The sequence below is a fragment of the Thioalkalivibrio sp. AKL8 genome (genome assembly GCF_000380525.1).
Classification (GTDB): Bacteria; Pseudomonadota; Gammaproteobacteria; order Ectothiorhodospirales; family Ectothiorhodospiraceae; genus Thioalkalivibrio; species Thioalkalivibrio versutus.
In genome coordinates this window covers 113,450-169,150 of sequence record NZ_AQYF01000007.1, presented here as the reverse complement: position 1 = coordinate 169,150, position 55,701 = coordinate 113,450, and the positions used below count along the sequence as shown (strand labels likewise).

The following is a 55,701-nucleotide window of genomic DNA, read 5'->3' as shown; positions in this document are numbered from 1 at the left end:
TCAACGGATCATCTCGGCTTGTCCTGGGCGTGCGCGGGTGCCGCGGGTCTTCGGGCCCTTGCGCACGGCGATGCGTACCAGTTCGTCCTCGTCTTTCATCAGGCGTTCCCTCTGTGCCTCGGTCAACAGCGGATTGCGCGCGACGAAGTAGCGCAGGTTGGGGTCGCGGTCGTTTACGCAGGCCTCCACCTGGTCCGGGGTCAGGTCCGGGCGCTTGGCGCAGTTGAGGCGCACGGTCTGGTTCGGGTCGGCCAGTAGGAGGACGACCTCTTCCGGCGTCAGGTCCATGCGCCGCGAGAAATACGCCTTCACCTGGGCGTGCTGGTCGCGTACCAGTAGCGAGCGCCACTGGTCCTCGAGGTCCGCGGACAGGGCCAGGTCCATGCGTTCCTCGAACGTCATCGCCTTGTATTGCTGCTTCAGTTCGGTCATGGCCGCGACATTATAGGCGGGCCGGTTGGGATGCGCGGATACGACCCCACAATGTGCAGGAACGACAGCGGCCGGGGCCCTGTCGTACTATTAGAAGACGATGATCTACCCCGGATCCTGGGGTGAGAGGGCAGATGAACGCACCGGTGGCCGAAAAACCGATTTTCCACGTGCCGCGCACGGACCATGTGACGGCCTCGCTGCACGCGTTGACCGACACCCAGCGCGACGAGCTGGTGCGCCGCATTAAGCGCTTGCTGATCGAGCGCAACGCGGTGCTGGTTGCGCATTACTACGTGGACGAATCCCTGCAGCGCCTGGCGGACGAGACCGGCGGCTGTGTGTCCGACTCCCTGGAGATGGCGCGCTTCGGCAAGGAGCACCCGGCCGAGACGCTGGTGGTGGCCGGCGTGCGCTTCATGGGCGAGACCGCCAAGATCCTGAGCCCGGAAAAGCGCGTGCTGATGCCGACGCTGGAGGCGGAGTGCTCGCTGGACCTCGGCTGCCCCCCGGACGACTTCGCGAAGTTCCGCGCGCAATACCCGGATCACACGGTCGTCGTGTATTCGAATACCTCGGTGGACGTGAAGGCGCAGGCCGATTACGTCGTCACCTCCAGCATCGCCGTGCCGTTGGTCGAGCACCTGCGCGACCAGGGCAAGAAGGTTCTCTGGGCCCCGGACAAGCACCTGGGCGATTACATCCGCCGTACCACCGGCGCCGACATGGTGCTTTGGGACGGCTCCTGCGTGGTGCACGACGAATTCCGCTCCTGGGCGCTGGAAGATCTGCGCGGGCGCCATCCCGGCGCCGCCGTGCTGGTCCACCCGGAATCCCCGCGCGAGGTGATCCACCAGGCGGATGTGGTGGGGTCCACCAGCCAGCTGATCGCGGCGGTGAAGGACTGCCCGGAACAGGAATTCATCGTCGCGACGGACAAGGGCATCTTCTACAAGATGCAGCAGGCCGCGCCGGACAAGAAGCTGATCGAGGCGCCCACTGGTGGCCACAGCGCCACCTGCACCAGCTGCGCGCACTGCCCGTGGATGGCGATGAACGATCTGGTCTCGCTGGCCGAGACGCTGGAAGACACCAACGAGCCGGCGAAGAACGAGATCTTCGTCGACGAGACCGCGCGCCAGAAGGCCCTGGTCGCCACCCAGCGCATGCTCGACTTCGCCGCCGAACACCGCAAGGCCACCGAAGGCGACGCCTGAGCACTTTGCCGGGATGACCGACGGGCATTAACAGGACGATGTAATGGGCCAAATGTCTCGCAGGCTGGACCGTACCGCCGTCTTGAAGGCGCTCAGGGATCACCGTGCGTATCTCGAGCGCGAATTCGGCGTGTGCGGCCTTGCGCTGTTTGGCTCGCTGGCCCGCGACGAGGCCGGAGAGCAGAGTGACGTCGATATCCTGGTGGGTTACGACGGCCCGGCCTCCGCAAAACAGTATTTCGGTGTGCAGTTTTACCTCGAGGATCTGCTGGGGTATCCGGTGGACCTGGTCTCGGAAAAAGCTCTGCGCGCCGAGCTTCGTCCGTTCGTCGAGCGCGAGGCGATCCGTGTTTGAGTCCATGGCCGGGCGCGAGTGGCGTTTCTATCTGGACGACATGGTTCGGTTCGCTCGCAAGGCGATGGCCTATACGGATGGTCTTGATCGCGACATGTTCATACAGAATGAGCTCGTCTTCGACGCCGTACTCCGTAACCTCGAGCTGATTGGCGAGGCTGCCAGTCATGTGCCCTCCGAGGTCCGGGGGGCACATCCGGATATTCCCTGGCGCATGATCGTTGCTACCCGCAATCGGCTGATCCACGCCTATCTGGGTATCGACAGCGACACAATCTGGAATTTGGTGGACGAGCACCTTCCAGATTTGGTCAGCGGTCTCGAGAAAATGCGCCAGGAGTTGTAGGGGCTAGGGTTTTTTGGCCGCCTGTCGGGCTTCGACGTCCGCCGCTAGCTGCGTGGGACATGTGTTCCATCGGTTTTTATCGGTCGTTAAGCCACGCGGCCCACTGCGAGTGGGTGGAGGCGTCCACGCCGGCAGCCTTTGCTTCCTGCTGCAGGTGAGTCTGCAGGTCGGCCATCAGTTCGGAATCCATCAGCTCGGGCTCCAGCGTCAGTTGCGCGTGCAGCGTGCTGTAGACGAGCTTCAGTTCATTCACCGGATAATGCGACCAGTCGAGGTGGGCCATGGTGTCGGTTCTCCATATGGGGTGGGTAATTCGTGTCTCTGAATATAGCTTGGCGTTGACCTCGGTGGCTGGACAAATGGGCTTGCGGGGTATCGGAGATGTTTAAGCGGCGGGCGCGCCTGCTGGTGGCGGCCGAGCGGGCCGACGGGCGGGCTGCTCGCGTGGCCGAGCTGGGCGCAGCGGCGGAGTTCGAGGACTGGATCGAGGTGCGCCCGGCGCGGATCATGGGCGGGGTCACGGCAGAGGATCTGGCGTGGGCCGATCTGCTCGTGGCGGTCGACGCGGCGGCCGCCCGCGCGATGCCCGCCGAACGCCCGGCCACCTGCCGTCCGAAGTACTGGACGCTGCCGGGCGAGACCGGGGCGGCGTTCGACCTGCAGACCCTGGAGGCGCTGCGTTGCATGGTTGGGGGGATGCGCATGCTCGCGCGCGTGGACGCCGAAGACGACGCCTGACGCACCCTTTCCTCGTTCGTCATCCCGGAAACCGGGTAGCGGTTATCCGGGATCTCCTGACCCTGTCACCGTTCCGGCGAGATCCCGGCTCTACGCTTCGCTTCGGCCGGGATGACGATATCCTCCGTCATTGCGAGGCCCCGCGAGGGGCCGTGGCAATACCCATTCGAAATCCCGATGCTTGCCTCGCGGGTGAGGGGGTGGCGTTCGGGCTGTCTGCGGAGGTCGCCACGGCGCGGCGCGTCTCGCGATGACGTACTCATCAATCCGTCGTGGGGAGGCTCCACCGGGGGCTGAGGTGCTTCTACTCGGGGTGGTAGGGGACGGGTGCGCGGGCGTGGAGCTGGGCCAGGTGGTCTTCGTAGAGCGCCCAGATGCGCGGGGCGATGGCGCCGCGTGAGCCGGGGTAGGTGAGGCGGTCGGGGTTGAAGCTGATCAGGCGCTCGATCTCGGTGCAGCGCAGTTCCTCGTTGATCACGTTGAAGATGAGGATCTGCGTACCCTGGTCGGCGATGGGCAGCAGGGCGCCGATGAGGCCGGTGTCGTTCAGCCCGGGGTCGCCGCGGGCATCGCCCAGCTCGGCGGGGGGGCGCACCAGTGTGCCCAACAGCTCCTGATAGGCCTGGTCACAGGCATAGCAGATTTCCGGTGCACGCAGGCCCTGCACGCGCGCACAGGCTTGACGCACAGTTCCGTCTGGCAGCGCCATGCGTTCCGGGGCGACCGGGATGCGGTTGGTCTTGCCGTTCGGAAGCAGGCGCGGGACCGACTCCTGGCAGGAGGGGCAGCGCCATGTTGAGACTCGCGGGCCGTCGATTACGTTATTGGGCGGCATGCGGCGCTCCCCGGAAAATAGATGGGGTCAGTATACGGCGCGGCGAGGGGCTTGTTGGGGATGGCCCGCGGGCGAATGCTCCGGCCAGGATTGGGCGCGGGCAGGGGCATTCGCGGGCAGGCTCGCTCCCACAGGGCTGTTCCCACAAAGCCTTGTTTGAACAGGAGTGCCCGGTTCAGCTGAAGTAGTCGGGCTCGTTTCCCGGGCGCCACTTGATGTTGCAGCCGAGGCTCGGGTGCTGGGGCTCGGGTGCCGGCTTGCCGGCCAGGAGTGCGTCGCTGGCGGCGCGCAGGTCACGTCCGGTCACCGGGACGTCGGATCCCGGGCGGGTCTCGTCGAACTGGCCGCGATAGTAGAGCTTGCGTTCGGCGTCGAACAGATAGAAGTCCGGGGTGCAGGCGGCGTGATAGGCCTTGGCGACGGACTGGTCCTCGTCCAGGCAGTAGGGGAAGTTGTAGCCGAAGCGGCGGGCGTCGTCCTTCATCTTGTCCGGGGCGTCGTCCGGCACGGCCTGGATGTCGTTGGAGTTGATCGCGATGACCGCGATGCCCTTGGTGGAGTATTCGCGGCCGTAGCGGGCGAACTCGTGACGGATGAGCTGCACGAACGGGCAGTGATTGCAGATAAAGGCGATGATGTAGCCTTTCGCGTCGGGGAAGCTGTCGAGGCTGATGGTCTCGCCGGAGACGACGTCCGGAAGGGAAAAGCGGGGTGCCTCGGTGCCGAGTTCGATCATCTGCGAGGGGGTGCGGGCCATGACTGCTCCAGTGTTCGGATTTGCGACAATTATACGGCGTTGGCCGGGGGTGCTTGAAACCTTCCGGCCCCGCCAGCACTCTTCGAGATAATACCCGAGCAATGGAGTAAGGAATATGGGCTGGGTGACCGGTGTCGTACAGGAGCGCAAGCAGTGGACGGATCGACTGTTCTCGTTGCGCGTGGATGCCGAAGTCGAGCCGTTCAAGGCCGGGCAGTTCAACCGCTTGCGTCTGGAGATCGACGGCGAGCCGGTGGCGCGGCCGTACTCCTACGTGAATGCCCCGGGCGAAACGCCGCTGGACTTCTACCTGATCACCGTTCCGGATGGACCGCTGTCCAACCGCCTGGTGCAGTTGGAGCCGGGCGACACGGTGGAGCTGATGCCGCGGGCGAACGGCTTTTTTACCCTGGACGAGCTGCCGGACAGCCGCGACCTGTGGCTGCTCTCCACGGGCACTGCGCTGGGGCCGTTCCTGTCCATGCTGAAGACCGATACCCCCTGGGAACGCTTCGAGAACATCCGCCTGATCCACGCGGCGCGCAAGGCCGAAGAACTGACCTATCAGGACACGATCCGGCAGTTCCAGGAACGTGATGCGAAGCGGTTCCAGTACATCCCGTTTGTCAGCCGCGAGCCGTTCCCGGGTGGGCTCGAGGGCCGGGTACCGGCCGCGATTGCCGAGGGCCGCCTGGAGCATCACGCGGGCCTGAAGATCACGCCGGAGCACTCCCAGGTCATGCTGTGCGGCAACCCGGACATGGTGAAGGATACCGCCGCGATCCTGCGCGAGCGCGGCCTGGAGAAGAACCGCCGACGCAAGCCGGGGCAGATCACGACCGAGAACTACTGGTAGGTCCCCGGATATGTAGGAGCGTGCTTGCACGCGAAGCCCCTGCCAAAGTCGGAAGTGGGCAGGGGCTTCGCGTGCAAGCACGCTCCTGCGAGTATCAAGCCCCCGGTGCGGGCCCCGGTGCTAGTCCAGCAGGTTCGCCGACCAGGCGCGGATCAGGCCGGCGACATAGCGGGTGTGTTCCGGGCGCGAGAGCAGGTGGTCGGTCTGGTGCAGGGCGACGAAGCTCTTCGGGTGATGGGCCTGCTGGAAAATCTTGCGGGCGTGGTCGACGCTGACCACGGTGTCGCCCGGTGCATGCAGCAGCAGGAGTGGCTGCTCCAGGGTCTCCAGTGCGGCATCCAGGGTCGGCTCCTCGATCGACTCGATAAAGGCGTGGCCGATTTCCACCGGGCGCCCGCCGATGCTGATGCGGGCCGAACCCTCGCGCCGAATCTCCTCCGCGGTATCGCCGAACAGGTGGGCGACATGGCCGGGGCGGCTGGGGGCGGCGATGGTCACGATGCCGTCCAGTGACTCGCGCTGCGCCCCCACATAGATCGCCATGGCGCCGCCGAAGCTATGGCCGATCAGCAGGTTGGTATGCCGCCCCGTGTAGGTCTCCAGCGCCTCGATGGCGGAGTGCAGATCCTCGCAGTAGGTCGCAAGCGTGCTGTCGCGAAACTCCCCTTCGGAGTCGCCCAGCCCCATGAAGTCGAAGCGCAGGGTGGCGATGCCTTCCGCGGCCAGGGCGCGCGCCAGGCGCACCGTGGCGGGGAAGTCCTTGGAGCAGGCGAAACAGTGGGCAATGCAGGCCTGGCCGCGGAGGGCATCGGGCTCGGGCGCGACGATCACGCCGCCGAGGCGGGCGCCGCGCGGGGTCTGAATGGTCAGCGGCGTGTTGTGGATCGCCATCGGGGGCTCCGGATGCAGGGTATTCGCTATGGTCCCACCGGGGACGGTCTGCGATCATACGGGTTTGATGATCCGAATGGCCACGCGGGGTGTCTCCCGGTATACGGCCACCACTTCACGGGACCACTGGGGGACGGCTTGGAAACCGAGAGTCAGATTCGCGCACGCCTGGCCGAGCTGGAGGCCGAGCACCGGGCTCTGGATTCCGCGATCGGCGTGATGCACGAGCAGGCCGCACCGGACATCTTCGCCATCCAGCGCCTGAAGAAGCGCAAGCTGCAGTTGAAGGACTCTATCCAGCGCCTGCGCAGCCGCCTGATCCCCGACCTCAACGCCTGACCCGGGTGTATTCACCACGAAGCGGATGAAGGCACGAAGACGGGCAGGGATCAGGCGGTTGTCAGGCGAGTAGGATGCGTTGAGCGTTGCGAAACGCATCAGGGGGTGGCAGTTCCGCGGAACCGATGCGATTCGCTGTGCTCATCGGCATCCTACCCTTCTTGTATGTTATCCCCGGTTTCATCCGTGACCTCTGTGGTGCAAATCGCCCTTCTTTGTGTACTTCGTGGTGGCCAACAAAAAACGGCGCCCGGAGGCGCCGTTTGAGTGTGTTCCATAGTGGAACGCTGGAGCTTAGCCCCAGATGTCGCTGGTGATGCCGTTGTACCAGGCGCGGGTGTATTCCGCCTCGCGGCGACGGAAGCTGGTGCTGGCACCCGACGGGCTGACCCCACCGGCACCGGATACCCCGGCCATCGCACCGTCCTGGTACTGGTAGACCGCGGCTACGCTGACCGCGTAATCGGGGGTCACCAGGCTGTAGCAGGTGTTGGCGGACGAGGGGTTGATGGGCTCCTGCCCCGCCAGTTCGCGGACGATGGCGGCCGCCACGATCTTGCCCTGGTTGTTGGCCGAGTGGCCGGACTTCGGCATGGCGCCCGCCACGCTGGCATCCCCCAGGACGTAGATGTTGTCGTCCATCTCCGACTTGAAGGTCAGCTGGTCGACCGGCACCCAGCCTTCGTCGTTGGTCAGGCCGACGTCATGGGCGATCTGACCGGCGCGCTGGGCCGGGATGAAGTTCAGCACGTCGGCGCGGACGCGTTCGAAACCGCTGTCGGCCAGTACGGTCATGTTGGAGACGTCGATCTCCTCGGCGCGCCCGCCCGATGAGCCGGCCCGCCACTCGATCATGTCGCCATAATGCTCGGCCCAGCCTTCCTCGAACAGGCCTTGCTTGGAGAAGCCATCCTTCGGGTCGAGGATGATGATCTTGGAACGTGGCTTCTCCTGCTTGAAGTAGTTCGCGACCAGGGATACCCGTTCGTACGGCCCCGGCGGGCAGCGGAACGGGTTGGGCGGGGCGACCATGACGAATACGCCGCCGTTCGGCATGTCCTGCAGCTGGGAGCGCAGCAGTTCGGTCTGCGAACCGGCCTTCCAGGCATGCGGGATGCGCTCGGCATCGGACTCGGAGATGCCCGGCATGTCGTCGTAGCGGAAGTCGATGCCCGGGGACATCACGAGCTTGTCGTAGCTCACGCGGTCGCCTCCGCTCAGGCGCACGCTGCGCGCATCGGCGTCCACCGCGGTGACCCGGTCCTCGATGATTTCGATGCCGTATTCATCGCGCAGGGTGTCGTAGCCCTGGGCGATGTCGTCCATGCCGGCGAAGCCGCCGATCACCCAGTTACTGCCGTAGCAGGTGTAGTAGGTGGCGTTGGGCTCGATCAGCGTTACGCGCATGTCGGGCGAGAACTGCTTGATGTATTTCGCGGTGGTCGCGCCGCCGGAGCCGCCGCCGACGACCACGATGTGGGCCTTTTCGGCCCCGCGCATGCCATTGGCGGCACAGCCGATACCGGTGAGGGCCGCGGCGCTGCTGATGCCCGCGACCTTCAGGAAATTACGTCGATTAAAGTCATGCATGATTCGTTTCCCCCTGATCAGAAGCGGCTGAAGTAGCCGGCCATCGATTCGATTTCCTCGTCGGTGTAGCCCTTGGCGTGACGATCCATGATCGTCGCGTCGCGGTCACCGTCGCGGAATGCCTTCATTTGGCTCTCGATGACTTCAGCGGGAATGCGGTTCAGTTCCGGTACGCCGTCGTCTGCAGCGGCTGCGTTGTGGCAGGCCTTGCAGGACGCGGCCATCAGCTGGCCCCGGGTGATTTCGTCGTCGGCAAGGGCCTGGGTAGCAGTGCCCGCCATCGCCAGCGAGGCGGCAAGCCCCACCAGGTACAAGTGCGATTTCTTCATTGAAACGGACTCCTCCGTAAGAAGTGGCTTTTAGCGAGCGACAGCTGTGAAGTACTGTCTTCATCCTTTGGCCCGGTGTGAAGATCCGGGTTGTGATTACGCCACCGGGTTCGAGCCCGGTAGTTGCGCCTGATCGCGAAAACCAACGATCATGAACCTCGTATAGCACAGAAAAAACGCCTTTTCGATGCATTGCAAAGGCATATGCCGCCAGGAGGAGTGCCATGACAGGAGAACGACGTCGTCATCCAAGGATCCCGATGACGGTCGAGGTCGTGGCCGAGTGCGAGAGCGGGGATACGGTCACCCTGACCACGAACGATATCTCCGGCGGGGGGGCCTTCCTCGAGTGGGAAGACCCGGAAAATGCCTGCGTGGGGCACCTGATGAAGCTCGCCTCGGACGACGAACTGATGCTGCAGGTATTCGGCATGCTGGGGGATGGCGGCGCGGCGCCGCGGGTCAAGGCCCAGGTGGTGCGGGTGATGGACGGGGGTATTGCGGTGCGCTTTGACCCCGAAGAGCTGGAATAGCCAACGGGAACGGGGGTTACGCCTCGCGCTCGATCTGTTCCAGCCCCGCGGCCCATTCGTCGGCGATCAGCGGATTGGTCAGCAGCCAGTTCACGGTGTCCGGGCTCCAGTCATCCTGCGCCTCTTGCAGGGCGCTCTCCCAGTCTGCTGCCGTGTAATCCCCGCGCCCCAGGGTGCTGAGGGCCTGCAGCTCCGCCTGTTGGTCCGGACCCAGGTCGCGCAGCGTGCCCTCCAGTTCCTGCAGGGTCAGGTCGCTGGCGTGATCAGCCAGGATCTGCATCGCCCAGTCATTGTCGCTACCCTCGCTTCCGGTATCCGGGAAGACCACATCCTCTTTGGCATGGAATTCCCGCGCGGCCTGGATTAACCGCTCCATCGTCTCGCCGGTGATGCCGAGGGAGATGGCCATCTAGTGGGCCGGCGTCCGTTCCTGGGCCAGGACCCAGGGGGCGGCCACGATCGCAGTGAAGATCGGGTCGTTCGCGGCCCAGCGGCGGGCATCGTCATCCGAGGCCCGCGCGACCTGGTCGTTGGCCAGCCATTCGCTGACCTGATGGGTCGCATCGTCGCGGATGGCGCGGGCGACCTCGATCAGATCCAGCTCCGGCGCCACGCGGATCACCACGCCGCGCGCGAAATGCGGCATCAGGTCTTTCCACGGCAGCGGGCCGGCCTGTTCTTCCAGTGGGACTTCGGGTTGTTCGGCAGTGGCGTCGTGCATGACGGTTCCAGTCGGTTTCAGATATCGTTCAGGCTAGGCCGATACCCTTGTATCTTCAACATCTGCCCACGCACGCGTCCGGAGAATGCACCGATATGCGACCCACGCCGGATCTCCAGCCCGGATACCGCGGGCGGGACCTGACGCGGCCCCGCGCGGGCCACGCACTGGTGCTGGCGACGCTGCTGTTCGTGGCGCTTCCGGCGCAAGGCCAGTTCAACACGGATGACCCCGAGGCCGCCGTCTGGGATCTCGACGAGGCCGTTGCCCAGATCGAGGCGCACTACCCGGGCCGGGTGCTCCACGCGCGCGAGGATGTGAGCCAGTTCGGGGCGCGTCTGTTCATCATCCGTATCCTGACCAATGATCAACAAGTGCGTACCCTCCGGATCGAGGAAGGCACCGAAGTGGAGCTCCCGGAATGAACCTGCGCGTGGTACTGATTGAAGACGACGTCGCGCTGCGCAACCAGATTGGCGACGAGTTGGACCGCAGTGGCTGCCGCGTGGATACCGCCTCGGACGGCGAGACCGGGCTTTACCTGCTGACCGAGTACCACTGCGACATCGCGGTGGTGGATCTGGGCCTGCCGGGCATGGATGGGCTGGACGTAATCCGCAAGGCGCGCGAGTCCAAGCCGCGCCTGCCGATCCTGATCCTGACCGCGCGCGACCGCTGGCAGGACAAGGTCGAGGGCCTGGAGGCCGGGGCCGACGACTACCTGGCCAAGCCGTTCCACATCGAGGAATTGCTGGCGCGGCTGCGCGCCCTGGCACGCCGCAGCCTGCAGTCGGGCCAGGAGCGGCTGGCGTTCGGGCCGCTGGTGATCGACACCGCGGGTGACGAGGTCTGGCTGAATGGCGAGCCGGTCACCCTGACCACATTCGAATACCGCCTGCTGATGACATTGGTCCGCCAGCCGGGCCGGGTGCTCAGCAAGGATGCGCTGGCGGACTACCTCTACGATCACGACGAGGACCGCGAAAGCAACGTGATCGAGGTCCTGATCGGGCGCCTGCGGCGCAAGCTGGATGCCGACGGCAGCCTGGGCTTGATCGAGACCCTGCGCGGACGCGGCTACCGCTTCGCCCGCGAACCCGACGCCGTGCCGGAAAACGAGTCGGACAGCCCTCGATGACCTGCCGCGAGGCTGCCGGGTCCGCATGACAGCGGCCCTGCGCAAGCTGCGTGGGAGTCTGGTCCTGCGCTTGGCGGGGGTCACGGCGATCACCGTGCTGATCTTCTCGTTGCTGACCGCCTGGGTGCTGGAGGCCGCCTTCCGCGACAATGCGGCGGATGCGGTAGAAACCCGCCTCGAGGCGCAAGTCCTGCTGCTGATGGGGCTGGCCGAAGTGGTCGGCCCGGCCGATGTGCGCGTCCCCGAGATGCTCCCCGAGAGCCGGCTGCAGTTGCCAGTCAGCGGGCTCTACGCGCGCATCCTGGGCGAGGAGGGGCAGACCCTGTGGCGCTCGCCGTCCGCGGTCGGCGTCTCCCTGCGCGGCTGGACGGAAGACGAGTACTTCAGCTTCAGCCTGCCGGTGCAGTGGGAGCTGGACGGCGGTCAGGTCGGCCTGACCTTCCAGATGCTGGAGGACCGCGAGGCCTTCAGCGAACAGGTCGAGCAGTACCGCACTAGCCTCTGGCAGGGGCTGATGACCATGACCCTCTCCATGATCCTGGTCCTCTCGCTGGCGTTGTGGTTCTGGGGCTTGCGCCCGCTGCGCCAGGTCCGGCGTGACCTCGATGCCCTGCGCCACGGCGACCATGCGCATCTGGCGGGCGATTATCCCACCGAGGTCCGCGCCCTGACCGGCAGCATCAACGACCTGGTCGAGTTCGAACGCGCCCGCCTGGCGCGCCAGCAAAATGCCCTCGCGGACCTGGCTCACAGCCTGAAGACCCCGATCTCCGCCCTGCGCCTGAACCTCGAGAGCGCGCGACCGGATAATGACGACATGCAGCGCCAGGTCGACCGGCTGCAGGGCATTGTCCAGCATCAGCTCAACCAGGCCCAGCGGCTTGGGCCGGCCCCGTTCCAGGCTGCCGAGCCGCTGGGGCCGATCATCGAGCGTACCGGACAGGCATTGGGACGGCTTGCGGCCCAGGAAGGGGTGGCGCTGGAGACCGATCTGGCTGCGGGCTGCGTCCTGCGCATGGACAGCGGGGCGATCTTCGAGCTCCTCGGCAATACCCTGGACAATGCCATCCGCCATGCGACCACGCGGGTGCGCATTACCACTCGCTGCCAGCCCGGCGAGGTGATGCTGATCATCGACGATGACGGCCCCGGCATCCCGCCGGCCGATCGTGCCCGGGTGCTGGAGCGCGGGCAGCGCGCCGATACCCGCGGCGGCCAGGATGACGGCCGCGGTGAGGGTCAGGGGCTCGGTCTCAGCATCATCCACACCCTGGTGACCGACCACGGCGGGACGCTGTTCATTGAGCAGGCCCCGGAGCTCCACGGCGCGCGCATCCGCATGGTTTTTTCCGCGTCCTGAAGCCGGTGCGGGCGGGGTCGGGGGTTGCTCCATGATGCGTTTCGCGGTGCTCAACGCATCCTACGAGGATCCCTAATGGCACCCCGCCGCTTGGCATCGTGCACCGTAGGATGTGTTGAGCGTAGCGAAACGCATCGACCAGGGCGTGTCGCTCCCCAAACCGTTCGAAATCAGAGTGTCAGGCCCTCCATCGGCAACGCTGGGGGCTCGCCCAGCACGCTGTCGCGCACCAGCGCGGCCGCGCCGCAGGCGAAGGTCCAGCCGAGGTGGCCGGATCCGGTATTGAGGTAAAGGCCGGGTACCGCGGTCGCCCCGAGGATCGGGGTGCCGCGTGCGCTCATCGGGCGCAGGCCGGTCCACGGGGCCATGGTCTCGGCATCCATTTGCTCGGGCAGGCTGGCCAGGGTGCGCCGGCAATGATCCAGTACGCTGGCGGCCCGTTGCGGGTTCAGGCTGCCGTCGCGACCCGCGAACTCCGCGGTGCCGGCCAGGCGCAGGCGATCGCCCAGCGGGGTCATCACGACCTTGTTGGCGTCGTCGATCAGCGGCAGGTGAATCCGGGTTCCGGCGTTCATCGGCAGGGTCAGCGAGTAGCCCTTGACCGGTGCCACGGGCAGCCGGATCCCGAGTGGGCGCAGCAGATCGGGCGCGTGGTAGCCGTTGGCAACGACACAGGCATCCGCGGCGATCGGGCCTTCCGAGGTCTCCAGTGCATTGAGGCGGCCGCGGAAGGTGCGCAGGCGGCGCACCGCCACGCCCGGGCAATAGGTCAGTCCGCGGCGGCGGGCGATGGCCAGCAGGCCCGCGGTAAAGCGCGCGGCATCGCCGATGGCATCGTCGGGAAAGTAGAGCCCGCCGCACAATTGATCGCGCACGGGGGCCAGCGCCGGCTCTTCGGCGATGATGCGTTCCACGGTCCAGTCCTCGAAGCGCACGCCGGCGTCCGCCATGTCCTCGCTGGCGGTGCGATTGCGGGCCTGGCTGGTCGGGTCCTGGAATAGCTTGAGGATGCCGCTGCGGCGGAAGTCGAAGTCCAGCCCCTCGGGTGCCAGCTCGCGCTGCAGGCGGTCGATCTCCTTCAGGGAGAAGGCCGCCAGGCGCGCATTGAGCCGGGTGTGTTCCTCGAAGCGCGCGCGGCGGCTGTTGCCGAGAAAGCGCAGGCCCCAGCCGATCAGCCCCGGTATGGCGTGCGGGCGCACCAGCAGTGGCGAATCGCGGCGCCCGAGATAGCGCAGCAGGTCGAGACCCACGCCCGGGGCGTTCCAGGGTTCGGCATGGCTGGCATGCAGCATGCCGCCATTGGCGAAACTGGATCCGCTGGCCGGCGCCGCAGCGGCGTCCAGCAGCACGACCTCGGCTCCGGCCTCCTGCAGGTACCAGGCTGTGGTGACACCGATCACCCCGGCGCCGATGACCGCTACGCGCATCCGTTGGTCCTTCCGTTGTCGTGGCTCATGTGCCACTGGCCAGTCGTTGGATCAGTGTCGCGTATTCGCGTTCCAGGCGTTTGGGCGAAACCTTCTCGCGGGTGCCCAGTTCCTGGGCGAACTGCGAGACGCGGAATTCCTCGATGCGGTAGCGAAAGGCGAGGACGTCCGGGTGGTCCGGGGCGCGGGCGATCAGTTCCTGCGCCTGCTGCCACAGCGGCTCCACGGCGACGCGGCGGGCGCGGTCCTTGTCCGGGGCCTGGCTCAAGCGCTCCAGGCGCTTGTCGATCGCCTCGAGGTAGCGCGGCAGTTCCGGCAGGACATCATGCGGGATGCACAGCAGGAAGTCCGCCGGGACCAGCGCGTCCAGCTGCCCGCGGATGTCGCGCGCGGCCTCGATCCAGGATAGCGGCAGGTCGCCCTGCAGCCGGGTGCGCAGGTCGTGCCAGCGGCGCAGGATCTCGGCGGTCAGGCGCGAGAGCTCCATTACGGTGGGCGAGAACGCCGGCAGGGATTCGTTGAGGCGTTGGGCGAACGCCTCGGCGGCGCGTGGCCAGGGCTCGGCCAGGAACACGCGGTCCGCAGCGGCCTCCAGGATCTGGTCGCGCAGGGCCTCGCAGCTGCCCAGCGTCGAGTAATTCAGGCAGGCGCGTTCGATCTCCGGGAGCTGGCGGCGCAGATCGCGCGCGGTCTTGCGGGCGCCGAGCAGGTACAGCCGGCGCAGGCCCGCGCGGTGGGCGCGTTCGGCCTTGGCCGGGTCGGGTTCCAGCTCCAGCGAGACGGAATCGCCGCGATCGACCAGGATCGGGAAGGCCCGCAGCTGTGCCCCCTGGTGGTCGAATTCGACACTCTCCGGCAGCGCACCGAAATCCCATTCGGTGATGCCCTCGCGGGTGATCTCGTCCGGGCGGCTGGCATCGAAGTGGGCCTCGGCGCTCCCGCCTAGCCGTGCCTTGAGCGCGGGCAGGTCGCGGCCGCTGGTCTCTTCCTTCCCGTCCGGGTCGAGGATGCGAAAGCGCATGACCAGGTGCGGCTCCAGGGTCTCCGGGCGCCAGGCATCCAGCGGGATGTCAGTGCCGGTCATGGCGCGCAGGGCTGCGGCCAGTGCGGGAATCAATGGGCCCTGGCGGTGTTCGATGCGGGCCAGGGCGGCCTGGGCGAAGTCCGGGGCGGGCACGAACTGGCGGCGCAGGGCCTTCGGCAGGCTCCGCAGCAGGGCGGTCACGCGATCCTCCAGCAGCCCCGGCACCAGCCAGTCGCCCAGCCAGTCGGGCACCGCGTTCAGCGCGGCGATGGGGATGGTGACGGTCACGCCGTCGTCCGGCTGGCCGGGTTCGAAGCGGTAGGCCAGTGGCAGGCGCAGCCCCTCGAGCTCCAGATGGTCGGGATAGGCGCCTTCCGGGAGCGTGGCCTCTGGCTCGTTCAGGAGCTCGGCGCGGTCGATCTTCAGCGCCTCCGGATCGTGTTTTTCGGTCTTGCGCGCCCAGATCTCGAAGCTCGTGCCGTCGGTGATCTCGGCCGGCAGACGGGCGTCGTAGAAGTCGAACAGGCGCTCCTCTTCCACCAGCAGATCGCGGCGGCGCCCGCGCGCCTCCTGTTCGGCGATCTCGGCCACCGCCTCGCGGTTGGCGCGCACGCCGTTGGAGCGCGAGCGCAGCTCGCCACCGACCAGGCCCTCGCGGATCAGGATGCGCCGTGCCTCGGCCGGGTCGTGCTTGGCGAAGTCCACTGGCTTTTTCGGTGCCACGACCAGGCCGTACAGGGTGATGCGGTCGAAGGCCCCGACGCGTCCGCTGCGGCCCTGGAAGTGCGGCTCGAAGATGTGGTGCTTAAGCAGATGCGGGGCGGCGGTCAGGATCCAGTCGGGCTCGATGCGTGCGTTGTCGCGGGCGTAGACACGCGTGGTCTCGGCGATCTCCGCGCTCATCACCCAGGCCGGCTTCTTCTTCGCCAGCACCGAGGCGGGGTGGATCTGGAAGCGGCGGTTGCGCGCGCCCAGGTAGTCGCCGCGTTCGGTCTTCTGCCCGACCTGACTGACCAGCCCGGTCAGCAGCGCCCGGTGCACCGCCTCGGCGTCCGCCGGTTGGTGGTTCGGGTGCAGGTCCATCTCGCGCGCCAGGCGCAGGAGTTGCACGCGCAGCTCCTGCCATTCGCGCATGCGCAGAAAGTTCAGGAAGTGCTCGCGGCACCAGCGCTTCAGGGCACTGGACCCAAGGTCCTCGCGGGCGGTGTGCCAGGCGTCCCACAGCCGCAGCATGCCCATGAAGTCGGACCCCTCGACCTGGAACTCGCGGTGGGCCTGGTCCGCCGCCTGGGTGGCCTCGGCCGGGCGCTCGCGCGGGTCCTGCAGCGACAGGGACGCGGCGATGGTGGCGGTTTCGGTGACACAGTCGTGCTCGGTACCGGCCAGCAGCATCGCCGCGTGGCGCGGGTCGATGGGCATGCGCGCGAGTTGCCGCCCGCGCCGGGTGATCCGGCCACGCTCGTCTACCGCGCCCAATTCGTCCAGCAGGTGGTAGCCATCCTTGACCAGGCGCGGGTCGGGCGGGTCGAGGAACGGGAACTGGCGCGGCTGGCCGAGCTTGAGCGCGGCCATCTGCAGGATTACCGAGGCGAGGTTAGAGCGCTGGATCTCCGGGTCGGTGAAGGGCGGGCGCAGGTTGAAGTCGTCTTCCGCGAACAGCCGGATGCAGATGCCGGGGCCCAGCCGGCCGCAGCGCCCGGCGCGCTGGTTACAGGCGGCCTGCGAGATGGCCTCCAGGCTCAGGCGCTGCACCCGCGAGCGCCAGGAGTAGCGCGAGATGCGCGCGAGCCCCGAGTCGATCACGAAGCGGATGCCGGGCACGGTCAGCGCGGTCTCGGCGACGTTGGTCGCGAGCACGATGCGACGGCCGCTGTGTGACTGGAATACCCGCGACTGCTCGCGCGCGGACAGGCGTGCGTAGAGCGCCAGGATCTCGGTGTCGGCGCGGACCTGGCCGCGCAGGGCCTGGTGGGCGTCGCGGATCTCGCGTTCGCCGGGCAGGAATACCAGTACGTCGCCGGGCCCGGCGCGCTCGCACTCGGCCACCGCGTCGCGGATGCCGTCGAACAGGTCGCGTTCACCACGCCCCTGCTCGTCGCTCTCGTCTCCAGCATCCTCCGGCTCGATCGGCCGGTAGCGGACCTCCACCGGATAGGTGCGTCCTGCCACCGTCAGGATCGGGGCGTCGTCGAAGAACGCCGACAGCCGTTCGGGGTCGAGGGTGGCCGAGGTGATGATGATGCGCAGCTCGGGGCGCTTGTGCGACAGGCGTTTGAGCACGCCCATCAGGAAGTCGATGTTCAGGCTGCGTTCGTGCGCCTCGTCGACGATGATGGTGTCGTAGGCGCGCAGCTCCGGGTCATGCGCCATTTCCGCCAGCAGGATGCCGTCGGTCATCAGCTTGATCCAGTTGTTTGGTCCGGTCTGGTCGGAGAAACGCACCTTGAAGCCGACCGTGGAGTCCCGGTTGCCGCCCAGGGTGGTGCCCAGTTCCTCGGCGATGCGGCTGGCCACCGAGCGCGCGGCGATCCGGCGCGGCTGGGTGTGACCGATCAGCCCGGTCTCGCCGCGCCCGGCCTCCAGGCACAGCTTGGGCAGCTGGGTGGTCTTGCCGGAGCCGGTCTCGCCGCACAGCACGAGTACCGGGTGCTCGCGGATGGCGGCGACGATGCGTTCGCGCTCGGCGTGGATCGGCAGGTCGCCGGCGTAGACGGGTTGCGGGCGCAGGCGGGCGCGCTCGTCGCTGCCTACCTGGGGGGCGCTCCCCTCGGTGGTGGCCAGGCGTTCGGCGAGGGTGCGGGCCATGCGGTCGCACGGCTGCCCGCGCCGCTGGCGCTGGCGGGCCCGGCGCAGCAGGTCCGCGAGGTCCTTGCGTTCGCCGCCGGAGGGCAACGCCTCGATGCGGGCCGCGAGGGCGTCGAGATCCGGTGCGGGGGCCGGTTTCACGCTCAGCCCTGGTAGCGCAGACGCAGGGCCTCGATATTCTCCGTGCGCAGGCGGTCCAGCGCCTGGCGCACGCGGTCCTCGTCACTGAACGGGCCGAGGTAGACGCGGTACCAGGTCTCGCCCTGGATCTCGACCTCGTGCACTTTCGGGTCCAGACCGAGCAGGGTCAGTCGTGCCTTCATCTCGTCGGCCTGGGCAAAGCGGCGGAACGAGCCGGTCTGCAGGACGACCGGATCGCCTTCACTGGGCGATGCGGCCGGTGGCACAGCCGGGGCGGGCGCGTCGCGCTCGGACTCCGGCACCCGGATCTCGTCCTCGGGCAGCAGCTCGTAGTAGCGGAAGCGGGGCTCGTCGTCCGAGGGAACGGTGTCCCGCTCCACCGGTGCCGGGGTCGGGGCGGCCGTCTCGGTCGCGGGATCCGGGTCACCGAACAGCGCGCCCAGATCCGGCGAGCGGTCGGCACCCTGCAGGTACAGCACGGCGGCAAGCCCCAGGCCGATCAGCAGGCCGAGCAACATCCATACCCAGCCGGGGATCGGCCGCGAGGCCTTCCGCGGGGCGGACTTGCGACGGGTCTTGCGCGCCTGGGCCATGGTCTACATCCGTTCCGGGGCGGTCACGCCCAGCAGGCGCAGGCCGTTGTGCAGCACCTGCCTGGCGCCGGTCAGCAGCGCGAGACGCGCACCGATCACGTCGGGGTCGTCCGCGTTGAGGAAGGGTACCGCGTTGTAGTAGGCGTGGAAGCCGGCGGCCAGCTCGCGCAGGTACTGGGCGATCTGGTGCGGTTCGCAGGCCTCGGCGGCCGCCGCGATCACCTCCGGGAAACGGTCCAGGCGATCCAGCAGGTCATCCTCCTGCGGTTCGGTCAGGCGCGTGCTGAGGCCTGCGGCGTCGGCGGCGGCCGGGGCATGCCCGCGCTCGGCAGCGGTGCGCAGCACGCTGGCGATGCGCGCGTGCGCGTACTGGATGTAGTACATCGGGTTGTCGTTGGACTGCGACTTGGCGAGGTCGAGGTCGAAGTCCAGGTGCTGGTCGCAGCGGCGCTGCACGTAGAAGAAGCGCGCGGCATCCGAGCCGACCTCGTCGCGCAGTTCGCGCAGGGTCACGAACTGTCCGGCGCGGGTGGACATGGGCAGGCGCTCGCCACCGCGATAGAGGATCGCGAACTGCACCAGCAGCACGTCGAGGCGGCCGGGGTCCAGGCCCAGGGCCTGCAGCGCGGCGCGCACGCGCGGGACGTAGCCGTGGTGGTCAGCGCCCCAGATGTTGATCACGCGCTCGAAGCCGCGCTGGAACTTCTCGCGGTGGTAGGCGATGTCGGAGGCGAAGTAGGTGTAGTCGCCGTTCTCGCGGCGCACCACGCGGTCCTTGTCGTCGCCGTAGTCGGTAGAGCGGAACCAGAGGGCCCCGTCCTGCTCGTACAGCGCGCCGCGCCCCTGCAGGTCCTTCACCGCGGCGTCGATCGCGCCGGAGTCGGCCAGGCTGCGTTCGGAGAACCAGCACTGGTACTCGACGCCGAACTCGCGCAGGTCGTCGCGGATGTCATCGAGGATCGCGTTCAGGCCGCAGTCGAACACCTTGCGGTAGAGCGTCTCGCCCAGCAGTTCGCGGGCGCGGGCGATCACCGCGTCGATGAAGGTTTCCTTGTCACCGCCGTCCGGCTCGTCCGCCGGGAGGTCGCGGGTGACGGACTCGGCCGGGTGCACGCCCTGTTCGCCGATCTGCGCGGTCAGGGTGTCGGCGACCGGGTGGATGTAGTCGCCCTTGTAGCCGTTGGCCGGGAACGGCACCTGTACGCCGTGCTGCTCCAGGTAGCGTAGCCACACACTGGCGGCGAGGATGTTCATCTGCCGCCCGGCGTCGTTCACGTAGTACTCGCGGGTGACATCGAAGCCGCAGAAATCCAGCAGGTCGGCTACCGTGGCGCCGAAGGCCGCGCCGCGGCCATGGCCGACATGCAGCGGCCCGGTGGGATTGGCAGAGACGAATTCCACCTGCACCGGGCGTCCGCCGCCTACGCTGGAGCGGCCGAAGTCGTCACCTTGGGTCGCGACGCGGCCCAGCACCAGCGTGCGGGCATCCGCGGCCAGGCGGAAGTTGATGAAACCGGGGCCGGCGATCTCGGTGCCGGCGAGGCCGGGCACCTCGGGCATGGCCGAACACAGGGCCTCGGCCAGATCGCGTGGCTTGGATTTCGCCGGGCGCGCGAGCTGCATCGCCAGGTTGGCGGCGAAGTCGCCGTGTTCGCGGTCGCGCGCACGCGTGACCTGCACCTCGACACCGTGGTCGGCGGGTACGCGGCCTTCGGCCACCAGGGTCTCCAGTGCGGCCGCCAGGGCCTCGGTCAGGGTGTCTTTCAAGGGAAGCTCGATCTGTCGGGTAAAAAGGGCCGCATTCTAACCCGGAAGCGCTGGTCGTGCCGCCCCGGTACGGGGCGCTCGAAGGGAACCGGGCGGCGGTTTACGCCAGCGAGACCGGGTCGATGTCGATGGCGATGCGGGTGCCGCGCGGGAGGTCGTCGGTCTGCCAGGCGTGGCGGGCGCGGGTCAGGGCCAGATGGAGTGGGCCGCGCTGGGTGGACTGCAGCAGGATCTGTTCGCGGAAGCGGCGATTGACGCGGTGGCGCGGTGCGGGGGCCGGGCCGAGCACGCGCAGGCCTTCGGCAGCCGCGTTGCGCAGGTGGGTGGCGACGCGCTCGGCGTGGCGGCGGGTGGTCTCGGCATCGCCCGCCTCGACGCGGACCAGGGCCAGGTGGCCGTGGGGTGGCATCTCGGCGGCAGCGCGCTCCTCCAGCAGGGGCGCGACCATCGCCGGGTAGTCCGCGGCGTTCAGGCCGCGGATCAGGGGGTGGTCCGGATGCCCTGTCTGCAGCAGGACGCGGCCGCCGCCGGAACCACGTCCGGCGCGCCCGGCGGCCTGCACGATCAGCTGCAGGGTGTTTTCGGTCGCGCGCAGGTCGACGCTGAACAGGCCCTGGTCGACGTCAATCACGCCGACCAGTCCGACCTGCGGGAAGTCGTGGCCCTTGGCCAGCATCTGGGTCCCGACGACGATGGCGGCATCCAGCTGGCGGATACGGTCCAGCGCCTCCTCGAGCGCCCCCTTGTGGCGGATGCTGTCGCGGTCCAGGCGGATCAGCGGAGTGGTCGGGTAGTGGCGCGCCAGGGCCTGTTCCAGGCGCTGGGTGCCGAGACCGCGCTGGGCCAGGGCCTCGCCGCATTGCGGGCAGCGCTGGGGGCGCGGTTCCTGGTGACCGCAGAGGTGGCAGACGGCACGCGGGTTGTGCGCGTGGATGGTCAGGCGCGCATCGCAGTCCGGGCATTCGGCGACCCAGCCGCAGGCGTCGCAGGCCAGCACGCGGGCGAAGCCGCGCCGGTTCAGTAGCAGGAAGCACTGGTGGCCGGCGGCGAGGGTCTGTTGCATGGCATCCAGAAGCGGGGCGGTGAGGCCCTCGTCCGGGGTGTGCACACGCGTGTCGATGGCCTCGACGGCGGGCGGTTGAGAGCCGTCCGGGCGCGTCGCCAGTCGGGCATGGGCGTAGCGGCCAGTGGTCGCCGCATGCAGGGTCTCCAGGGTCGGCGTGGCCGAGCCCAGGACCACCGCGGCCTGTTCCAGCTGGCCGCGCTTGATGGCCAGGTCGCGGGCGTTGTAGCGAAAGCCGTCCTGCTGCTTGAAGGCGCTGTCGTGCTCCTCGTCAACGATGATCAGGCCGAGATCGGGCAGGGGCGTGAACAGCGCCGAACGGGTGCCGACGACGATGCGTCGCTGCCCCTGACGGGCCGACTCCCAGGCGCGCAGGCGCTCGCCCTCGGACAGCCCGGAGTGGAGGAGGGCGACCTGCCCGGGGAAGCGCTGCTGGATGCGCGCGCTCAGCTGTGGCGTCAGGGCGATCTCGGGGATCAGGAACAGGACCTGGCGCCCGCGTGCCAGCACGCGTTCGGCCATTTGCAGGTAGACCTCGGTCTTGCCGCTGCCGGTAACACCCTCCAGCAGGAGGGGTACGCCGGTATCCGGGGTCAGGGCGTCGACGGCGGCGCGTTGTTCGGCGGTCAGGGTGTGGTCGCTGGTGTTCGGGGGCGGTGGCTGTTTCGGGTCGGGCGTGATCGCCTCCAGCCAGCCGCGTTCCGCAAACGCGCGCAGTTCGCGCGGGGCGAGTTGCAGCCCGGTGGCGGCGGCCAGGGTGGCGCGATCCAGGGCCGGTGAGGCATGCGGTGTGGAATTCGGGTGGGCCAGCGCGCGGAGGACGGCCTGCTGGCGTCGCCCGCGGGCGTCACCGTCGGCCAGCGCCTGGCTGCCCGCGGGTGTCATCCGCCACAGGGTCTCCGGGGTCAGGGCGGGGAGCGGGTCGCCATGGCGCAGGGCCGGGGGAAGTGCCCCCAGCAGGGCTTCGCCCAGGGGGTGGTGGTAGTACCGGGCTCCGAACTGCAGCAGCGCTAGCAGGCGGGGCTCCAGGATCGGTTCTGCCTCGGGTGCTTCCTGGATCGCACGCAGGCGGCCGGGTGCAACCTCGCTGGTGGATGCCAGCTCGACCACGACCCCGATGGTCGACCCGCGCCCGAAGGGCACGCGCACCCGCTGGCCGGGTGCAAGCGTCAGTCCCTCGGGGATGCGGTAGTCGAACAGCCGGTCCAGAGGGCGATCCAGCGCGATGCAGGCGATTCGGGGCGCGGCAGGCATGCGCACAGTCTACTGTGTCGGACCCCGGGGAGGGGGAGTGGCCGTCGCACTGAGGGAGGGGGGGTTATCCACAAAAGCTGTGGATAACTCTGTGGGTGAATCGGTATGAACATCCCTAAATGCTTGTTACTGCTAAGGGCTACCTGGATTGGGCAAAAATCGACCATATCCATTTAATAGATTGAAAACAGCGAGTTAGGATCGTTATGTGAAACCGAGTGCGCGCTGTGTGTGCTAACCGGGGTTTGACCCCGGCCCTTGTGGGTAGTTTGTACAGGAAACGTACAGATTTCGGGTTTCAATCCTGGCCCGGTGGGTGAGCAACAAAAAAACCCGGCACCGCAAAACGGTGGCCGGGTTTCGGTTGCGGGGCCCGGTGTCCGGGCCCCGCGAGTGGAGCGGGCCGACTAGCCGAGGGCCTTGACCGATGCCACCAGTTCGGCGGCCACCTTCTGGCCGTCGCCGTACAACATCTGGTTGTTGTCGGCATAGAACAGGTGGTTCTCGATGCCCGAGAAACCGGAGCCCTTGCCGCGCTTCACGCAGATGACGTTGTGCGCCTGGTCCGCGTTGAGGATCGGCATGCCGTAGATCGGCGAGTCCGGATTGGTCCGGGCCACCGGGTTCACGACGTCGTTCGCGCCGATGACCATGGCGACATCCGCGGTCTTGAACTCCTCGTTGATCTCGTCGAGGTCGAAGATGATGTCGTAGGGCACGCCGGCCTCGGCCAGCAGCACGTTCATGTGCCCGGGCATGCGGCCCGCGACCGGGTGGATCGCGAACTTCACGTCCACGCCGCGCTTCTGCAGCAGCTGGGTGAATTCCCAGATCTTGTGCTGTGCCTGCGCCACGGCCATGCCGTAGCCCGGCACGATGATCACCTTCTCGGCAAAGGCCATCATGATCCCGGCGTCGTTGGCCTGGATCTCCTTCATGGTGCCCTCGATCGCTTCCTCGGCACCCCCGCTGCTGCCACCGAACTGGCTGAACAGGATGTTCTTGATCGGGCGGTTCATCGCCTTGGCCATCAGCTGCGTGAGCAGCGTACCGGCCGCGCCGACGACGATACCGGCGATCATCAGGGCCGGGTTGTCGAGCACGATGCCCTTGAGGCCGACTGCCAGGCCGGTGAGGGCGTTGTACAGCGAGATGACCACCGGCATGTCGGCGCCGCCGATCGGCAGGGTCATCAGGATGCCGAAGGCGAGCGACAGGATGAAGAACAACAGCAGTGTGGCCGAGCCGATCTCGCCGCCGCCGGTCGCCAGCATGAAGCCGAGGATCACGGTGATAGCAAAGATGGCGATGTTCACCACCTGCTGGCCCGGGAAGTGGAAGGTCTTCTTCATCAGGCCCTGCAGCTTGGCGTAGGCCACCAGCGAACCGGAGAAGGCGACCGAACCGATCAGCGAGCCGGTGGTGGCGATCGCCAGGCCGGTGTTGCTGACGGTCTCCGGGGTGGCCTGCAGCAGGTAGATCGCGCCGATGCCGGCCGCGGCGCCGCCGCCCATGCCGTTGTACAGCGCGATCATCTGCGGCATGTCGGTCATGGCGACCTTCTTGCCGCTCCACCAGGCGAGACCGCCACCGATGACGATACCCAGGACGATCAGGGTGTAGTTCACGCCCCCGGAGACCTCCGGATGCACGAAGGTCACGAGCGTGGCGAGCACCATCCCCACGCCGGCCCACATGATGCCCGGCCGCGCGGTGGTCGGCGAAGACATCTGCTTGAGGCCGACGATGAACAGGACCGCCGCCGCAAAGTAGGCGAGGTTGATAATCAGACTCATGCGTTATCTCCCTTCTTGTCGTCCTTCTTGCTGGTCTTGAACATCTCCAGCATGCGTTCGGTGACGACATAGCCACCCACGGCGTTGCCCGCGGCCAGGATCACGGCGACAAAGCCGATGGCCTGTTCCAGCGGGGTCGTGGCGTGGCCGAGCGCGACCATGGTCCCGACCAGCACGATGCCGTGGACGAAGTTGGAACCGGACATCAGCGGGGTATGCAGGATGACCGGGACCTTGGAGATGATCTCGTAGCCGGTGAAGGCCGCGAGCATGAAGATGTACAGCGCGATAAAGCCTTCGATGATCATGATTGAGCTCCCTTCAGGGCCTCGCGGGTGGCCTCGTGCACGATCTCGCCATCGCGGGTCAGCACGCTCTTGGCGATGACCTCGTCATCCCAGTCGGGCTGGAATTCGCCGCCTTCTGCGATCATCGGCGTGAGGAAATTCAGCAGGTTCTTGGCATACATCTCGGAGGCATGCAGCGGGACCTGCGAGGGCACGTTCAACGGGGCATGGATGATCACGCCCTTGTGGTCGTGGGTCTCGCCGGGCTTGCTCAGCTCGCAGTTGCCGCCACCTTCGGCCGCCAGGTCGATGATGACCGCACCCGGCTTCATGCCCTCGACCATGATCTTGGGGATCAGCTTGGGTGCATCGCGTCCCGGGATCGCGGCGGTGGTGATCAGCACGTCGGCCTTGGCGATGTACTCGCCCAGGGCATCCTGCTGCTGCTTTTTCTCTTCCGCGGTCAGTTCGCGGGCGTAGCCGCCCTCGCCCTCGGCGGAGACGCCGAGATCGAGGAACTTCGCGCCCAGCGACTCGACCTGCTCCTTGGTGGCGGAGCGCACGTCATAGGCCTCGACCATCGCGCCCAGGCGCTTGGCCGTGGCAATCGCCTGCAGCCCGGCCACGCCGGCGCCGATCACGATGACCTTGGCCGGGCGGATGGTGCCGGCCGCGGTGGTCAGCATCGGGAAGAAGCGGCAGGACAGGTCGGAGCCCATGATCGCGCCCTTGTAGCCGACCACGGCCGCCTGCGAGGACAGCACGTCCATGCTCTGGGCGCGCGAGATGCGCGGGATCAGCTCCATCGCGAAGCTCAGGATCTTGCGCTCCTGCATCGCCTTGACCACATCCGGGTTGCGGTGAGCGTGGAACAGGCTGACCACGGTCGAGCCTTCCGGCAGCTGGTTGATCTCCTCGACTGTCGGCGGTGCCACGCGGACCATCAGGTCCGACTGGCCGTAGGCGGTCTCGGTGTCGACCACGGAGGCCTTCTCGTAGGCCGCATCCGGAAAATGGGCCTCGGAACCGGCACCCTTTTCCAGCTGCACCGTGATGCCCATATCGCTGAACTTGGCCGCTACCGACGGATCCAGGGCCACGCGGCGCTCGCCACTGGCGGATTCCCTGGGAACGGATAATTTGATTGCCATGCGCTCTCTCCCCGGGCCAAGCGTTCCCGTATTCCCTATGGGACGATCAGCCGCGCTCGCGGGTGGTGAAATCGGATGCGGCACGCGTGATTCGGGCGTGCCGCACAAAAAACGACCCGCGAGTGTAGCGGATCCGGCCTCGTGCTTAAACCGTGTCCACCCTCGTTGCAGGGCCCGTCAGGTTGGGCGAGCTTACGATACCGCGGGTCATGGCGTTGTAATTGCTTTGTTCCTGAAGGCTGTTTATTGTTTTTCGGGTATCGAAGGCGGCATGGATTTGTTCACCCGTACGCCGCGTGAGCAAATCCGTGTTTCCTTGAGACGGGACGGGGTCATGTTGCCGAATGAGCATCAGGTCCTGCGCACGGATGCCGCGGGCATGCCGCTAGAGTGGATCGGCCTGGAGCAGGCCGTGCGCCTCTATTACACCGAGCAGGTGGCCTACACCTGTGGCAGCCCGCTATATCGCATGCGCGGCGGCATTAACGCGCGCACCGGGTTGCAGTCACGGGTCGAGGTCAACTCGATCATCGCCACTCACGGCACCCGCAAGTCCCGCTTCAACGACTACATCCCCCCGCTCAATAACACCACCCTGTTCCGCCGCGATGCCCACCTTTGCCTCTACTGCGGTCACGCGTTCCCCGAACGCGATCTGTCCCGCGACCACGTGACCCCGATCAGCCAGGACGGCGAAGACACCTGGACCAACGTGGTCACCGCCTGCAAGCGCTGCAACAACCACAAGGCGGGGTTCACGCCGGAAGAAGCCGGGATGCAGTTGCTCGCCATCCCGTTCACGCCCACCCACGCGGAATACATCTTCCTCAAGGGCAAGCGCGTGCTGGCCGACCAGATGGAGTTCCTGCAGGCGCACTTCCCGCGTACGAGCCCGTTGCGGGGTCGTAGCGTCTGATCCGTCCCGGGCGCGCGCCCACTCGTGCCCGCGGGTATCCTTGGCGTGTGAACCAAAGCGACGCTCCGTGACTCCGACAGGGAGTCACCGTCCCCCATGCCTGCAAGGAGCCCCATGAAGTATTTCGGAGAAGCGGATTATCGCCATGGCCAGGCGCGCGGCGTCGGCGTTTTGCTGACCAACCTGGGGACGCCGGACGAACCCACCGCGCCCGCCTTGCGGCGCTACCTGAAGGAGTTCCTCTGGGACCCGCGCGTGGTCGAGGTCCCGCGACCCCTCTGGTGGCTGATTCTGAACGGCGTGATCCTGAATATCCGGCCGAAGCGCTCGGCGGCGAAATACGCAACCGTCTGGACCGACGAGGGCTCGCCGCTGCTGGCGATCTCGAAACGCCAGGCCGCCGGTGTGCGCGAGCGCCTGGCCGCGCAGGTCGGCGAGGATGTCCCGGTCGCCCTGGGCATGCGCTATGGCAACCCGTCCATTGAATCCGGCCTGGACGAACTGCGCCGCCAAGGCGTGCGTCGTGTGGTTGTCCTGCCGCTTTACCCGCAGTACTCGGCCAGCACCAATGGCTCCACCTTCGATGCCGTGGCCGACGTGCTCAAGGGCTGGCGCTGGGTGCCCGATCTGCAGTTCATCGCCGCCTATGACGCCCAGCCCGGCTACATCGAGGCCCTGGCCAACAGCGTGCGCGAGCACTGGCAGGCGCATGGTCAGGCCGAGCGCCTGATGATGTCCTTCCACGGCATCCCCAAGCGTTACCTGCTGCAGGGCGACCCCTACCACTGTCTGTGCCACGCCACCGGGCACAAGCTGGCGCAGGCGCTGGGCCTGAACGACGACCAGTGGCAGGTCACCTTCCAGTCGCGCTTCGGTCGCGAGGAATGGCTGCAGCCCTACACCGACAAGACCCTGGAGGCCTTGCCGGGGCAGGGCGTGCGCTCGGTGGACGTGATCTGCCCCGGTTTCTCGGCGGATTGCCTGGAGACCATCGAGGAGATCGGCGACGAAAACCGCGAGATCTTCACCGAGGCCGGCGGCGAGCGCTTCCACTACATCCCGGCGCTGAACGACCGCGCTGATCATCTCGACTTCCTGGCCGGGCTGCTACAGCAGCACCTGGCGCCGTGGCTCGACGATCCGGACAACGCCCCCGAGGCGCGTGCGGCTGCGCGCGAGCGCGCGCTGGCCATGGGTGCCAAGCAGTAGATCGGCGATGGATCGACCCACGATGGACGGCCGGGGATCGCACACGATCGAGATCGGCGCCGTGATCATCGGCGACGAGCTCCTGAGCGGGAAGCGCCGTGATCGGCATCAGGCGCACCTGACCGCGGCGCTGGCGGAAAGGGGGCTGGAACTTGCGTGGATCCGTATCGTCGGTGATAACGCCCGCCTGCTGACGCAGACCTTCCGCGAGACCCTGGCCAGCGGCGCCGAGGTGTTCAGCTTCGGCGGCATCGGCGCGACCCCGGATGATCGCACCCGCGCCTGCCTGGCCGAGGCACTGGCCCAGCCGCTGGCGCCTCATCCCGAGTTCATGGCCATCCTCGAGGAGCGCTTCGGTGCCGACGCCTGGCCCCACCGCGTACGCATGGCCGAGCTCCCCGAGGGGGCCAGCCTGATCCCGAACCCGGTCAACGGCATCCCCGGCTTTAGCTGTGCGCAGCATCACTGCGTACCCGGTTTCCCGGCCATGGCCGAGCCCATGGCCCGCTGGGTCCTGGAGCAGCGCTTCCCCGACCGCGATGCGGCAGCGGGTGCCGTGGAAGAGGTCCTGCGCCTGGAGAATGTCACCGAGAGCCGCCTGGTCCCGGTGCTCGAGGCCATGGAGGCCGCGTTCCCCGACCTGCGCATCTCCTGTCTCCCGCGCATGGACCGCCAGGCGCCCCAGGTCGAGCTGGGCCTGCGTGGCGCCCGCGCCCGCGTCACCGAGGCCCAGGCCGCCTTGCGCCAGCACCTGATCGCCGGCGGTTTTCTGGCGGACTAGTCTGCAGCCTCCTGGCAGGGCAACGGTGCTATAAAGCCCTTGCGCACCCCGGCGTTCCCGGTATATATCCTGTGGGGAAGACGCTGATCTGGGCGTCTGCCTGACAGGCGCCCGCCTGCGTGCCGCGATCGCGGCCCGAATGGAAGACCCGAGTACGTGAACCTGCCTGCCCTTGGCCCCGAATGGCTGGAAGCCGCCGAGACCGCGCCGACCCTTGCGCCGGTCGTGGCCGACTCCTCCTCCGAATTTTGCGCGCCCGACGGCTGGCTGGATGCGCTGGCGCGCGAGCATCGGCTCGTCTGGCCCGATTTCCTGCCGCAGGAGATCGTCGACGCCCTGCGAGAGGAGGTCTATGCGCTGCGTGATGCGGCGCAACTGGCGCAGGCGCGGATCGGCCGCGCCGGCGAGCGCCATCGGGACCGAGCGACCCGCGGCGACTGGATTCACTGGCTGGATGGCGCGAGTCCCGCGCAGCAGGCGTTCATGGCGCGCCTCGACGAGATTCGTTTGCAGGCGAGCCGGGCGCTGATTCCGGGGTTGTTCGAGACCGAGTCCCACTTCGCCCTCTATCCGCCAGGAACTCACTACGCCCGGCATGTGGATGCCTTCCAGGCTGGCAATTGCCGCCGCCTGTCGCTGGTGTTCTACCTGAACCGTCACTGGCGCGAACGCGACGGCGGCCAGCTCGCAATCTACGACAGCGAAGGGCGCGAGATCCGCCGCATCCAGCCACGCGCGGGGACGCTGGTGATGTTTCTCAGTCAGACCGTACCCCATGCCGTCCTGCCTACCCGCCGCTGGCGCGCCAGCATCGCCTCCTGGATGCGCATCCGCGATCTGTCGGGCCCCCTCGCCAGCCTCGACCGCTTCTGACGGTCCTGGTTGCCTGAGGGGGGGCACCTGCGCGGCGGGCCGATGCCTGCCGAGTTCTCGCCGAAATCGCAAGTCGACCCCACCCATTCGCGACGCGGGACTCGCCCCGACAGCGGCTCCGTGCGGTTCGTTTCGTGTGATGCGCTTCTGGTTTTCCAGCCTTTCCGCGGTCCATGCGGCTTTGTGCGTCATCGGGCCTGGCAAACTGCCTAGGCTTGCAAAGGACGTTTCTGGCTAGAGGGAGACCGTGATGCACAAGATTGGCAATTTGACTCGTTTGGTGGGGTTGGGGATCGCGACGGCGGGGCTCGTCGCCTGTGGCGGCGGCGGGAGCAGCGGTGGCGGGACCGGACAGATGAGCCTTGCCGTGACGGATGCCCCTGTCGATTCGGCCAGCCGGGTCGTGGTCCGCTTCACCTATATCGAGCTCCAGCCCTCCGACGGCGAACGCATTCGCATCGATCTGGGTGAGGACGAATCCGTTCGCGAGATCGATTTGCTCGCGTTGCAAGGCGAAGACTCTGAATTCCTGTTCGAGGACGCAGAAGTCCCGGCAGGCGATTACGACTGGATCCGTTTTCATCTGGAGCGCGAAGAGGGTGTCAGTGCGCCGCCGCTCTCCAATTTCGCGACCAGCTCGTTCATCGAGTTCGTGGATGGCTACAGCGAGAACCTGATCATCCCGGGTGGGTTGCAGGCGGGCTTGCAGCTATCCAGCGGCTTCAGCATTGCGGAGGACGAAGAGGCCTCGTTCACCGTGGACTTTGATCTGCGCAAAGCGATCCGCGAAGACACTCGCTTTGAGGGCTACCATCGCATGCGGCGTTCGCTGCGTTTGGTGGATAACCGTGAAGCGGGCGCCATTTCGGGAACAGTGGATCCCGGCCTCCTCCCCGCCGATTTCACCTGCGAAGAGCGCGAACCGGGGCTGCACGCCTGCCCGGGCGCGGCGGTTTATGTCTTCGAGGGCCCTGACCGTGAGCCGCGTGATCTCCGCGACGACGATGACGATGCGGTGACCACGGCCAACGTGCACTACCGCCATGTCGAGGCGACCGGTGACTGGGAGTACCGCTACACCGCAGGATTCCTGGGGGCGGGCGATTACACGGTGGCCCTGACCTTCGAGGCGGGCGAGGACGATCCGGAGGAGGCCACTCCCATCGAGTTCGTCGATCAGGCCAACGCCGAAGTCGAGGCGGGTGAGACGACGGAAGTGAATTTCCCGGATAGCTAGTATCGATCGTCCGAGTGGGTTACGGCTTTGGGCCGCTGCCCTGCAGTAGGGGAAGCCATAGGGGCGCCGGGTTCTCACTCAGCGCCCCTTCTGTTGGTGGGGGTGAATCAGTCCCCGTATCCCGGTTGCGAGGCCCGGTGATCCAGTTCACCCCAGGCGCTGGCCAACGGGGCTACAGGGCAAAACCACCGTCTGTGAACGGCCGCCAGGCGATTCCGAAGTCGAGTCCGGTACGGTCGCGATCCACCCGGAAGGTCTCGCGGGCTCCATATTGAGGCCAGGCTCCGCAGGCCTCGGCGCCGGCACAAATCCGGTCATCGCCCGCGATGTTGGTGCCGGCGACCACGCGATAATCCCCGGCGGGCACCCCTTCGAAGCGATAGCGGTAGGTCCCGAACTCGGGTTCCAGGGCCGTTTGCGCCACGACGCGATCGTCGCGGTCGAGCAGGAGTACGTAGACCCGTCCCACGGTATCGCTTTGCGGGTCGCGCTCGGCGACCCGGATGCCGACCGGAATGTCGCGCGGGTCGCCGTTGTCGGCGGTGATGCGCAAGCGAGACTCGTAGTCGCCCGGGCTCAGGGCATCGCGCTGCCCGTAGGCGAGATAAAGCCCCAGACCGTCGTCGGTGACCTCGTGTGGTTCCACGGTCAGCCAGGTCGCGGGCGTGGCGATGTCTTCAATCTGCAGGGTGCCATCGCCCCCGTTGCGCAGGCGCAGATCCAGGCCCGTTCCGGTGAAGCCGAAGTTCAGGCTTTGTGGGGTTACCGAGATCCGGGGTGCCAGCTCTTCCGAGCCGGCCCGGGCCGCGATCTCCTGGACCGCCTGATGCGCGTCGATCTCGCCCCAGCCGGTTTCCGGGTCCCACCCGGCAGGTCCCAGGTCCCGGGTGAGCCGGCCCGATTCGAGCAGCTCCAGCAGCAATCCCGGGGAGAGTCCCGGATTCACCGCGCGGCCCAGCGCAAGGACACCGGAAACAACGGCTGTGGACATTGAAGTGCCCTGAAGGAATGCGTAGTCCGATTTCCCGGGGCCGAAGGTGCTCAGGATGGCGTCTTCGGGGCGGTCGTGTCGGATGAGACCGATACCCCCGGGGGCCACCAGGTCCAGGCGAGGACCATAGTTGCTGTACCAGGCGCGTTCGGCGTTGCGGTTCGTGGCGCCCGCTGCAAGTACCGATTCGTAGGCCGCGGGATAGCCGACTGTGCCGATTCCATCGTTGCCCGAGGACGCGACCACCAGGATTCCGAGCTCGCGCACCGCCTGCAAGAGTTCATCGGCCTCCGCGCTGTAGCCGCCGCCCCCGAGGCTGAGGTTGATGATGTCGGCCGGCTTCTCGGGTACGGTGCCGGAGTCGTTCGGCAGACCCGCGGCATAGCGAATCCCCTGTAGCGTGTCGTTCAGGGTCCCGGTCCCGTTCAGCGTCCAGACGGGGAGGATGTCCACCCCCCAGGAGATGCCGGCGACGCCAAGACTGTTGTCGGTGGCCGCCCCGATAATTCCGGTGACGTGCGTACCATGCCAGGAACGCTCTTCATCACAGGTGCTGTCTGCCGGATCGCAGACAAACCGCTTTGTCGGGAAGAGTCGGTTCTCGTTCAGGTCTTCGTGCTCGCGGTAGACGCCGGTATCGATGACGGCCACGACAACCTCTTCGTCTGCTTCCTGGCCGGTGGTGATGTCCCAGGCTTCCGGCAGGTTGATGGCATCGTGGAACCATTGATCTCCCCAGTGTGGGTCGTTGGGCGTCGTCCGCAGGGGAGTCATTCGGTAGTTGGGCGATGCCGAGACGATATCCGGCTGCCCCCGCAGCGCCTTGATGACGCGCAGGGTGTCATGGCGAGCGGCGTGTTCCGGGGTGCGCCAGGCCACTGCCGGCGAGATCGAGGGCGTATGCAGGCCCAGCGTACTGATGACTGCCTCCGCATGACCCTCGGGGATGCGCCAGAGCTGCTCGCGTCCCGGCGCCCCGGAGGCCCTCTGCAGGCCCATGTCGGCCGGGGTCTTTCTCTGTGCAAAGGGACGCATCTCGTCCGCGCTGCGCACGATGATCTCGCCCGGCACAAAGTCATCCGCCACACGCAGGCTTGCCGCATGCGCGGGGTCCAGCAGCTGCGACGAGTCGAGTCGCAAATGGTACGCGGACTGGCCCGAATAGGCCGATACCCGGACATAGTAAAGCCCGGCCTCGGGTGCGACGACGCGTTCGAAACCGTCGATCCCGATGGAGGCATCCACCAGCATCCCGTCTTCATCAATCAGGTACAGGTCGAGATCGGCCCGTGCGGGATCCGGGAACTCCAGCAAGGCCTGGTCGCCGGCCTCGAACTCGGCCACGAATATGTCATCCGGGTCTCCGGCCGAGCCGAAGCGGCTGTCGGTCAGGGGGCTGGCCACAAATCCGCCGATGATGGCGGGCATGCGTACCGCTTGCGCACTGGCGAGGTCGTTGTTGCTGGAGATCCGGCTTTCCGGGTCGTTCGTATCGGAATCGACATGATGCAAGGCCTGCACCTCGATGCTCCCGGACACGACGAAACCCCCACTGGATGATCCGCCGCCCCCACCCCCGCACCCGACCGCCAGAAGCGCCGAAGACAACGCCAGTGCGATCCATGCGAAGACCTGCCGCATCGACCGCGCTGGGTCATGGCGATGCACGTCGCCATTTGATGGGCCGAATGACTGCTTCACTCCAAAGCTCCTCCGGGTCACCAGCATGTCTGGGGCATCGGCGATTTCGACGGGTGCGCTGTCCTCCAAGCCCGCTCGGCCGCCGACGCGAGAAGGAACTTGCCGCGGTCGAACAAGAATCGCAGGTCCGGGCGGTGCGGGGCCGTCAACCCTTGCCCAGTTCGGTCTTTTAGTATCGGTCAAGAGTGGCTTTCCATATGGGTTCTGGCTGTTTGCGCGGCTGGTGATTGAATCCCCGGTTCTTTAGACTCGGCCAAGCCCTCACAGGCTTTATGGAAAAAATAAAAGGGAGAAGGGAAGTATGTGGAATCTGAAATCGGCAGAGGGATCTGCATGGAAGCTCGGCCTTGCGGCCGTGACAATCGCCCTGGTGGCAGGCTGCGGAGGGTCGTCCGGTGGTGGCGGTTCTTCAAGCGGGAGCGATGAAGTCGATGAACAGGAACAAGCGTCTGCAGAAGGCATCTGGCGTGGCACCTTCACCGAAGAAGGCGTTGGGACGTTCGATGCCCAAGGACTTTTCTACGACGGCCGGGTGTTTGCGATCAGCGAGGACGCGGAGGTCATTTACGCTGGCGAATACTCGGTAACGGGTGAGCGGGTGGATGCCGATGTCCGTGCTTACGGAATCAACGGCTGGTACTTTGCGGATGCGGTGCTGGAAGGCACGGTGACGACGTCAGAATCCATGAGTCTGGGGTTCGAAACCTCACTGGACACCGAGGGTACGGTTTCCCTTGAATACGACACCCAGTACGACCGGCCTTCGGATACGGCCATGATCGAAGGTATGTGGCGCTATGACGAATCAGGATACGAAGCGATCGTCACTATCGATGGTTTGGGCGACTTCTCGGCCCAAGACACTGAGGGGTGTTTCTATTCTGGAGGGGCGCGGTCCCTGAATCCGGACAAGAATCTCTACTCGGTCGATATGACGGTTGAGCTGTGTGGCAATCTGAATGGTGACTACACTGGCTTTGCGGCCTTGCTGGACGAGCCGGGCATGGGCGAGATTCTGCAGATCGTAGTCTCCAACCAAGACGCCATTGTCTTCCGGCCCTTGCAGCCAGTGGACTGATATTGGCTAACTCAGGGGGCTGGCGTCGCGTGTTCAGCTGAATCGTCTCGGCAGATCCTCCACAGGGGCCCGAATCCAGATGGATTTGGGCCCCTTTTGTTGTCCGGGGAGGGAAGGGCTTACCAGAGATCGACTATCGGTCACGACGATACCCGGTGCGGCCGGTTTCGCCATTCTGATGGGCCACATGCGGTTGTATCGCCCGGGGAGCAGGCGACTCTTTCTTGCTCGTCGCAACGAGGCGAGAGACAACACCGCATGATGGAGCGGCCGGTTACCGCCGTTGGCGGTGAACCCGACGGACCATGCCGGCTGTCAGGGGGTGTCGCTTGGCCGGTCAGGTCCCGGAGTCGTCTTCGCCGGCGTCACGCGCCTCGAGTCTCTCGGCGGCGGTTTGCGCAGCGGTGGTACCCGGGTAATAGTCGCGCACGTACTCGATTCGTGCGCGGGCCTCGTCTGCGTGTCCTGCCGCGGCGGATCGGTCGGCGATCTCCAGTTCGATGTCGGCCAGGTTCTCGCGCAGGCGGGCCAGGCGCGGGGCAATGGACTCCGCGTACTCCGACATGGGGTAGTCGTTGAGGAAGGCGGCCAGCTGGAGGAAGACCTGGCGGCCCTGTTCGCTGCGTTGTTTGGGTGGCGCGGACGAGGCCCGGTTCCACGTTCCCAGATGCGCCAGGGCACCGAGATACGCGGCGTAGTCGATATCCGGATGATCCGGGTTCTCCTGGCGGATGGTATCGGTGAGGTTGCGGGTGCGCGCGAATTCCCCGCGCTGCAGGCATACCCGGGCGACCGACAGGCGGACGTCGACCGAGGCGGGTGCGTCGGCTGTATCCAGCGCACTGTAGGCCGCACGGCAGTCCCCGCGTTCCAGGGCATAGCGGATATCCTCTGGCGGGGGCTGGGACCCGTTTGGCGGGGTGGTGGCACAACCCGCCAGCATCAGGCCGAACAGTATGCCGGCCGTCAGCGTGGCGGCCGGGGTCGCAGGCCGGAACCGGCGGGTCGTTATCGGGTTTCGTTCGGGTGTCACGGGGCTGATCCTGCGGTCCATAGATACCGTCCCTGATCGTCACGGCGAAGATTGTTTTCGAGTAGGCGCTGGATGGCGGCATCGGCGTGGGCGCGCGGGTCCAGCAAAACCCGCGCATCCATGCCCGGGGGATCCGTACGCAGGTCCAGGCGAATCGTGCCGGTGATTCCCAGTTCGGCATCCGGGGCGGCATCCAGGTCGATCCCCAAGCGCTGGTCCTCTTCGCGCAGGGTGGCGCGTTGCTCGCCCAGGGGCAAGGGACGGGGGAGTCCCGCGGCCGCTTCCTGCCAGTTGACCCGCCCCGAGGCCTGTTCCACCGTTCCGTTCCGATGGATCCGGAGGTGCAGTCCGCTGGTCTGCAGCTGGCCGTCCAGAACGAGGGGGATGCCCGTGTCCCACTGATGCAAGGCAGCAGCGGGCAGGGTCCCTTCGAGCCCGGAGAGCTGTACGCTGTCGAGCCCGAGCCGCAGTCGTCCACGGAGTTCGCCGCCGCCGGGTGGGGCCCAGAGGATGTCGGCGCCCAGCCCCCCGCGCAGAAGCTCGCCGGGGCGCACATCCCAGTGCAGACGGCCCATCGGCCCCACCGGTGATTGAACCCCCTCGACGCTACCCTGCCAGAGCGAACCGTGCACCCGTTCCCAGGTGATTGTGTCCGGCAAACCGGCCCACCGCTCGGCACCCGCCAGTGCGACCGAGGCGGGCGCGCGCACGATCAGCGCAAGTAGCAGGGCGAGAACAAAAAACGCCCCCAGCGAGAACCATGCAGGGCGATCCCGGTGGCGTTCATCGGCGCGGTTGTCGGAGGCGATGGTCACGCTACGACTCGCGGGTCAGAAAGAGTTCGGCATTGATGCGCCCCGGCTCGACGACGCGTTCCAGCAAGATGCGTTCGGGCACGACACCGTCTTCTTGTTCCAGTTCGCCGAGCCAGCGCATCAGATCGCTGTAGGGCACCCCTTCGAGGTGCAGGGTGACGCCGGTCTCGCCTGGGCGGGCGCGCGCCAGGTGCTCGCCCAGGCCGAAGGCCCGCGCGGAGGCATCCACGTGGGCGATCAGCGAGCGGCCTTCAAGGTGCGGTCGCTGATTGTCCTGTGTCGGTTCGCGACTGCGGGCGGCCGCGACCTCGGGGGCATTGGCTTGCATCCAGGCCAACTCCGCGCGCGCCTCGGCGAGCCGGTCGCGGGACTGTTCCCGGCTTTCCAGCAGGGGCTCGACGACGCCCAGGAACACCACCGCGATCAGCAGGACCAAACCGCCTGCCAGCAGGATCCGTTGTTCGCGCGTCTGCAGGGCGCCCCAGTAGGCCTTCATGGTTCCTGCTCGATGGTCATGCGTGCCCGGACACCCTGCTCGCCGGTTTCGGCCGAGACGATCCGCACACGCGCGGACATGGCCTCGCGCAGGGCCTCGCGCAACTGTTCCAGTTCCGCGATTCCGCTGCCTTCCAGTTCGAGCTCGAGGCGATCCGGGTCGCCCCGCAGACGTTGCAGGGTCAGGTCGCGTGGGGCGAGGCCCTCCATGATGCTGGCAAGGGCTTCGCCGAGGGGGTTGTGTACGGTCGGGGTCGCCGCGCCTGGCTCGGCCTGTCCCAGCAGGCTCTCGAACTGGCCCACGGGGTCGACCATGCGGGCCTGCGGCAGGGTTTCCTCGAACAGGGCCGCGATGTCCCGTTCGGTCGCCCGGTACTCCCGCTCGAGCTGCCAGGCCTCCAGCCACACGGACCCAAGCCAGACTACGGCCAGCATGAGCGCCAGTGCCGCCGGTGCGCGCCATGGTGCGGGAAGGGCGCCGAGCGAGGTCGGGCTTTCGGCGGAGGATGCGAAGTCGAAGGCTAGTGCAGTCCGTACGGCGCGCTGTAGATCGGATGGCGGCAGGCTCCCCGATTGCACCCCGGCCAGCAGGAGTTCGAGGACGTCGCCGGACCATTCGGGTGGGGGCTGGAGGGGTGCGCGTGGGTCGGGTTCGGCGGACGGATCCACCACATGAACCGCGGCCTGGGGAGACTGCGTTTCGTCGGCGCTGGTGTCATCGGAGGCCGTGGTGGCGGCGGAGCGTTGCTGCAACCACCAGCTGGCGACTTCCCGGGGCATCGCGAGGGGTTCGGCCTCGGGCGAAAGCACGATGCTGCGTTGCGTTCCCGAGAGCAGGAAGATCTGATCGCCCGGGTCCAGGCTTCGCAGCAGTGCAAGGTCCGGGATCATGTGCGATACGCGGATGCCGTGCTCGCGAAGCCAGTCTTCCCAGCGCTCCAGGTCCCGATGCGCCACCACGCCGGCCAGGGTCTCGCTACCGTGGCGAGGGCCGGCAATGATCCGGAGCTGTTCCAGGTCCTCGCTGAGACGCTCCTCCAGGGCGAACGGAAGCGCGCGGCGACGCACGCGGCCCGACTTCCCGGGCACGAACACCCGATGGAGAGGGGCGCGTTCCCCGGGGAGCAGCGCAACCGCATGGTCGTCCGCGGCGAGCAGGGCGCGCAGCTCGTCCGGTGCCGCCTCGCCCTGATCCGCGAGCGCGCCGTTCCTGCGCAGCCGCAGCCAGCGCAGCCGAAGCGGCGTGTCCGCGCCCAGCATCTCGGGTTCTGGCAGCTGGAAGAGGAACCAGTTCATGCGGGGTCCGGTGAGTGAAAGGCGTCTGCAGGCATCCGGCTTTCTTGTTCAGGGTTCGCAGGGGGCGTGTTCGCGAATAATGGTACTCCCGTTGGGGCCATCGAGGATCGCGCAGTGAAAATAATCCCGTCCGGCGATGCGGACAACCAGTTGTAGACGGAAATAGCGAATGTCGCGGCTCTGTTCGGTCGCCTGACCCAGCGCCGCGGTGGTGACGGGGTCCGGGGCGCGTTCCATGTCGATGGCGTTGTCCGTGCCCGGCCGGGCCACGACCCAGGGCGCCAGTGCCTGCCAGAGGTCCGGATCGAACCCGTGTACCTGAAGCAACTCCGACGCGAGGCGCATCGGGCGGTTGCCGCTGAGTCGGGGCGGTTCCAGGCCGCGGTATACCGGGTCGTCCGTTTCCGGGTTCATCCAGTCATGTACGGCGACCGCCAGGCGCTGGGCGTTACCCGACTGACCCTCGGTTGCCGCGAGGGCGTGCTCGATCAGGCCGGCGAAGGCCTCAAGGGGTGGGTCATCGGCGCGCCCGAGGCTGTTGAGGTTGAAGCGGCAGTGAAGGTTCTCCAGGCGGGCGCGCACGCCGACACCCTCCAACTCCAGTGGCAATGTCGGAGACGCGCAGCCGTCCCACGGCAGGTCGTCGTAGTTTGGCAGCCTTTCCAGCATGTGCAGGGCGACGGTTTCGGCCCCCTGGGTCAGGTGCCGCGCCCGATCCTGGTCCTGGATGGTGGCCGCGCGGAACACCTGCTGACTGTCGCGCATGGTCATGGTGACCGCCGTCACGCTGGCGATCGCGACCACCAGCAGGGCGGTGATCAGCGCGGCACCCGAATGCCGGCCCCTCACTGGGCCCCCGGCAGGGCAATGCGGCGCTCGACGGGTCCGAGTCCCGGCACGACCAGGCGGACGATCACCTGCGCCGGTCGGCGGTCGCCGCCATCCAGCGGCGGCCAGCTGTCCGTGACCTCCTGGGTGTCGCCATCGACAAAGTCGAAGCGGATCTCCAGTTCATCGCCCGTGTCCCGCGCCATCCGGCCGTTCGCCGTGGGGGTTCTCCCGGCGTGCGCGGCCCGGTCCAGAAACAGGCGCACCTGCTCGGACTCCGGCAGGGCACCGTCCAGCACCGGCCAGGTGACCCGTTCCAGCCCCCGCTCACTGACTCTCCAGGCGACCCGCGCGAGGCGGCCGTGTTCCCCGCTTCCCGCCCGTACCAGCTCCAGTTGTCGCGGGTCCGTGACCGGGCTGTAGCGCAGGGCGGGGAGGCGGTCGCCGTAGCCGTCGCGGGGGTGCAGCTCGATGCTGTGGCGCAGGTCGCGTTCCAGCACAGCCAGTGTGACCTGCAGCTCCGCCAGGCGCTGGCTCTGGGCCTGCGTGGCATGGTCCGCCATCAGCACTGCACGCAGTCCGCCGATGGCGAGCACGCCGACGGTGGCGAACACGGCCACGGCCACGAGCAGCTCCAGCAGGGTAAAGCCGCGCGAGGCGCCGAAAGAACATGACCGATGTGCCGGCACGTCAGGGCAATGCATAGCCGGTTGCCTGGACGAGAGGATGGTCGGGGTCGCCATCGAGCGGCCACACCCGGACCTCGATACGGCGAACCGCCGGCAGCTCCAGCGGGGCGTCGATGACCGTATCGGTGATCTCGATGCGGGCCTCCCATTCGCGGTCCGCGAGTGTGGACTGGATGTGCTCGGTACCGACATCGACTCGCCGCAACCCGGCCTCGTAGTCGGCGAGCAGGTTGCCGGCCACCCATCCGGCCAGCGTACGTTCCTGCAGGTAGGCGGTATTGCGTGCGTGTTCGCTGCCCGCCTTGATGAGGGCCCCGAGGGCGACGCCGAGCACCACCAGGGCAATCAGGACCTCGAGGAGCGTGAATCCGCGCCGTGTGCCGCGTGCCAGCATGGCTAGTTGGGCTGTCCCGGATGGGCCATCAGCAAGTGACGTGGCTCGCCGCGTGCCGGTGGCGGGTGTTCGAAGGCCTGGATGGGTTGACCCCGTTCGACCCGGAGTACGAGACCGCTTTGCCCGTCGGGGTGTTCCAGCACCAATTCAAAGGGTTCGATGTCGCCGCTATTGCTGATGGCGATGCGGTTATGTTCCGGCCCTTCGCGGAGGCTGCTTCGCCGCCCGTCCACGTAAAGCCGTGGTTGCAGCCCGTGCTGCCGGAAGTCCCGCGGACCCAGCGGCCCCCGCTCGATCGGTGTCCAGGTGACCTGGGCATCGTCGATCCACTGGCGCTCCAGAATGACCAGCCCCTCCGTGCCAATACCGATGGACAGCGCCTGGCCGGTCAACAGGGTGTGTTCCCGGGCGAGCTCAATCTGGCCAGCCAGCTGGCGGGCGGTCTGTTCGAGGCTCCGACTGCCCAGCTGGCTCATGGACAGCACGCCGATGCTGGCCACCACGCCGATCACGAACATCACGACCAGCAGTTCGATCAGGGTAAAGCCGGTGGGGCGTGCGCGGCGGGTCGCCATTGGCGTCCTCAGAACTCGTCCATGTTCCAGTTGCCGATTTCGCCCTCGATCCCCTCGCCACCGCGGCGTCCGTTGGCGCCATAGCTGAAGACGTCAAAGTCGCCATGTCGCCCGGGGTGCAGGTACTGGTACGGGTTGCCCCAGGGGTCGCTTGGCAGGCGGTCCATGTAGCCGCCCTGGCGGTACTGGGGGGCTTCCGGGCCGCTGCGCGGGCGTTCCACCAGCGCATCCAGTCCCTGGTCGGTGGTGGGATATCGGGAAGTATCCAGACGGTAGAGATTCAGAGCAGTTTCAATGGTGCGGATATCCTGCTTGACCTTGGTGATCCGGGCGTCGTCCGGGCGGTCCATCACGCGAGGGACCACGATCGCCGCGAGGATGCCGAGGATGACCACCACCACCATGATCTCGATCAGGGTGAAACCCCGGGCACCGCGGAATCCGGTACGCGCAAGGCAGGCAGAGCGGGGTTCTTGCATGTTCAATTCACCAGCTGGTTGAGTTCGAAGATCGGGAGCAGGATGGCGAGGACGATGACCAGGACGATGCCGCCCATGGTCAGGATCAGCAAGGGTTCGAACAGGCCCATGCTGATACTGATACGGGATTCGACCTCCTGTTCCTGGGTCTCGGCGGCCCGTTCCAGCATCTCGGTGAGCCGTCCGCTGGACTCGCCGCTACGGATCAAGTGTACGGTGATCGGCGGGAAGTATCCCGTCTCTTCCAGGGCCTGACCGATGCTGCGGCCCTCGCGGATTCGCAGCGAGGCATCCTCCACTGCGGCGCGCATGGGGCGGCTGTCGATGACCTCGGCGCCGGTTCGCAGCGCATCCAGGAGTGACACCCCGCTGGCGGACAGGATGCTGAGGGTGCGTGCAAACCGGGCCGTGTTGAGCCCCCGGACCAGGCGCCCCACGAGCGGGAGGCGCAGGACCAGCCGGTCGAAGCGCATGCGCGGCCCGGGTTTGCGCAGCCAGTGGGCCAGCAGCGCCACGAGCACGCCCAGGGCGATTAGCGCGTACAGACCATAGGTTCGCAACAGATCACTGGTGCTGATCAGCATGCGGGTCAGGGTAGGCAGCTGCTGGTCCAGGCCCTCGAAGACCTGGACCACTTCGGGTACGACATAGACAACCAGGCCCACGGTCACGCCCAGGGCCACTAGGGTCAGGATGACCGGATAGATCAGGGCGAGCATGACCTTTTGCCGCAACGCGTGGCGATTCTCGAGGTAGTCGGCCAGACGCTCCAGTACCAGGTGCAGATGCCCGGAGGCCTCGCCGGCCGAGACGGTGCTGCGGTAGATCTCGGGAAACGCGCGCGGAAATGCGCCCAGCGCCTGGGCCAGCGAGTGCCCCTCCATGACCCGGGTACGCACGGCACTCAGGATGTTGCGCACCTTCTGCTTTTCGGACTGGCGTGCGACGGTCGCCAGCCATTCCTCCACCGGCAGGCCGGCGCGCGCAAGCGTGGCCATCTGACGTGTCGCGAGCGCGAGGTCGAGGGCGCCGATGCCGCCGGCCCCGCCGCGTCCCGAGTGGGTCCGGGTACCCCGGGTGGCGGCCGAGGATTCGCCGATTTCGAGCAGATCCAGTGGGGTCAGGCCTTCGCTGCGCAACTGGGACCGGACGCTGCGGGCGGTATCCCCCTCGGTCACGCCCTTGTGCGTTCGGCCGGCTGCGTCCAGCGCCTGGTATTCGAAGGCGGGCATGGCCCTAGCCCGCCTCGGTGACGCGCAGCATTTCCTCGAGGCTGGTCGTGCCGTCGAGCACGCGCCGGCAGGCATCCGCGCGGAGACTCACGCTGTTCTCGCGCGCGGCCCGGACCATGGCCTGTTCGCTGGCATTGTCATGAATGAGTGTGCGCAGGCGTTCGTTCACCTCCACCAGCTCATAGATGCCGGTCCGGCCCCGATAGCCGAGTTCGTTGCAGCTCGGGCAGCCGCGTGCACGGTAGAGCGTGGGGTGTGCCGTGGAGGCTACGCCCAGCAGTTCGCATTCCCGTGGCGATGCCGGGTGGGGTTCACGGCAGTCCTTGCACAGGACCCGTACCAGCCGCTGGGCGAGAATCCCGTTCAGGGTCGACGAGAGCAGGAACGGCTCCACGCCCATGTCCCGCAGGCGCGTGATGGCCCCGATCGCGGAGTTGGTGTGCAGGGTGGAAAACACCAGGTGACCGGTCAGGCTCGCCTGCACCGCGATCTGGACGGTGTCGACGTCGCGGATCTCGCCGACCATGACGACATCCGGGTCCTGGCGCAGGATGGCTCGCAGCCCGCGGGCGAAGGTCATGTCGATACGGCTGTTGATCTGGGTCTGGCCGATCCCGTCGAGGTAGTACTCGATCGGGTCCTCGACGGTCAGGATATTGCGGCTGCGGTCATTGAGCCGGGTCAGCGCTGCGTACAGCGTTGTCGTTTTGCCCGACCCGGTCGGGCCGGTGACCAGCACGATCCCGTGCGGCCTTGTGACAATCCGTTCCAGGGTGTCACGGGTATCCGGATCCATGCCCAGGTGGGTGAGGTCGAGGCGGCCGGCCTGCTTGTCCAGCAGTCGCATCACCACGCGTTCTCCGTGGCCCGAAGGCAGGGTGGAGACGCGCACGTCCACCGCGCGGCCGGCGACCCTGAGGGAGATGCGTCCGTCCTGTGGCAGTCGCTTCTCCGCGATGTCCAGCCGTGCCATCACCTTGATGCGCGAGACGATGAGCGATGCAAGCCCCGCGGGCGGGGTCAGAATCTCGCGCAAGACGCCGTCCACACGCAGCCGGACGGCCAGGCGACTCTCGAAGGGCTCGATGTGGATGTCCGACGCGTTTTCCCGTACCGCCTCCGTCAGCAGCGCATTGATGAGCCGGATAATCGGGGCATCGTCTTCGGCCTCCAGGAGGTCCTGCGGCTCGGCGAGGGATTCCGCCACGCTCGACAGGTCGAGGTTGCCATCCAGCTCCTCCATCGATTGCATGGCCCGCGAGCTGGAGGATTCGTAGCGCTCGCGCAGCCGCTGCTCGAAGGTCTTGTCATCGACGGTTTCCAGGTTCAGCGGCTCGGGGCTGCGTCGGCGCAGTTCCAGGAGTCCTTGCGGATCGGCGTCGTGGCGCAGAAAGATCTGGCGCTTGCCCGCGACCAGATTGCCGGGCACGGCGCCGACCCGGCGCGCGAATGTGTAGCTCACGGTGAACGTACCGGTCACCGGCGTCCCGGGCGCGTTCGGGTCGTCCGGCACGAGTTCCCGGGTCGCCCCTGCGCTCATGGCCTGGGTACCCTCGGCCATTCAGTCGCGATGGCCATGGACATCTTCGAAGCTCGGCGGGAGCTGGGTCAGGCGCTCCCATTCCGGCAGGACCGGGCTTCTGCGCTGCTGGGTGCGCGCCTGCTCGCGCAGTTGCTCGCCGCGGATAAAGCTGTACTTTTCGCTGGTCAGCTCGGCGCCGCGGGCGCTGTCCCGGACGATGCGCGGGTGCAGGAACACCATCAGGTTCCGTTTCTCGGTCTGGTTGCGGTCCGCCCGGAAGAGTCGTCCAAGCCCGGGGATGCTGCCCAGCCCGGGGACGCGCGCCTCGCTGTCCGTTTGCTGTTCTTCAATCAGCCCGCCGAGCACCAGCATGTCGCCGTCATCGATCAGGACGTGGGTCTTCAGTGTCCGGGTATTGGTAATGAGATCGGCCGCGCCGGAAGTACCCGGCGCCAACTGCGAGACCTCCTGTTCGATCTCCAGGCGCACGGCATTGCCCTGGTTGATCTGAGGCCGCACACGAAGCTTCACCCCGACATCCTCGCGACGAATCGTGTCGAAGGCCTGGCCCGAATCCTCGATCGAGCGTCCGACGATGAACGGCACGTTCTGGCCGACCACGATCTCGGCTTCCTCGTTGTCCAGTGTCAGAAGGCTGGGGGTGGACAGGATGTTGCTGGAGGTGTCGCGTTGCAGCATGTTGACTAGGGCCGCGATCCGCGTGCTTCCGGTCGACCCCACGCCCCCGGCGGTCAGGCCGTCCCCGATATCCGGGGGGGAGGACACGCTCCCGTCAAGGAACCCCTCCACGCCCGCGGCGAGTTCGAGGATCCCGCGTGACCCGGGGCCGGAAAAGTTGAGGACCCCGGCACCGCTGTTTCCGATGGCGCCCCACTGCACGCCGAGGTCCTGCACGCGATCCGACGAGACCTCCGCGATGACGGCTTCGACCAGGACTTGCGCCCGGCGGATATCGAGCTGCTCCACGATGATGTCGAAGTCGCGGATGAAGTCGGAGGGGCCGTAGGTCACCACGGCGTTTGTGGACTCGTGTGCCTCGATGTGGATCCTGTTTCCGCCCTGTTCGTCGGGGCCGATATCCGGGCTCTTTTCGGCGATGTTGCGCAGCAGTTCGGCAACCTCCTCGGCCCGCGCATACTTCAGGTAGTGCACGCGTGCGTTCCCTTCTTCCATCTCGCGGTCAAGCTGGGCAATGAGCCCGCGCAGGCGCAGGCGAGACTCCTCGCGCCCGGAGAGGATGATGGCGTTGCTGCGACGATCCGCGAGGACCTGGGGTGTGGCGAGCTCTCCCGTGCCCTCCCGGGCCAGAACCTGCAGCTGCTCGGCGAGTTCCCCGGCGCGGGCGTGCCGGAGTTCAATGACCTCGAAATCGTCAGCGAATGGCAGGTCCATGCGTTCGACGAGGGCACGGATGCGATGCACGTTGCTGCGCGTATCCGAAATCAGCAGCGTGTTGGGCTCGGTGGCCGCCGCAAGATGCCCCCCTTGCGGGATCAGCGGGCGAAGGACCGGAACGAGCTGGGCGGCGGCGACATGCCGCAATGCGATCACGTGGGTGACAATGCTCCCGCCCCGTACGTCGGCGTCCGGTTCTGCCTCGATATCGAGGATTGTGGGCGTATCCTGCTTGGCCTGCGCGTCGGGCACGATGCGGGTGGACGATTCGCCCGGAATGGCTGCGAATCCGTGGATCTTGAGGATGTCGTGGAACAGATCCATCAGTTCGTCCCGAGGCACGGGGCGGCTGGAAACGACCGTGATGTTGCCGCGCACCCGTGGGTCCACGATGAAATTGGTCCCGGTTTCCTCGGACACAAGATCGATCAGGTTGCTGATGTTGGTGTCGCGAAGATTAAGCGTCAGCTCGTCCGCTGCGACGGACCCCGTTGCGCAGATCAGGGACAGTGCAAGGGCGCCAAGGCGGAGTCGAAGGCTCATTCGGTTAACTCGATGGTCAGCGGCAGGGTCTGCCCGTCACGTTCTATGGTGATGTTCACCCGGTCGGTGTTGCCGAGTCCAGCGAGGATCTGTTCGGGGTCTTCGATGTCGCGGACCTGCTGCCCCTGGATCGATGTGATGATGTCGCCTTCCTGAAGACCGGCGCGTTCGAATTCGCGCTGGTTGCGCGTCGGGGTGACCCGAATGCCCAGCAGCGCGCCATCCCGCATTACGGGCTGGGCACGCAGCGAATTCATGGCGCGCTGCGGGTCCTCGAGCCAGCGGGATCGGCTGATGTTGGCCGTGATCGGCGCTGGGGAACCGGTGGTTTGTGACGAGCGCTGATCGGTATCGGAGCGGCCGCCATCGACTCGCAGTTCGTCGCCCCGCGGGAGCCGCAGTGTCTCCAGTCGGCCTTCGCGCTCCAGGATGACCCGGTCCGCGTGTACCTGATGCAGTGTCGCCAGCTGGTTCCCGATGGTGTCGCCCACGTGGTAGAGCTCGACATTGGCCCGCCCTGCGGAAATGATCGCGCTACCGTTGCCCTGTCCGGTCGCCAGGACCCCGAGGAGCTCAAGACTCAGGCGGGTCTCCGGCGCGTTCTCGATGGCCTGTTGGCCCGCTTGCCGGGGGCTGCCGAAGGGAGTGAATTCGGCGCTTCGGGAAAACCCGGACCGAGTAGGGGCATCGGCTCCAGGAGACGGGGCGGGGCGACTGGCGGTTGCCCGTTCCGCGTGGACCGTGGTGCCCGACGGGTAGGTGTACCCCGGAACGGCGATCGACCAGACGAGACCCGCGATCAGCCATGCCGTGACCGCCAGCAGCCCGGCACTGAGGATCCAGAGCGGGAGTAAGGGCACAAGTCGGGGCGAAGGTGGCATCGTCAACGGCGTTCGCGGTTTATTCGGTTGGCTGGCCCCGGCGGTTCTCGCTAGGTCGAGTCGGATCGCGTCTTGAAATAGGGCCTGGGGGAACACGATTTAATGTACCCGTTCGCGTGGATGCCCCTGATTCCCCGATCCTGCATTGTTCAGCATGCCGCTTTCGCCAAGTGGGGTCGAGTCCCGGCCCATGCGGCTTCCGGTTTTCCGGAGACGCCTCGCGCCCGTGCGCGGAGGCGAACGCCCCGGAGGCGCGAAGGTGTCGTGTCTTGCGGCTCCCAAGTCGATTTCTCCTGGTGAAGTCCACGTTTGGATGCCGGCCGCTGCCGGGGCTGCCATCGGATTCGGGAACAGGGGCTGCGCCCGGTCTGGAAGCGGGCGTTCGTCGTGACGACCATGGGATGAGGCCGCGCCGGCCGGTGGATGGAGCCACCTGGACCGGCGGCTCCATCCATCGTGTCCGAACGCGGCCTGGTTGACGGACATCACCGCCGATATCGTCGGCTTCCGCAACGAGCGCCGTCCCCGCACCGAAAATGGCTTTCGGGCGAATGCCGGAATTACGGTCCCGAACAAGCCTGGATGGTCTTGGTCCCTGTCGCGTCCTTGACACCCTCGTACGCTACGGTGACCTCAAGTGAGGTTCCTTCTTTATCTGAGAGGTCGTCGAACTCGATCACATATTGATACTCAAAGAGTAGCAGGGCCACTTGCAGAAAGGCCTGTTGGAGGTTGGCGTCACTTGCTGGCTGGTAGAACAAGCCGCCCGTGCCGTCCGCGAGCCTTTGTAGTTCATCTTTCTGAGCTTCCTGAAGGAATTCGCCGAACCCGATGGTGAAAACAGGGATATCCGCTCCTACCGCCTCACCGATAGTGTCGTGCAGCGCGGCCTCCGTGTCCTCAACAACAGTATCTTCGCCGTCGGTCAAAGCGATGACGGCCTTCCTGTCGTTGTTGCTGCCGGGATTATCGAACCGTGCGATGGCTTCCTCGGTTGCGCCGTAGAACGCGGTGTCTCTGCCGAGGTCGGGCGGATTGTTGATCGCGGCCTTCAGTATGTCCTTGTCGGATTTGAAATACTCGGTCATGGGCTTGACATCGTCGGCGTACTTGATGATGTCCGCCTCATCGTTGTCCTGCATCGCGTCTACCAGCGATGTCGCGCCCGCCTCCATGTTGTCTACAGCGTCGGGGAAGTCGGTGATACTGCCGCTATAGTCCATCGTGATGCTGAGAGAGAGGTCGGTGTAGTTTCGGCTGATCGGTTGCACGCCATAACTACCGGGGGCGAACCCTGCAAGAGTGAAATCGCCAGCGACCAAGTTCGGAATGGGGAAGTCGGCCTGGTCGGTGACGGACACAAATGCCTTGGGGGGAAAGGCGCACGCGTTGACCTGGTTGACGTTGACGTGGATCGACTTGATTGGTTCGTAAGTGCCCCTCAGAACGCCCCCGAACGTGGGGGTGTTGGGGTCATCGCTTTGCGCAACCAACAGGGCATTGAACTCGCCGAGACGCACAGGCTTGAATTCAGCCACAACGGTACAGCTGCCGCCGGCCGGGAGGTCAAACGGGGGCGCTCCGCAGGGGGCGTTGCCACCCGACTCGTCCAGCTCAAACTGGTTTGGGTGATCCCCAAACAGACTCATGCTCGAGATGTTGTGGGTTGTTGTTCCCTCGTTGCGGATGATGAACTGCCGAGGGAGCACGTGATCCTCGTTGCCTTCCGTAATAATCCCGAAATCGAAACTCTTCGGCACCACCGTGATCCCGGAAGCCGTGTTGCCACCGCCGCCATCACCGCCGCCCCCGCCACCGCAGCCACTCAGGCCAAGGGACGCTGCCAGCAGGGCTGGTACCAGGAGTCGGGACTTTCCATATTCAAGCGTCATGGCTTTGTTTCTCCATCGATGGGCGGGGTGACCGGATCGGTGCCCTGCAAGGGTTGCGGGTGCCGGGAACGGTCAGGCGGCGCGTCGGGTTGTCCGCCGGGAACCTGATTACGGAGAAAATCTAGTGGAAGAACGAGAACTGGGTCCGTGCGGTGCCGAACATAGGCGACCCGGCCGCGCCAGAACCCCTGTCGTCCGGAGGGCTCCCTTCTGCCTAAGAATAATGATGAATGAACGCCGAGGAAGGCACGCCGTTACCCCCTCGTTATCGCGCCGGGGTCCCGTGAAGCGGGGTGCTACCCCGATTAAGCGGATATTTGCCCGGTATACTGCTTCGGCAAGCACTTGCCTGTGTGCCACCACGGCGGCCCGAATGGACGACCCCTGCGCGTGAATCTGCCTCTCCCGCGGCCCGAGTGGCCATCCCCCACCGAGATCGTTCCGGCCTGCCTGCCGAGGCCGTCTGATGTTGCATTCCCCGGAACCCGCGAGCCGGATGACTGGCTAGATGCCCTAGCGAGCGATCAGTTGTTCGTCTGGCCTGATTTCCTGCCCGCGTCGACGGTCGACGCCCTGCGCGACGAGGTGTATGCGCTGCGGGATGCGGCGCGGCTGGAGCAGGCGCGGATCGGGCGTGCGGGGGAGCGCCATCGCGACCGGTCTACACGTGGCGACTGGATTCACTGGCTGGATGGTTCGAGCCCCGCCCGGCAGGCGTTCATGGCGCGCCTGGACGAGATCCGGCTGCAGGTGAGGCGGTCGCTGATCCCGGGCCTGTTCGAGACGGAATCGCACTTCGCCCTGTATCCGCCCGGGCACCCACTACGCCTGGGACGTGGGCGCCTTCCAGGCCGGTAACTGCCGCCGCCTGTCGCTGATGTCCTACCTGAACCGCCACTGACGCGAACGCGACGGTGGGCAGTTCGCGATCTACGAGCGCGAAGGGTGCGAGATCCGCCGCATCCGGCCGCGGGCGGGGACGCTGGTGCTGTTCCTCATGCCGTGTTGTCCACTCGCCGCTGGCGCGCCAGCATCGCCTCCTGGATGCGCATCCGCGACCTGCCGAACCCGCTCGCCAGCCTCGACCGCTTCTGATGGATGCCGGCCGCGCTGCCTTGCAGCGTCCGCCGCCGGCGCCCATGATCGGAGAACGGGCTTCCTGAAGCCCCGGATCGAACGCGGAGCGGCGGGCCATCATGGGCGACAGCTGGCAATCGCATGACAACGCGCTACCCCCTCGGGACACGTCGCTCGACGTGCCGTTGCAGCCCTCGTCCTATGCGATCTGGGCCGAGCGCTATCAGCTTCGCGATGCGCAGGGCGAGCCCGTGGACAGTTCGGTGGAGTCGATGTTCGACCGTGTGGCGCGGGCGCTCGCTGCGGTCGAGGTGCCGGGCAAGCGCGCGCAGGTCGAGCGGGACTTCCGCTGGGCGCTGGACAATGGCGCCATCCCGGCCGGGCGCATCCTGGCCAATGCCGCGGCCGAGGCGTACAAGCCGCACACCACGCTGATCAACTGCACCGTCTCGCGGACGATCCGCGATTCCCTGCAGGCCATCCTCGATGCCAATACCGCTGCCGGCCTGACGCTGAAGGCCGGGGCCGGCATCGGCTATGACTTCAGCACGCTGCGCCCGAAAGGTGCGCTGGTCGCGGGCGCCGGGGCCCCGACCAACGGTCCGGTCGCGTTCATGCAGATCTTCGACCAGACCTGCCGGACCATCGGCGCGGCTGGCGGGCGCCGCGGGGCGCAGATGGCGACGCTGGATGTCGGCCACCCCGACATCCAGCGCTTCATCCTCGCCAAGCGCCGCAAGGGGCGGCTGACCCAGTTCAATCTCTCGGTGCTGGTGCGCGACGCCTTCCTGGAGGCGGTGGAGCGCGACGCGGAGTGGGCGCTGGCCTTCCCGCTGTTGCCTGTAGAGCGGGACCAGGTGGCCGCATCCGACATCGTCTACCGCGACTGGCCGGTGATCGAGGACGACTACCGCGTCGATGAACAGGGCCGCGTCGCCTGCCGCATCTACCGCCGCGTCCGTGCCCGCGAGCTGTGGGAGGCCCTGATGCGCAGCACCTATGACGTCGGGGAACCCGGCGTTATCCTGATCGATCAGGTCAATCGCCAGAACAACGCCTGGTTCGACGAGGTGATCCGAACGACCAACCCCTGCGGCGAAGAGCCGCTGCCGCCGGACGGGGCCTGCCTGCTGGGGTCGGTGAACCTGACCGGGTTCGTCTCTGCGCCGTTCGCCGAAGACGCGACATTCGACTGGGCCCGTTTCGAGCGCGTGGTGCGCGTATTCACGCGCATGCTGGACAACGTCGCGGATATCTCGGGGCTGCCGCTGCCGGAGCAGCGCGCCGAGATGCTGCGCAAGCGCCGCCACGGCATGGGTATCCTCGGGCTCGGTTCGGCGCTGGCGATGCTGGGGGAGGTCTACGGATCCGAGTCGGCCGCAGCCTTCACCGGGGAGGTTTGTCGACGTCTCGCGCTGGAGAGCTGGCGGGTCGGGCTGGATCTCGCGCGGGAGAAGGGCCCGGCGCCGATCATGGACGAGGACTTCACGCTGACCGCGGACATGCTGCGTCGTCAGCCGGCGCTGGCCGAGGCCGGCTATCGGGTCGGCAACGTGCTGAAGGGGCGCGAGCTGCACGCGCGCTTCAGCGCCTACATGCAGCGCATCGCCGGGGAGGACCCGGCCCTGGTCGCGGCGCTGGCGGAGGAGGGCGCGCGCTTTACCCACGCCACCTCCATCGCGCCCACCGGCACCATCAGCTTCTCGGTCGCCAACAACGCCAGCAACGGCATCGAGCCGACCTTTCTCCACCACACCACGCGCAACATCCGCCAGCCCGGGCGGCGTACCCGCGAGGCGGTGGACTGCTATTCCTTCGAACTGCTGGCCTACCGCGCTCTGGTCGATGCCGAGGCGGGGCCGGGGGATCTGCCCGCCAACGCGATCACCGCGGACCAGGTCAGCGTGGACGCCCACATCCGCATGCAGGCCGCCGCCCAGCCGTGGGTGGACTCGGCCATCTCCAAGACGCTCAATGTCCCGAGCGAGTTCCCGTTCGAAGACTTTCAGCAGGTCTACCTGCAGGCCTGGCGCGCGGGGCTCAAGGGTTGCACCACCTACCGGCCGAACCCGCAGGCGCAGATGGGCGTGCTGATGGACCCGGAGCGCCTGCGCAGCACCTGGTACACCTTTACCCTGGCGGATGGCCAGGAGGTGACCCTGCGCGGCGACGAAGATGTGGAGTACGAGGGCCAGGTGCACACCGCCGCCAATCTCTTCGCGGCGCTGGACGAGGGCTACTACGACGATGTCTGACGTCATCGGGGAGGACACGATGCACCGGATCGACCAGCCCATCATCGCCGTTCGCCGCTCGGATGTTGCGGCAGGAGAGAGTCCACCGCCGGGCGACGATAACCCGCTGGGCAAGCGTATCCCGTCGCGCCCCGAGGGCGAGCTTGAGTCGGTCACCGAAAAGGTCCGCTACTGGACCCAGGAGGGGCCGCAGACGGTCTACCTCGTGGTCAGCTTCGTGGCCGTTTCCGGCACGGTGGGCGGCGAGCGTGTGACCATCGAGCGCCCGATCGAATTCTTCCTGCCCACCGGGCAGCACTCCGAGTCCTACCAGTGGATCTCCGCCACCATGCGCAGCCTGTCGCTGGCGGCCCGCGGGGGCTACGCCACCCACGCCCTGCGCGACCTGCGCAAGGTCACCTGGGATCGCGGCCCGGTCCGCTGCGGCACCAACGAATACGGCAAGCCCCTCTACCATCCCTCCGAGGTCGCGGCCATTGCCCACGCCCTGCAACAAATCCTCCAGCGCCGCGGCTTCCTCGATCCGGACGGCCAGCCGCGCCCGCTGCGCGAGCTTGCTGCCACCTTTCGCGACCAGGACCTAACCCCTGATTCCGCCGCAGCCGTGACCCTGGAGGCACCGGCTCAAACAACCATCGGCGCAGCCCCCTGCCCCCAGTGCGGCGGCCACCTCGAGATCATCGACGGCTGCCCCACCTGCCGCGACTGCGGCTATTCCAAGTGCTAGTTCCTTCGGCGACAGGAAAGGGCGCGCAGCCTCCCCGTGGTCCGCCCGAACAAACCGAGGCCACCGGCCCCTGACTCGTCGGTGCCGGTGGCCCTCATCGCGTATCCACCAGCATGGATAACCCCTCGGCCGACAGGGCCGCCGTGGAAATCTCAAAGGGGGTCTCGTAGTCTCCCCGGCTCGTCCATTCCGCTCTGGAGACATCGTGGCCAACATCCTGAACCCGTACGCCGACGAGCAGCCCGAGTCGAAGCACATCGTGCTACGTGCCCGCAGTGGCCAGGCGGTCTCCGCCAATTTCACCCTGCAGGATCGGCGCGGGCGCGAAAGCGCGGCGGAATACCTGTTTCATCTCTATTCCACCATCAAGCAGAAGCTGGGCGAACCGGTCCTGGATACTGCTGCACCATCGCCGGACGACCAGACCGCCATGCAGCGACTGATCCTGTACTCGGCCGGCGCCCACGACACCATGTTCGGCACCTTTAATGCCTCCAGTGCCTCCTCGGAGATGCCGGAGGAGGAGCGAAACGAGTTCGTGGAGATCTTCCTGCTGGCCAGCGCCACGGTCATCGAGGGACAGCGGATCACCGTCGACCTCCAGCGCGGCCTCATCACCGCCGAGGCGCCCTGAGCGCAAGGTCCCGCGCGGGGCCGCTGCCGCAGGGGGCGTATTGCCCGTGCAGATGGGTATGGCTGCATGCCGGCTCGTTACAGGGACGGGCTTGTGCCGTAAATCTCGGATGGGAGTCGTGGGCCCGGTTGGGTGGAGGCCGGCTGCGTAGCGGCGCGAAGCCTGGCTTCGCGAGGCCGGAACGGCGTGCGCCGGGATAGTCCGACCCGCCCAGCGCGAGCGCAAGCGAATGGTGGGCCCGGTCGGACTCGAACCGACGACCAAGGGATTATGAGTCCCCTGCTCTAACCAACTGAGCTACAGGCCCGTATGCGGGGAGCGTACAAACGACTGCGGCGCCATTCTACCCGCAAGGGGAAGATGGCGCCGCATCGCTAGGTCGGGTTCCGGCCGCCGGGCCGGGACGCCGGTTACTCGGCGTCGGTGTAGGTACGCAGCAGTTCGGCGCGGGTCGGGTGGCGCAGTTTGCGCAGGGCCTTGGCCTCGATCTGGCGGATGCGCTCGCGGGTGACGTCGAACTGCTTGCCGACCTCCTCGAGGGTGTGGTCGGTGTTCATGTCGATACCGAAGCGCATGCGCAGGACCTTGGCCTCGCGCGGGGTCAGCGTGGACAGGATCTCGCGGGTGGCCTCGGTGAGGCTCTCCTGTGCGGCGGAGTCGGACGGCGAGGCGACCTTCTCGTCCTCGATGAAGTCGCCCAGATGCGAGTCTTCGTCGTCGCCGATCGGGGTCTCCATGGAGATTGGTTCCTTGGAGATCTTGAGCACCTTGCGGATCTTGTCCTCGGGCATCTCCATGCGCTCGGCCAGCTCTTCCGGGGTGGCCTCGCGGCCCATCTCCTGCAGCATCTGGCGGGAGACGCGGTTGAGCTTGTTGATCGTCTCGATCATGTGCACCGGGATGCGGATGGTGCGCGCCTGGTCCGCGATGGAGCGGGTGATCGCCTGGCGAATCCACCAGGTGGCGTAGGTCGAGAACTTGTAGCCGCGACGGTATTCGAACTTGTCCACGGCCTTCATCAGGCCGATGTTGCCTTCCTGGATGAGGTCGAGGAATTGCAGGCCGCGGTTGGTGTACTTCTTGGCGATGGAGATCACCAGGCGCAGGTTGGCCTCGACCATCTCTTTCTTCGCGCGGCGTGCCTTCGCCTCGCCGATGGACATGCGGCGGTTGATCTCCTTGATCTCGGCGATGTTCAGGCTGGCCTCGCGCTCGATCTCGGCCAGCTTCTTCTGCAGGCGCACGATCTCTTCTTCGTGCTGGGCCAGGGCGTTGGTGTACTTGCCCTTGGCCTTGCAGGCTTCCTTGATCCAGTCGAGATTGGTCTCGTTCTTGGGGAAGCTGTCGATGAAGGCCTTGCGCGGCATCTGGGCCTGCTCGACGGCGAGCGCCATGATGCGGCGCTCGTGGCGGCGGACGTGGTCGATGCTGCCGTGCAGCTGGGTGGTCAGCTGGTCGACCATGCGCGGGATCAGCTTGAACTCCATGAAGTACTTGGCGGTGGCCTCGCGCGCTACAGCGTAGGCCTCGCGGTTGCCCTTCTCGAAGGCCTTGTGCGCCTTGGCGTGCAGCTTGCGCAGCTTTTCGAAGCGCTCGCGCGCCTCTTCCGGATCCGGGCCGGTGTCCACCGGCTCGGCGGCTTCTTCGTCTTCCTCGGCGTCTTCCACCTCGTCGACGATGGCATCCAGTTCGGCGCTGGCCTGCTGCTCGGCGGCGGCCGCCGCAGCCGCCTTCTGCTCGTCCTGGGCCTTCTGGGCCTGTTCCGGTGTCACCAGGCCACGGGCCACGGCCTCACCGTTGGCGTGATCATTCGGGTCGATGAAGGAAACCACCAGGTCGGTCAGGCGGCCATTGTTCTCGACGATCCGGTCGTATTCGCGGATCAGCCGTTCGATCGCGCCCGGATGGTGGGCGAGCGCGAACAGGACCTGCATCAGGCCCTCTTCGATGCGCTTGGCGATGCGGATCTCGCCTTCGCGGGTCAACAGCTCGACCGTGCCCATCTCGCGCATGTACATGCGCACGGGGTCGGTGGTGCGGCCGAAGTCGCTGTCGGCGGAGGCGAGCGCCGCCACGGCGTCCTCGGCGTCGTCGTCGGCAGAGACCGAACCGTCGGACAGCAGAAGGCTGTCGGCGTCCGGGGCCTGCTCATGCACCGCGATGCCCATGTCGTTGATCATCGCAATGATGTCCTCGACCTGGTCGGAGTCGATGATCGAGTCGGGCAGGTGATCGTTCACCTCGGTATACGTGAGGTATCCCTGCTCCTTGCCCTTGGCAATCAGTTCCTTGAGCTGGGATTGCTGCTCTTCACGATTCATTGCGGTCGTACTCCGAGGTGCTTGTTTGAGCCGTCGCAAGACGGCTCAAGGAAAGTGGGACGCAGA

The 55,701-nt window shown here is 66.8% G+C and carries 53 protein-coding genes, 1 tRNA gene and 1 pseudogene (1 of these 55 running past the window's edge); 20 read left to right on the top strand and 35 right to left on the bottom strand.

Features of this window, described 5'->3' with window-relative positions:
* A protein-coding gene (locus G335_RS0106505; protein ID WP_018176226.1) for a protein disulfide oxidoreductase crosses the window boundary here: on the bottom strand, positions 1-4 show its 5' end (the start). 536 nt of this gene lie to the left of the window's left edge; only the first 4 of its 540 coding nucleotides appear in the window; the start codon lies at positions 2-4; its stop codon lies beyond the left edge, outside the window.
* Positions 1-432: a hypothetical protein gene (locus G335_RS0106500; protein WP_018176225.1), complete on the bottom strand. Its 432-nt coding sequence runs from the start codon at positions 430-432 to the stop codon at positions 1-3. Before G335_RS0106500 ends, G335_RS0106505 begins: the two co-directional genes overlap by 4 nt.
* Before the next feature lie 134 nt (positions 433-566).
* Here G335_RS0106500 and nadA point away from each other — a divergent pair, with 134 nt between their 5' ends.
* From nadA to G335_RS0106485, 3 genes are read left to right on the top strand one after another with little or no spacing between them, the layout of a single operon-like run.
* Positions 567-1,649, top strand: a complete 1,083-nt coding sequence (gene nadA, locus G335_RS0106495) for a quinolinate synthase NadA (protein ID WP_018176224.1) — start codon at positions 567-569, stop codon at positions 1,647-1,649.
* 43 nt (positions 1,650-1,692) lie between these two features.
* Entirely contained in the window at positions 1,693-2,004 is a 312-nt protein-coding gene (locus G335_RS0106490; RefSeq protein ID WP_018176223.1) for a nucleotidyltransferase family protein, read from the top strand.
* Positions 2,005-2,008: 4 nt separating this feature from the next.
* On the top strand, positions 2,009-2,350 hold the full coding sequence (locus G335_RS0106485) for a DUF86 domain-containing protein (RefSeq protein ID WP_026304776.1): 342 nt from the start codon (positions 2,009-2,011) through the stop codon (positions 2,348-2,350).
* A 76-nt stretch (positions 2,351-2,426) separates the two neighbouring features.
* Here G335_RS0106485 and G335_RS0106480 read toward each other — a convergent pair whose 3' ends face one another.
* Positions 2,427-2,633: a hypothetical protein gene (locus G335_RS0106480; RefSeq protein WP_018144602.1), complete on the bottom strand. Its 207-nt coding sequence runs from the start codon at positions 2,631-2,633 to the stop codon at positions 2,427-2,429.
* Positions 2,634-2,731: 98 nt separating this feature from the next.
* On the opposite strand from G335_RS0106480, the gene G335_RS0106475 reads away from it, so the two are divergent.
* Positions 2,732-3,088 (top strand): hypothetical protein, encoded by a 357-nt coding sequence (locus G335_RS0106475; protein WP_018168331.1) that lies wholly within the window; start codon positions 2,732-2,734, stop codon positions 3,086-3,088.
* Between the two features lie 304 nt (positions 3,089-3,392).
* Here the strand turns inward: G335_RS0106475 and G335_RS0106470 are convergent, their stop codons facing one another.
* Both G335_RS0106470 and G335_RS0106465 read right to left on the bottom strand, forming a co-directional pair.
* Positions 3,393-3,923: a hypothetical protein gene (locus G335_RS0106470; protein WP_018168330.1), complete on the bottom strand. Its 531-nt coding sequence runs from the start codon at positions 3,921-3,923 to the stop codon at positions 3,393-3,395.
* Positions 3,924-4,098: 175 nt separating this feature from the next.
* Entirely contained in the window at positions 4,099-4,680 is a 582-nt protein-coding gene (locus G335_RS0106465) for a thioredoxin family protein (protein ID WP_018168329.1), read from the bottom strand.
* A 115-nt stretch (positions 4,681-4,795) separates the two neighbouring features.
* Here G335_RS0106465 and G335_RS0106460 point away from each other — a divergent pair, with 115 nt between their 5' ends.
* Positions 4,796-5,536 (top strand): ferredoxin--NADP reductase, encoded by a 741-nt coding sequence (locus G335_RS0106460; protein ID WP_018176221.1) that lies wholly within the window; start codon positions 4,796-4,798, stop codon positions 5,534-5,536.
* Between the two features lie 120 nt (positions 5,537-5,656).
* Here the strand turns inward: G335_RS0106460 and G335_RS0106455 are convergent, their stop codons facing one another.
* Positions 5,657-6,427, bottom strand: coding sequence for a S9 family peptidase (locus G335_RS0106455; protein WP_018168327.1), 771 nt, complete (start codon positions 6,425-6,427; stop codon positions 5,657-5,659).
* Between the two features lie 138 nt (positions 6,428-6,565).
* Here G335_RS0106455 and G335_RS0106450 point away from each other — a divergent pair, with 138 nt between their 5' ends.
* Positions 6,566-6,766, top strand: coding sequence for a YdcH family protein (locus G335_RS0106450; protein WP_018168326.1), 201 nt, complete (start codon positions 6,566-6,568; stop codon positions 6,764-6,766).
* A gap of 294 nt (positions 6,767-7,060) precedes the next feature.
* On the opposite strand, the gene G335_RS0106445 is transcribed toward G335_RS0106450, so the two are convergent.
* Both G335_RS0106445 and G335_RS0106440 read right to left on the bottom strand, forming a co-directional pair.
* A complete protein-coding gene (locus tag G335_RS0106445; protein ID WP_018168325.1) occupies positions 7,061-8,356 on the bottom strand; it encodes an FCSD flavin-binding domain-containing protein in 1,296 nt (431 codons plus the stop codon).
* A 17-nt stretch (positions 8,357-8,373) separates the two neighbouring features.
* Positions 8,374-8,685, bottom strand: a complete 312-nt coding sequence (locus tag G335_RS0106440) for a c-type cytochrome (RefSeq protein WP_018144594.1) — start codon at positions 8,683-8,685, stop codon at positions 8,374-8,376.
* A 224-nt stretch (positions 8,686-8,909) separates the two neighbouring features.
* Between G335_RS0106440 and G335_RS0106435 the strand changes: the two genes are divergently transcribed.
* Positions 8,910-9,218, top strand: a complete 309-nt coding sequence (locus tag G335_RS0106435) for a PilZ domain-containing protein (RefSeq protein ID WP_077277014.1) — start codon at positions 8,910-8,912, stop codon at positions 9,216-9,218.
* Positions 9,219-9,234: 16 nt separating this feature from the next.
* Here the strand turns inward: G335_RS0106435 and G335_RS0106430 are convergent, their stop codons facing one another.
* Together G335_RS0106430 and G335_RS0106425 are read right to left on the bottom strand one after the other, a co-directional pair.
* Positions 9,235-9,627, bottom strand: a complete 393-nt coding sequence (locus G335_RS0106430) for a DUF3775 domain-containing protein (RefSeq protein ID WP_018144592.1) — start codon at positions 9,625-9,627, stop codon at positions 9,235-9,237.
* Positions 9,628-9,939, bottom strand: coding sequence for a DUF2288 family protein (locus tag G335_RS0106425; protein WP_018144591.1), 312 nt, complete (start codon positions 9,937-9,939; stop codon positions 9,628-9,630).
* Positions 9,940-10,034: 95 nt separating this feature from the next.
* Here G335_RS0106425 and G335_RS0106420 point away from each other — a divergent pair, with 95 nt between their 5' ends.
* Genes G335_RS0106420 through G335_RS0106410 form a run of 3 tightly spaced genes read left to right on the top strand, consistent with a single transcriptional unit; the run spans position 10,035 to position 12,437 of the window.
* Entirely contained in the window at positions 10,035-10,364 is a 330-nt protein-coding gene (locus G335_RS0106420) for a PepSY domain-containing protein (RefSeq protein ID WP_018144590.1), read from the top strand.
* Positions 10,361-11,077 carry a response regulator transcription factor gene (locus G335_RS0106415; RefSeq protein ID WP_018168324.1) on the top strand — a complete coding sequence of 239 codons (717 nt, stop codon included), beginning with the start codon at positions 10,361-10,363 and terminating at the stop codon, positions 11,075-11,077. Before G335_RS0106420 ends, G335_RS0106415 begins: the two co-directional genes overlap by 4 nt.
* A gap of 25 nt (positions 11,078-11,102) precedes the next feature.
* Entirely contained in the window at positions 11,103-12,437 is a 1,335-nt protein-coding gene (locus tag G335_RS0106410) for an ATP-binding protein (RefSeq protein WP_018168323.1), read from the top strand.
* A 170-nt stretch (positions 12,438-12,607) separates the two neighbouring features.
* Here G335_RS0106410 and G335_RS0106405 read toward each other — a convergent pair whose 3' ends face one another.
* The 8 genes from G335_RS0106405 to G335_RS0106370 form a co-directional block, all read right to left on the bottom strand.
* Complete coding sequence (locus G335_RS0106405) at positions 12,608-13,864, bottom strand: FAD-dependent oxidoreductase (protein ID WP_018176220.1); 1,257 nt, start codon at positions 13,862-13,864, stop codon at positions 12,608-12,610.
* Between the two features lie 25 nt (positions 13,865-13,889).
* Positions 13,890-17,834: an ATP-dependent RNA helicase HrpA gene (hrpA, locus tag G335_RS0106400; protein WP_018176219.1), complete on the bottom strand. Its 3,945-nt coding sequence runs from the start codon at positions 17,832-17,834 to the stop codon at positions 13,890-13,892.
* 2 nt (positions 17,835-17,836) lie between these two features.
* Positions 17,837-18,427 carry an SPOR domain-containing protein gene (locus G335_RS0106395; RefSeq protein WP_018176218.1) on the bottom strand — a complete coding sequence of 197 codons (591 nt, stop codon included), beginning with the start codon at positions 18,425-18,427 and terminating at the stop codon, positions 17,837-17,839.
* Positions 18,428-18,430: 3 nt separating this feature from the next.
* Complete coding sequence (gene argS / locus G335_RS0106390; protein WP_018176217.1) at positions 18,431-20,194, bottom strand: arginine--tRNA ligase; 1,764 nt, start codon at positions 20,192-20,194, stop codon at positions 18,431-18,433.
* 100 nt (positions 20,195-20,294) lie between these two features.
* Positions 20,295-22,511 (bottom strand): primosomal protein N', encoded by a 2,217-nt coding sequence (locus G335_RS0106385; RefSeq protein WP_018176216.1) that lies wholly within the window; start codon positions 22,509-22,511, stop codon positions 20,295-20,297.
* A gap of 407 nt (positions 22,512-22,918) precedes the next feature.
* Positions 22,919-24,307, bottom strand: a complete 1,389-nt coding sequence (locus G335_RS0106380) for an NAD(P)(+) transhydrogenase (Re/Si-specific) subunit beta (RefSeq protein WP_018168318.1) — start codon at positions 24,305-24,307, stop codon at positions 22,919-22,921.
* Positions 24,304-24,615: an NAD(P) transhydrogenase subunit alpha gene (locus G335_RS0106375; protein WP_017942675.1), complete on the bottom strand. Its 312-nt coding sequence runs from the start codon at positions 24,613-24,615 to the stop codon at positions 24,304-24,306. Before G335_RS0106375 ends, G335_RS0106380 begins: the two co-directional genes overlap by 4 nt.
* Positions 24,612-25,745, bottom strand: coding sequence for an NAD(P) transhydrogenase subunit alpha (locus G335_RS0106370; protein ID WP_038037866.1), 1,134 nt, complete (start codon positions 25,743-25,745; stop codon positions 24,612-24,614). Before G335_RS0106370 ends, G335_RS0106375 begins: the two co-directional genes overlap by 4 nt.
* A 334-nt stretch (positions 25,746-26,079) precedes the next feature.
* Here G335_RS0106370 and G335_RS0106365 point away from each other — a divergent pair, with 334 nt between their 5' ends.
* The 5 genes from G335_RS0106365 (at position 26,080) to G335_RS0106345 (ending at position 30,761) form a co-directional block, all read left to right on the top strand.
* Positions 26,080-26,661, top strand: coding sequence for an HNH endonuclease (locus G335_RS0106365; protein ID WP_018168316.1), 582 nt, complete (start codon positions 26,080-26,082; stop codon positions 26,659-26,661).
* Positions 26,662-26,775: 114 nt separating this feature from the next.
* Positions 26,776-27,870 (top strand): ferrochelatase, encoded by a 1,095-nt coding sequence (gene hemH, locus G335_RS0106360; protein WP_018176214.1) that lies wholly within the window; start codon positions 26,776-26,778, stop codon positions 27,868-27,870.
* 22 nt (positions 27,871-27,892) lie between these two features.
* Positions 27,893-28,651 carry a molybdopterin-binding protein gene (locus tag G335_RS0106355; RefSeq protein ID WP_018176213.1) on the top strand — a complete coding sequence of 253 codons (759 nt, stop codon included), beginning with the start codon at positions 27,893-27,895 and terminating at the stop codon, positions 28,649-28,651.
* Between the two features lie 156 nt (positions 28,652-28,807).
* A complete protein-coding gene (locus tag G335_RS0106350) occupies positions 28,808-29,524 on the top strand; it encodes a 2OG-Fe(II) oxygenase (protein WP_018168314.1) in 717 nt (238 codons plus the stop codon).
* A gap of 250 nt (positions 29,525-29,774) precedes the next feature.
* On the top strand, positions 29,775-30,761 hold the full coding sequence (locus G335_RS0106345; protein ID WP_018176212.1) for a DUF4382 domain-containing protein: 987 nt from the start codon (positions 29,775-29,777) through the stop codon (positions 30,759-30,761).
* 172 nt (positions 30,762-30,933) lie between these two features.
* On the opposite strand, the gene G335_RS0106340 is transcribed toward G335_RS0106345, so the two are convergent.
* Positions 30,934-33,273 carry a S8 family serine peptidase gene (locus tag G335_RS0106340; RefSeq protein WP_018176211.1) on the bottom strand — a complete coding sequence of 780 codons (2,340 nt, stop codon included), beginning with the start codon at positions 33,271-33,273 and terminating at the stop codon, positions 30,934-30,936.
* A gap of 481 nt (positions 33,274-33,754) precedes the next feature.
* Between G335_RS0106340 and G335_RS0106335 the strand changes: the two genes are divergently transcribed.
* On the top strand, positions 33,755-34,531 hold the full coding sequence (locus G335_RS0106335) for a hypothetical protein (protein ID WP_018176210.1): 777 nt from the start codon (positions 33,755-33,757) through the stop codon (positions 34,529-34,531).
* Between the two features lie 337 nt (positions 34,532-34,868).
* Here G335_RS0106335 and G335_RS0106330 read toward each other — a convergent pair whose 3' ends face one another.
* From G335_RS0106330 to G335_RS0106260, 14 genes are all read right to left on the bottom strand, one after another.
* On the bottom strand, positions 34,869-35,564 hold the full coding sequence (locus G335_RS0106330; RefSeq protein ID WP_018176209.1) for an outer membrane protein assembly factor BamD: 696 nt from the start codon (positions 35,562-35,564) through the stop codon (positions 34,869-34,871).
* Positions 35,561-36,379, bottom strand: coding sequence for a type II secretion system protein N (gspN, locus tag G335_RS13530; protein ID WP_018176208.1), 819 nt, complete (start codon positions 36,377-36,379; stop codon positions 35,561-35,563). Before gspN ends, G335_RS0106330 begins: the two co-directional genes overlap by 4 nt.
* A 1-nt stretch (position 36,380) precedes the next feature.
* Entirely contained in the window at positions 36,381-36,875 is a 495-nt protein-coding gene (gene gspM, locus G335_RS0106315) for a type II secretion system protein GspM (RefSeq protein WP_018176207.1), read from the bottom strand.
* A complete protein-coding gene (gspL, locus tag G335_RS0106310; protein WP_018176206.1) occupies positions 36,872-38,170 on the bottom strand; it encodes a type II secretion system protein GspL in 1,299 nt (432 codons plus the stop codon). Before gspL ends, gspM begins: the two co-directional genes overlap by 4 nt.
* A 48-nt stretch (positions 38,171-38,218) precedes the next feature.
* Positions 38,219-39,019: a general secretion pathway protein GspK gene (locus tag G335_RS0106305; RefSeq protein WP_018176205.1), complete on the bottom strand. Its 801-nt coding sequence runs from the start codon at positions 39,017-39,019 to the stop codon at positions 38,219-38,221.
* Complete coding sequence (gspJ, locus tag G335_RS0106300) at positions 39,016-39,702, bottom strand: type II secretion system minor pseudopilin GspJ (protein WP_026304774.1); 687 nt, start codon at positions 39,700-39,702, stop codon at positions 39,016-39,018. Before gspJ ends, G335_RS0106305 begins: the two co-directional genes overlap by 4 nt.
* Entirely contained in the window at positions 39,689-40,081 is a 393-nt protein-coding gene (gene gspI / locus G335_RS0106295) for a type II secretion system minor pseudopilin GspI (RefSeq protein ID WP_018176203.1), read from the bottom strand. Before gspI ends, gspJ begins: the two co-directional genes overlap by 14 nt.
* 2 nt (positions 40,082-40,083) lie before the next feature.
* Positions 40,084-40,656 (bottom strand): Tfp pilus assembly protein FimT/FimU, encoded by a 573-nt coding sequence (locus tag G335_RS0106290; RefSeq protein WP_018176202.1) that lies wholly within the window; start codon positions 40,654-40,656, stop codon positions 40,084-40,086.
* Between the two features lie 8 nt (positions 40,657-40,664).
* Positions 40,665-41,135 carry a type II secretion system major pseudopilin GspG gene (gene gspG, locus G335_RS0106285; protein WP_018176201.1) on the bottom strand — a complete coding sequence of 157 codons (471 nt, stop codon included), beginning with the start codon at positions 41,133-41,135 and terminating at the stop codon, positions 40,665-40,667.
* 2 nt (positions 41,136-41,137) lie between these two features.
* The gene (gene gspF, locus G335_RS0106280) at positions 41,138-42,367 is read right to left on the bottom strand and encodes a type II secretion system inner membrane protein GspF (RefSeq protein WP_018176200.1); all 1,230 of its coding nucleotides are present in this window, start codon (positions 42,365-42,367) and stop codon (positions 41,138-41,140) included.
* A gap of 4 nt (positions 42,368-42,371) precedes the next feature.
* Positions 42,372-43,928, bottom strand: coding sequence for a type II secretion system ATPase GspE (gene gspE, locus G335_RS0106275; RefSeq protein WP_018176199.1), 1,557 nt, complete (start codon positions 43,926-43,928; stop codon positions 42,372-42,374).
* Positions 43,929-45,848, bottom strand: coding sequence for a type II secretion system secretin GspD (gspD, locus tag G335_RS0106270; protein WP_018144562.1), 1,920 nt, complete (start codon positions 45,846-45,848; stop codon positions 43,929-43,931). It abuts the gene before it with no gap.
* The gene (gene gspC, locus G335_RS0106265) at positions 45,845-46,708 is read right to left on the bottom strand and encodes a type II secretion system protein GspC (protein ID WP_018176198.1); all 864 of its coding nucleotides are present in this window, start codon (positions 46,706-46,708) and stop codon (positions 45,845-45,847) included. The genes gspD and gspC overlap by 4 nt, the downstream gene beginning before the upstream one ends.
* A gap of 581 nt (positions 46,709-47,289) precedes the next feature.
* Positions 47,290-48,621: a choice-of-anchor D domain-containing protein gene (locus G335_RS0106260; RefSeq protein WP_018144560.1), complete on the bottom strand. Its 1,332-nt coding sequence runs from the start codon at positions 48,619-48,621 to the stop codon at positions 47,290-47,292.
* Between the two features lie 390 nt (positions 48,622-49,011).
* Between G335_RS0106260 and G335_RS13825 the strand changes: the two are divergent.
* The 4 genes and pseudogenes from G335_RS13825 (at position 49,012) to G335_RS0106235 (ending at position 53,314) form a co-directional block, all read left to right on the top strand.
* A pseudogene (locus G335_RS13825) lies at positions 49,012-49,716 on the top strand (2OG-Fe(II) oxygenase).
* 101 nt (positions 49,717-49,817) lie between these two features.
* Positions 49,818-51,953 (top strand): adenosylcobalamin-dependent ribonucleoside-diphosphate reductase, encoded by a 2,136-nt coding sequence (locus tag G335_RS0106245; RefSeq protein WP_018176196.1) that lies wholly within the window; start codon positions 49,818-49,820, stop codon positions 51,951-51,953.
* A gap of 19 nt (positions 51,954-51,972) precedes the next feature.
* Entirely contained in the window at positions 51,973-52,680 is a 708-nt protein-coding gene (locus tag G335_RS0106240) for a hypothetical protein (protein WP_026182036.1), read from the top strand.
* A gap of 205 nt (positions 52,681-52,885) precedes the next feature.
* Complete coding sequence (locus G335_RS0106235) at positions 52,886-53,314, top strand: hypothetical protein (RefSeq protein ID WP_018144556.1); 429 nt, start codon at positions 52,886-52,888, stop codon at positions 53,312-53,314.
* A 230-nt stretch (positions 53,315-53,544) separates the two neighbouring features.
* Here the strand turns inward: G335_RS0106235 and G335_RS0106230 are convergent.
* Positions 53,545-53,621, bottom strand: a tRNA-Ile gene (locus G335_RS0106230).
* A 103-nt stretch (positions 53,622-53,724) separates the two neighbouring features.
* Positions 53,725-55,674: an RNA polymerase sigma factor RpoD gene (gene rpoD / locus G335_RS0106225; RefSeq protein WP_255349372.1), complete on the bottom strand. Its 1,950-nt coding sequence runs from the start codon at positions 55,672-55,674 to the stop codon at positions 53,725-53,727.
* Positions 55,675-55,701: the final 27 nt, after the last annotated feature.

What these genes read in the sequence shown, in the direction of transcription:
- G335_RS0106500 (WP_018176225.1), bottom strand. Translation starts at nt 432, where the DNA reads ATGACCGAACTGAAGCAGCAATACAAGGCGATGACGTTCGAGGAACGC.
- nadA (WP_018176224.1), top strand. Translation starts at nt 567, where the DNA reads ATGAACGCACCGGTGGCCGAAAAACCGATTTTCCACGTGCCGCGCACG.
- G335_RS0106490 (WP_018176223.1), top strand. Translation starts at nt 1,693, where the DNA reads ATGGGCCAAATGTCTCGCAGGCTGGACCGTACCGCCGTCTTGAAGGCG.
- G335_RS0106485 (WP_026304776.1), top strand. Translation starts at nt 2,009, where the DNA reads ATGGCCGGGCGCGAGTGGCGTTTCTATCTGGACGACATGGTTCGGTTC.
- G335_RS0106480 (WP_018144602.1), bottom strand. Translation starts at nt 2,633, where the DNA reads ATGGCCCACCTCGACTGGTCGCATTATCCGGTGAATGAACTGAAGCTC.
- G335_RS0106475 (WP_018168331.1), top strand. Translation starts at nt 2,732, where the DNA reads ATGTTTAAGCGGCGGGCGCGCCTGCTGGTGGCGGCCGAGCGGGCCGAC.
- G335_RS0106470 (WP_018168330.1), bottom strand. Translation starts at nt 3,923, where the DNA reads ATGCCGCCCAATAACGTAATCGACGGCCCGCGAGTCTCAACATGGCGC.
- G335_RS0106465 (WP_018168329.1), bottom strand. Translation starts at nt 4,680, where the DNA reads ATGGCCCGCACCCCCTCGCAGATGATCGAACTCGGCACCGAGGCACCC.
- G335_RS0106460 (WP_018176221.1), top strand. Translation starts at nt 4,796, where the DNA reads ATGGGCTGGGTGACCGGTGTCGTACAGGAGCGCAAGCAGTGGACGGAT.
- G335_RS0106455 (WP_018168327.1), bottom strand. Translation starts at nt 6,427, where the DNA reads ATGGCGATCCACAACACGCCGCTGACCATTCAGACCCCGCGCGGCGCC.
- G335_RS0106445 (WP_018168325.1), bottom strand. Translation starts at nt 8,356, where the DNA reads ATGCATGACTTTAATCGACGTAATTTCCTGAAGGTCGCGGGCATCAGC.
- G335_RS0106440 (WP_018144594.1), bottom strand. Translation starts at nt 8,685, where the DNA reads ATGAAGAAATCGCACTTGTACCTGGTGGGGCTTGCCGCCTCGCTGGCG.
- G335_RS0106435 (WP_077277014.1), top strand. Translation starts at nt 8,910, where the DNA reads ATGACAGGAGAACGACGTCGTCATCCAAGGATCCCGATGACGGTCGAG.
- G335_RS0106430 (WP_018144592.1), bottom strand. Translation starts at nt 9,627, where the DNA reads ATGGCCATCTCCCTCGGCATCACCGGCGAGACGATGGAGCGGTTAATC.
- G335_RS0106425 (WP_018144591.1), bottom strand. Translation starts at nt 9,939, where the DNA reads ATGCACGACGCCACTGCCGAACAACCCGAAGTCCCACTGGAAGAACAG.
- G335_RS0106420 (WP_018144590.1), top strand. Translation starts at nt 10,035, where the DNA reads ATGCGACCCACGCCGGATCTCCAGCCCGGATACCGCGGGCGGGACCTG.
- G335_RS0106415 (WP_018168324.1), top strand. Translation starts at nt 10,361, where the DNA reads ATGAACCTGCGCGTGGTACTGATTGAAGACGACGTCGCGCTGCGCAAC.
- G335_RS0106410 (WP_018168323.1), top strand. Translation starts at nt 11,103, where the DNA reads ATGACAGCGGCCCTGCGCAAGCTGCGTGGGAGTCTGGTCCTGCGCTTG.
- G335_RS0106405 (WP_018176220.1), bottom strand. Translation starts at nt 13,864, where the DNA reads ATGCGCGTAGCGGTCATCGGCGCCGGGGTGATCGGTGTCACCACAGCC.
- G335_RS0106395 (WP_018176218.1), bottom strand. Translation starts at nt 18,427, where the DNA reads ATGGCCCAGGCGCGCAAGACCCGTCGCAAGTCCGCCCCGCGGAAGGCC.
- G335_RS0106385 (WP_018176216.1), bottom strand. Translation starts at nt 22,511, where the DNA reads ATGCCTGCCGCGCCCCGAATCGCCTGCATCGCGCTGGATCGCCCTCTG.
- G335_RS0106380 (WP_018168318.1), bottom strand. Translation starts at nt 24,307, where the DNA reads ATGAGTCTGATTATCAACCTCGCCTACTTTGCGGCGGCGGTCCTGTTC.
- G335_RS0106375 (WP_017942675.1), bottom strand. Translation starts at nt 24,615, where the DNA reads ATGATCATCGAAGGCTTTATCGCGCTGTACATCTTCATGCTCGCGGCC.
- G335_RS0106370 (WP_038037866.1), bottom strand. Translation starts at nt 25,745, where the DNA reads ATGGCAATCAAATTATCCGTTCCCAGGGAATCCGCCAGTGGCGAGCGC.
- G335_RS0106365 (WP_018168316.1), top strand. Translation starts at nt 26,080, where the DNA reads ATGTTGCCGAATGAGCATCAGGTCCTGCGCACGGATGCCGCGGGCATG.
- hemH (WP_018176214.1), top strand. Translation starts at nt 26,776, where the DNA reads ATGAAGTATTTCGGAGAAGCGGATTATCGCCATGGCCAGGCGCGCGGC.
- G335_RS0106355 (WP_018176213.1), top strand. Translation starts at nt 27,893, where the DNA reads ATGGACGGCCGGGGATCGCACACGATCGAGATCGGCGCCGTGATCATC.
- G335_RS0106345 (WP_018176212.1), top strand. Translation starts at nt 29,775, where the DNA reads ATGCACAAGATTGGCAATTTGACTCGTTTGGTGGGGTTGGGGATCGCG.
- G335_RS0106335 (WP_018176210.1), top strand. Translation starts at nt 33,755, where the DNA reads ATGTGGAATCTGAAATCGGCAGAGGGATCTGCATGGAAGCTCGGCCTT.
- gspM (WP_018176207.1), bottom strand. Translation starts at nt 36,875, where the DNA reads ATGAAGGCCTACTGGGGCGCCCTGCAGACGCGCGAACAACGGATCCTG.
- gspL (WP_018176206.1), bottom strand. Translation starts at nt 38,170, where the DNA reads ATGAACTGGTTCCTCTTCCAGCTGCCAGAACCCGAGATGCTGGGCGCG.
- gspJ (WP_026304774.1), bottom strand. Translation starts at nt 39,702, where the DNA reads ATGCATTGCCCTGACGTGCCGGCACATCGGTCATGTTCTTTCGGCGCC.
- gspI (WP_018176203.1), bottom strand. Translation starts at nt 40,081, where the DNA reads ATGCTGGCACGCGGCACACGGCGCGGATTCACGCTCCTCGAGGTCCTG.
- G335_RS0106290 (WP_018176202.1), bottom strand. Translation starts at nt 40,656, where the DNA reads ATGGCGACCCGCCGCGCACGCCCCACCGGCTTTACCCTGATCGAACTG.
- gspG (WP_018176201.1), bottom strand. Translation starts at nt 41,135, where the DNA reads ATGCAAGAACCCCGCTCTGCCTGCCTTGCGCGTACCGGATTCCGCGGT.
- gspF (WP_018176200.1), bottom strand. Translation starts at nt 42,367, where the DNA reads ATGCCCGCCTTCGAATACCAGGCGCTGGACGCAGCCGGCCGAACGCAC.
- gspE (WP_018176199.1), bottom strand. Translation starts at nt 43,928, where the DNA reads ATGGCCGAGGGTACCCAGGCCATGAGCGCAGGGGCGACCCGGGAACTC.
- gspD (WP_018144562.1), bottom strand. Translation starts at nt 45,848, where the DNA reads ATGAGCCTTCGACTCCGCCTTGGCGCCCTTGCACTGTCCCTGATCTGC.
- G335_RS0106260 (WP_018144560.1), bottom strand. Translation starts at nt 48,621, where the DNA reads ATGACGCTTGAATATGGAAAGTCCCGACTCCTGGTACCAGCCCTGCTG.
- G335_RS0106245 (WP_018176196.1), top strand. Translation starts at nt 49,818, where the DNA reads ATGGGCGACAGCTGGCAATCGCATGACAACGCGCTACCCCCTCGGGAC.
- G335_RS0106240 (WP_026182036.1), top strand. Translation starts at nt 51,973, where the DNA reads ATGCACCGGATCGACCAGCCCATCATCGCCGTTCGCCGCTCGGATGTT.